Annotated in this window: 46 protein-coding genes, 1 other RNA gene and 4 pseudogenes (1 of these 51 only partly in view); 33 read left to right on the top strand and 18 right to left on the bottom strand. The window is 58.3% G+C overall.

Annotation, left to right across the window (positions count from 1 at the left end; genetic code table 11):
• The 5 genes in view from OYW20_RS09240 to OYW20_RS09220 are tightly spaced (at most 35 nt apart) and all read left to right on the top strand, a layout consistent with a single transcriptional unit that may run on beyond the window.
• Nucleotides 1-830, top strand: the 3' portion of a protein-coding gene (locus OYW20_RS09240; protein ID WP_268800387.1) for a carbohydrate ABC transporter permease. It extends 76 nt beyond the left edge of the window; only the last 830 of its 906 coding nucleotides appear in the window; its start codon lies beyond the left edge, outside the window; the stop codon is at nucleotides 828-830.
• A gap of 1 nt (nucleotide 831) precedes the next feature.
• Nucleotides 832-1,698 (top strand): carbohydrate ABC transporter permease, encoded by an 867-nt coding sequence (locus OYW20_RS09235; protein WP_268800386.1) that lies wholly within the window; start codon nucleotides 832-834, stop codon nucleotides 1,696-1,698.
• A gap of 35 nt (nucleotides 1,699-1,733) precedes the next feature.
• Nucleotides 1,734-2,714 (top strand): sugar-binding transcriptional regulator, encoded by a 981-nt coding sequence (locus tag OYW20_RS09230; protein WP_268800385.1) that lies wholly within the window; start codon nucleotides 1,734-1,736, stop codon nucleotides 2,712-2,714.
• 1 nt (nucleotide 2,715) lies between these two features.
• The gene (locus OYW20_RS09225) at nucleotides 2,716-3,282 is read left to right on the top strand and encodes a phosphoheptose isomerase family protein (RefSeq protein ID WP_268800384.1); all 567 of its coding nucleotides are present in this window, start codon (nucleotides 2,716-2,718) and stop codon (nucleotides 3,280-3,282) included.
• Between the two features lie 6 nt (nucleotides 3,283-3,288).
• Nucleotides 3,289-4,008, top strand: coding sequence for an SDR family oxidoreductase (locus OYW20_RS09220; RefSeq protein WP_268800383.1), 720 nt, complete (start codon nucleotides 3,289-3,291; stop codon nucleotides 4,006-4,008).
• Nucleotides 4,009-4,066: 58 nt separating this feature from the next.
• On the opposite strand, the gene OYW20_RS09215 is transcribed toward OYW20_RS09220, so the two are convergent.
• The 5 genes and pseudogenes from OYW20_RS09215 to OYW20_RS09195 all read right to left on the bottom strand — a co-directional run.
• Nucleotides 4,067-4,726, bottom strand: a complete 660-nt coding sequence (locus OYW20_RS09215; protein WP_268800382.1) for a DUF2931 family protein — start codon at nucleotides 4,724-4,726, stop codon at nucleotides 4,067-4,069.
• A complete protein-coding gene (locus OYW20_RS09210) occupies nucleotides 4,713-5,351 on the bottom strand; it encodes a DUF2931 family protein (protein ID WP_268800381.1) in 639 nt (212 codons plus the stop codon). The genes OYW20_RS09215 and OYW20_RS09210 overlap by 14 nt, the downstream gene beginning before the upstream one ends.
• 7 nt (nucleotides 5,352-5,358) lie before the next feature.
• The gene (locus OYW20_RS09205; RefSeq protein WP_268800380.1) at nucleotides 5,359-5,997 is read right to left on the bottom strand and encodes a DUF2931 family protein; all 639 of its coding nucleotides are present in this window, start codon (nucleotides 5,995-5,997) and stop codon (nucleotides 5,359-5,361) included.
• The gene (locus OYW20_RS09200; protein ID WP_268801088.1) at nucleotides 5,994-7,034 is read right to left on the bottom strand and encodes a phospholipase effector Tle1 domain-containing protein; all 1,041 of its coding nucleotides are present in this window, start codon (nucleotides 7,032-7,034) and stop codon (nucleotides 5,994-5,996) included. Before OYW20_RS09200 ends, OYW20_RS09205 begins: the two co-directional genes overlap by 4 nt.
• 663 nt (nucleotides 7,035-7,697) lie before the next feature.
• Nucleotides 7,698-10,028, bottom strand: a pseudogene (locus tag OYW20_RS09195) (type VI secretion system Vgr family protein); the annotation flags it as partial.
• A 646-nt stretch (nucleotides 10,029-10,674) separates the two neighbouring features.
• On the opposite strand from OYW20_RS09195, the gene OYW20_RS09190 reads away from it, so the two are divergent.
• On the top strand, nucleotides 10,675-11,190 hold the full coding sequence (locus OYW20_RS09190) for a GNAT family N-acetyltransferase (RefSeq protein ID WP_268800379.1): 516 nt from the start codon (nucleotides 10,675-10,677) through the stop codon (nucleotides 11,188-11,190).
• Between the two features lie 86 nt (nucleotides 11,191-11,276).
• Complete coding sequence (gene msrA, locus OYW20_RS09185) at nucleotides 11,277-11,786, top strand: peptide-methionine (S)-S-oxide reductase MsrA (protein ID WP_268800378.1); 510 nt, start codon at nucleotides 11,277-11,279, stop codon at nucleotides 11,784-11,786.
• An 81-nt stretch (nucleotides 11,787-11,867) separates the two neighbouring features.
• Here msrA and OYW20_RS09180 read toward each other — a convergent pair whose 3' ends face one another.
• Nucleotides 11,868-12,995: a GGDEF domain-containing protein gene (locus OYW20_RS09180; protein WP_268800377.1), complete on the bottom strand. Its 1,128-nt coding sequence runs from the start codon at nucleotides 12,993-12,995 to the stop codon at nucleotides 11,868-11,870.
• Nucleotides 12,996-13,125: 130 nt separating this feature from the next.
• Between OYW20_RS09180 and OYW20_RS09175 the strand changes: the two genes are divergently transcribed.
• A complete protein-coding gene (locus OYW20_RS09175; protein WP_268800376.1) occupies nucleotides 13,126-13,596 on the top strand; it encodes a DoxX family protein in 471 nt (156 codons plus the stop codon).
• 19 nt (nucleotides 13,597-13,615) lie between these two features.
• On the opposite strand, the gene OYW20_RS09170 is transcribed toward OYW20_RS09175, so the two are convergent.
• Entirely contained in the window at nucleotides 13,616-14,812 is a 1,197-nt protein-coding gene (locus OYW20_RS09170; RefSeq protein ID WP_268800375.1) for an MFS transporter, read from the bottom strand.
• A 111-nt stretch (nucleotides 14,813-14,923) separates the two neighbouring features.
• Here OYW20_RS09170 and OYW20_RS09165 point away from each other — a divergent pair, with 111 nt between their 5' ends.
• Nucleotides 14,924-15,847, top strand: coding sequence for a LysR family transcriptional regulator (locus OYW20_RS09165; protein WP_268800374.1), 924 nt, complete (start codon nucleotides 14,924-14,926; stop codon nucleotides 15,845-15,847).
• Nucleotides 15,848-16,047: 200 nt separating this feature from the next.
• Here OYW20_RS09165 and ffs read toward each other — a convergent pair.
• Nucleotides 16,048-16,144: signal recognition particle sRNA small type (ffs, locus tag OYW20_RS09160), an RNA gene on the bottom strand.
• A 263-nt stretch (nucleotides 16,145-16,407) separates the two neighbouring features.
• On the opposite strand from ffs, the gene OYW20_RS09155 reads away from it, so the two are divergent.
• The gene (locus OYW20_RS09155; protein WP_268800373.1) at nucleotides 16,408-16,893 is read left to right on the top strand and encodes a GNAT family N-acetyltransferase; all 486 of its coding nucleotides are present in this window, start codon (nucleotides 16,408-16,410) and stop codon (nucleotides 16,891-16,893) included.
• Between the two features lie 156 nt (nucleotides 16,894-17,049).
• On the opposite strand, the gene OYW20_RS09150 is transcribed toward OYW20_RS09155, so the two are convergent.
• The 5 genes from OYW20_RS09150 to OYW20_RS09130 form a co-directional block, all read right to left on the bottom strand.
• On the bottom strand, nucleotides 17,050-18,216 hold the full coding sequence (locus tag OYW20_RS09150) for a zinc-binding metallopeptidase family protein (protein WP_268800372.1): 1,167 nt from the start codon (nucleotides 18,214-18,216) through the stop codon (nucleotides 17,050-17,052).
• 216 nt (nucleotides 18,217-18,432) lie between these two features.
• Complete coding sequence (gene ligA / locus OYW20_RS09145) at nucleotides 18,433-20,802, bottom strand: NAD-dependent DNA ligase LigA (protein WP_268800371.1); 2,370 nt, start codon at nucleotides 20,800-20,802, stop codon at nucleotides 18,433-18,435.
• Nucleotides 20,803-20,975: 173 nt separating this feature from the next.
• Nucleotides 20,976-21,824, bottom strand: coding sequence for a cell division protein ZipA (zipA, locus tag OYW20_RS09140; RefSeq protein WP_268800370.1), 849 nt, complete (start codon nucleotides 21,822-21,824; stop codon nucleotides 20,976-20,978).
• 254 nt (nucleotides 21,825-22,078) lie between these two features.
• A complete protein-coding gene (gene smc, locus OYW20_RS09135; protein WP_268800369.1) occupies nucleotides 22,079-25,567 on the bottom strand; it encodes a chromosome segregation protein SMC in 3,489 nt (1,162 codons plus the stop codon).
• 3 nt (nucleotides 25,568-25,570) lie between these two features.
• Nucleotides 25,571-26,230 (bottom strand): GntR family transcriptional regulator, encoded by a 660-nt coding sequence (locus OYW20_RS09130; RefSeq protein WP_268800368.1) that lies wholly within the window; start codon nucleotides 26,228-26,230, stop codon nucleotides 25,571-25,573.
• A 318-nt stretch (nucleotides 26,231-26,548) separates the two neighbouring features.
• Between OYW20_RS09130 and xdhA the strand changes: the two genes are divergently transcribed.
• From xdhA to guaD, 4 genes are all read left to right on the top strand, one after another.
• Nucleotides 26,549-28,003 carry a xanthine dehydrogenase small subunit gene (xdhA, locus tag OYW20_RS09125; protein ID WP_268800367.1) on the top strand — a complete coding sequence of 485 codons (1,455 nt, stop codon included), beginning with the start codon at nucleotides 26,549-26,551 and terminating at the stop codon, nucleotides 28,001-28,003.
• On the top strand, nucleotides 27,996-30,404 hold the full coding sequence (xdhB, locus tag OYW20_RS09120) for a xanthine dehydrogenase molybdopterin binding subunit (RefSeq protein WP_268800366.1): 2,409 nt from the start codon (nucleotides 27,996-27,998) through the stop codon (nucleotides 30,402-30,404). Before xdhA ends, xdhB begins: the two co-directional genes overlap by 8 nt.
• Before the next feature lie 116 nt (nucleotides 30,405-30,520).
• Entirely contained in the window at nucleotides 30,521-31,360 is an 840-nt protein-coding gene (gene xdhC / locus OYW20_RS09115) for a xanthine dehydrogenase accessory protein XdhC (RefSeq protein ID WP_268800365.1), read from the top strand.
• 148 nt (nucleotides 31,361-31,508) lie between these two features.
• Nucleotides 31,509-32,822 (top strand): guanine deaminase, encoded by a 1,314-nt coding sequence (guaD, locus tag OYW20_RS09110; protein WP_268800364.1) that lies wholly within the window; start codon nucleotides 31,509-31,511, stop codon nucleotides 32,820-32,822.
• Nucleotides 32,823-33,029: 207 nt separating this feature from the next.
• On the opposite strand, the gene OYW20_RS09105 is transcribed toward guaD, so the two are convergent.
• Nucleotides 33,030-33,794, bottom strand: a complete 765-nt coding sequence (locus tag OYW20_RS09105) for a GntR family transcriptional regulator (protein WP_268800363.1) — start codon at nucleotides 33,792-33,794, stop codon at nucleotides 33,030-33,032.
• 301 nt (nucleotides 33,795-34,095) lie between these two features.
• On the opposite strand from OYW20_RS09105, the pseudogene OYW20_RS09100 reads away from it, so the two are divergent.
• A pseudogene (locus OYW20_RS09100) lies at nucleotides 34,096-34,290 on the top strand (NCS2 family permease); the annotation flags it as partial.
• Nucleotides 34,291-34,472: 182 nt separating this feature from the next.
• Here OYW20_RS09100 and OYW20_RS09095 read toward each other — a convergent pair.
• Nucleotides 34,473-34,898 carry a DUF3830 family protein gene (locus OYW20_RS09095; protein ID WP_268800362.1) on the bottom strand — a complete coding sequence of 142 codons (426 nt, stop codon included), beginning with the start codon at nucleotides 34,896-34,898 and terminating at the stop codon, nucleotides 34,473-34,475.
• A gap of 50 nt (nucleotides 34,899-34,948) precedes the next feature.
• Nucleotides 34,949-35,302 carry a hydroxyisourate hydrolase gene (uraH, locus tag OYW20_RS09090; protein ID WP_268800361.1) on the bottom strand — a complete coding sequence of 118 codons (354 nt, stop codon included), beginning with the start codon at nucleotides 35,300-35,302 and terminating at the stop codon, nucleotides 34,949-34,951.
• A 393-nt stretch (nucleotides 35,303-35,695) separates the two neighbouring features.
• On the opposite strand from uraH, the gene puuE reads away from it, so the two are divergent.
• From puuE to OYW20_RS09050, 8 genes and pseudogenes are all read left to right on the top strand, one after another.
• Entirely contained in the window at nucleotides 35,696-36,631 is a 936-nt protein-coding gene (gene puuE / locus OYW20_RS09085) for an allantoinase PuuE (RefSeq protein ID WP_268800360.1), read from the top strand.
• A complete protein-coding gene (gene uraD / locus OYW20_RS09080) occupies nucleotides 36,628-37,143 on the top strand; it encodes a 2-oxo-4-hydroxy-4-carboxy-5-ureidoimidazoline decarboxylase (RefSeq protein WP_268800359.1) in 516 nt (171 codons plus the stop codon). The genes puuE and uraD overlap by 4 nt, the downstream gene beginning before the upstream one ends.
• Before the next feature lie 40 nt (nucleotides 37,144-37,183).
• On the top strand, nucleotides 37,184-38,179 hold the full coding sequence (alc, locus tag OYW20_RS09075) for an allantoicase (protein WP_268800358.1): 996 nt from the start codon (nucleotides 37,184-37,186) through the stop codon (nucleotides 38,177-38,179).
• 166 nt (nucleotides 38,180-38,345) lie between these two features.
• Nucleotides 38,346-38,849 carry an ureidoglycolate lyase gene (locus tag OYW20_RS09070; RefSeq protein WP_268800357.1) on the top strand — a complete coding sequence of 168 codons (504 nt, stop codon included), beginning with the start codon at nucleotides 38,346-38,348 and terminating at the stop codon, nucleotides 38,847-38,849.
• A gap of 49 nt (nucleotides 38,850-38,898) precedes the next feature.
• Nucleotides 38,899-40,209 (top strand): urate hydroxylase PuuD, encoded by a 1,311-nt coding sequence (locus OYW20_RS09065; protein WP_268800356.1) that lies wholly within the window; start codon nucleotides 38,899-38,901, stop codon nucleotides 40,207-40,209.
• A gap of 138 nt (nucleotides 40,210-40,347) precedes the next feature.
• Nucleotides 40,348-40,497, top strand: a pseudogene (locus OYW20_RS09060) (purine permease); the annotation flags it as partial.
• Between the two features lie 379 nt (nucleotides 40,498-40,876).
• A complete protein-coding gene (locus OYW20_RS09055) occupies nucleotides 40,877-41,665 on the top strand; it encodes an outer membrane protein OmpK (RefSeq protein ID WP_268800355.1) in 789 nt (262 codons plus the stop codon).
• Nucleotides 41,666-41,916: 251 nt separating this feature from the next.
• A complete protein-coding gene (locus OYW20_RS09050) occupies nucleotides 41,917-42,672 on the top strand; it encodes a COG4705 family protein (RefSeq protein ID WP_268800354.1) in 756 nt (251 codons plus the stop codon).
• Nucleotides 42,673-43,082: 410 nt separating this feature from the next.
• Here OYW20_RS09050 and OYW20_RS09045 read toward each other — a convergent pair whose 3' ends face one another.
• On the bottom strand, nucleotides 43,083-43,310 hold the full coding sequence (locus OYW20_RS09045; protein ID WP_268800353.1) for a hypothetical protein: 228 nt from the start codon (nucleotides 43,308-43,310) through the stop codon (nucleotides 43,083-43,085).
• 321 nt (nucleotides 43,311-43,631) lie between these two features.
• Here OYW20_RS09045 and OYW20_RS09040 point away from each other — a divergent pair, with 321 nt between their 5' ends.
• Nucleotides 43,632-44,240, top strand: a complete 609-nt coding sequence (locus OYW20_RS09040) for a TetR/AcrR family transcriptional regulator (protein WP_268800352.1) — start codon at nucleotides 43,632-43,634, stop codon at nucleotides 44,238-44,240.
• A 36-nt stretch (nucleotides 44,241-44,276) separates the two neighbouring features.
• Here OYW20_RS09040 and OYW20_RS09035 read toward each other — a convergent pair whose 3' ends face one another.
• Nucleotides 44,277-44,669, bottom strand: coding sequence for a response regulator (locus tag OYW20_RS09035; protein ID WP_268800351.1), 393 nt, complete (start codon nucleotides 44,667-44,669; stop codon nucleotides 44,277-44,279).
• A gap of 620 nt (nucleotides 44,670-45,289) precedes the next feature.
• Between OYW20_RS09035 and OYW20_RS09030 the strand changes: the two genes are divergently transcribed.
• From OYW20_RS09030 to OYW20_RS08990, 9 genes and pseudogenes are all read left to right on the top strand, one after another.
• Nucleotides 45,290-46,921, top strand: coding sequence for a methyl-accepting chemotaxis protein (locus tag OYW20_RS09030; protein ID WP_268800350.1), 1,632 nt, complete (start codon nucleotides 45,290-45,292; stop codon nucleotides 46,919-46,921).
• Between the two features lie 117 nt (nucleotides 46,922-47,038).
• On the top strand, nucleotides 47,039-47,905 hold the full coding sequence (locus tag OYW20_RS09025) for an ion transporter (protein WP_268800349.1): 867 nt from the start codon (nucleotides 47,039-47,041) through the stop codon (nucleotides 47,903-47,905).
• Nucleotides 47,906-48,004: 99 nt separating this feature from the next.
• On the top strand, nucleotides 48,005-49,003 hold the full coding sequence (locus OYW20_RS09020; protein WP_268800348.1) for a sulfate ABC transporter substrate-binding protein: 999 nt from the start codon (nucleotides 48,005-48,007) through the stop codon (nucleotides 49,001-49,003).
• Between the two features lie 596 nt (nucleotides 49,004-49,599).
• Nucleotides 49,600-52,011: pseudogene (locus OYW20_RS09015) on the top strand (type VI secretion system Vgr family protein); the annotation flags it as partial.
• Nucleotides 52,012-52,017: 6 nt separating this feature from the next.
• Nucleotides 52,018-54,168 carry an HET-C-related protein gene (locus tag OYW20_RS09010; protein ID WP_408005504.1) on the top strand — a complete coding sequence of 717 codons (2,151 nt, stop codon included), beginning with the start codon at nucleotides 52,018-52,020 and terminating at the stop codon, nucleotides 54,166-54,168.
• Nucleotides 54,165-55,013 (top strand): DUF7738 domain-containing protein, encoded by an 849-nt coding sequence (locus tag OYW20_RS09005; RefSeq protein ID WP_268800347.1) that lies wholly within the window; start codon nucleotides 54,165-54,167, stop codon nucleotides 55,011-55,013. The genes OYW20_RS09010 and OYW20_RS09005 overlap by 4 nt, the downstream gene beginning before the upstream one ends.
• A 71-nt stretch (nucleotides 55,014-55,084) precedes the next feature.
• Nucleotides 55,085-55,900, top strand: coding sequence for a DUF7738 domain-containing protein (locus OYW20_RS09000; RefSeq protein ID WP_268800346.1), 816 nt, complete (start codon nucleotides 55,085-55,087; stop codon nucleotides 55,898-55,900).
• A 192-nt stretch (nucleotides 55,901-56,092) separates the two neighbouring features.
• On the top strand, nucleotides 56,093-56,719 hold the full coding sequence (locus OYW20_RS08995; RefSeq protein WP_268800345.1) for an HET-C-related protein: 627 nt from the start codon (nucleotides 56,093-56,095) through the stop codon (nucleotides 56,717-56,719).
• Nucleotides 56,659-57,195: a DUF7738 domain-containing protein gene (locus OYW20_RS08990; RefSeq protein WP_268800344.1), complete on the top strand. Its 537-nt coding sequence runs from the start codon at nucleotides 56,659-56,661 to the stop codon at nucleotides 57,193-57,195. Before OYW20_RS08995 ends, OYW20_RS08990 begins: the two co-directional genes overlap by 61 nt.
• Nucleotides 57,196-57,671: the final 476 nt, after the last annotated feature.

The raw sequence follows: 57,671 nt of genomic DNA, 5'->3' as shown, positions 1-57,671 counted from the left end.
CCACCGTGGCATTGGCGCTGATCGGTATATTTCCGACGGTGTTCGCGCTGATCAACTCGTTCCGTCAGTACAACCTGGCGCGGCCCCGTGATGCGACGCCGTTCGTTGGATTCGATAACTACATCAGCGTGTTCAACGACCCCTCCTTCTGGGCATCGTTGGGTCGCACGTTTGTGTTCCTCATTGGCGTGGTGCCGGTTCAACTGGCGCTCGGGCTGATCATCGCGTTGTTGCTGCACAAGCCCGGCCTGTCCGGGTTCAAGCTGCTGGCGCGCATGAGCCTGGTGATTCCGCTGGCCACAGCCCCTGCCGTGGCGGGCCTGATTGGCCGGTTGGTTTTCAACCGTGATTTCGGTGTCGCCAACGCACTGCTGGCCATGGTCAATGCCGGGCCTGTTGAATGGCTGGGTGAAACCACCAACGCCTTCATTGCAGTGGCCCTGATGGACGTCTGGCAATGGACGCCGTTCTGCGCGCTGGTGCTGCTCGCCGGCCTGACGATGGTGCCCACCGAAGTCGAAGAGGCAGCGCGCCTGGAAACACGCAGTCGCTGGCAAATCATTCGCCATGTACAACTGCCGTTTCTGTTGCCCAGCGTGACGGTGATCCTGATCTTGCGCACGGCAGACATCCTCAAAATGTTCGACACGGTATTCACCATGACGCGTGGTGGGCCGGGTGCGGCCACCGAGTTCGTCAGTGTCTATATCCAGCGCATCGGCTTTCGCGTGTTCGATCAGGGGGTAGCTTCGGCCCAGGCCATTTTGCTGCTGATCCTGACCATCGTGCTGGCGCGCCTGTACATCAAATTCGTCTACAAGGAAATCTGACATGGCCACCCCGAGCGTTAACGCTGCTGCCACGTCCGTCGCGATTCACCGGCCGCGCAGGCGCATCAATGGCTGGCACCTGGTGGGCTTGCTGGCTATCTTTCTGTTCGCGGTTTTTCCGTTTTACTGGATGGTCGCCACCAGCCTGAAAACCCAGGCTGAAGCATTGGCATCGCCGCCCATCTGGCTGTTCACCCCACACCTGGATAACTACGTGCAGGTGCTGTTCAACCGCGACGTATTGTCCAGCCTTGCCAACTCGCTGATCGTGGCCGCCTCCACCACTGCACTGGCAGTCGGGCTCGGCACCCCGGCGGCATACGCGTTGGCGCGCTTCGAATTCAAGGGCAAGGAAGACTTGTGGTTCTGGTTCATCACCAACCGCATGCTCAGCCCGATTGTGGTCGCGCTGCCGATTTTTCTGATGGCACGCACGATGGGGTTGATCGATACGCGACTGGTGCTGATCCTGGTGTACCTGACATTCAACCTGCCGATCGTGGTGTGGATTTGCACCGATCAGTTCCGCGGCGTGCCGAAGGATCTCGATGAAGCGGCGCGTCTGTCCGGTGCTTCGCGCTTCACCATCTTCTGGCGTATCGCGCTGCCGTTGGCGATGCCGGGGGTGGCGGTGTCGGCAATCTTCTCGTTCATCTTTTCCTGGAACGAGCTGCTGTACGCGCTCGTACTGACGCGCAACGTTGCGCGCACGGCTCCGGTGACGGCCACCAGTTTCATGAGCGGTTATGACTTGCCCTGGGGCGAGATCATGGCGACCGGGACACTGATCGTGTTCCCGGTGATTATTTTTGCGCTGATGGTGTCCAGGCATCTGGTACAAGGGCTGACGATGGGCGCTGTGAAGTAGCGTCACGCAACTCAATGATTGCTAAGGAAAATTCCGTGCAAGAAGCACATCCAGACGTGGAACCCGATGCCGAACGGCTCAACGCCGAGCACCAGTTGACCGTCCGCATCGCCTGGTACTACTACGTCAACAGCATGACCCAGCAACAGATCGCCGATCGTCTGGGCATCACCCGGCTGAAAGTTAACAAGGCGCTGGCGACCAGTCGGGAAACCGGGATTGTGCAGATCCGCATCAACTCCAGACTCACCTCCTGCATCGAGCTGGAGAACGGTCTGCAGGAGCTGTTTGGCCTGTCGCGCGTGACCGTCGTGCCGACCCCGGATGACCCGAAGATGATGTTCCGGGTGCTGGGGGTGGGTGTCGCACCGACAATCCATGAGCAGTTATTCGATGGCTGTACCCTCGCCGTCGGCTGGGGCCGGACCCTGCGTCAGGCGGTGCTGGAAACCCAGAGCCGGGCGTTGCAGAAAATGACTGTGGTGTCGTTGCTCGGCGGCATGCATTACGGCTCGGCGAACAACACTGTCGAGATTGCCTCCAGCTTTGCCAACCTGTTCGGCGGGGCCTATTACTACCTTGCGGCCCCGATCTATGCGCCGTCGGCTCAATACCGCGACATGATCCTGGCCGAAGCCTCGGCACAGGATGTGCTGGACAAAGCGAAGAAGGCTGACCTGGCACTGGTCACGGTGGGCGACCTGACCGAGCGCTCACTGATCTTCGAACTGGGCATGGTCAGCCCGGCCGACCGTCAGGGCCTCAAGGCAGCCGGGGCGGTGGGCGACTTGCTTGGGCGCTGGCTAGACAGAGATGGCGTCGAGGTCAATCATCCACTCAATCAGCGAGCGATTTCTCTGCCCCTGGAAGACCTCAAACGGATCAGGAAAGTCGTGCTGGTGTCAGGCGGCCCCTACAAGGCCGAGATCATTCGCGCCGTGCTGCTGCGCAACTTTGTCCATGAACTGGTGATCGACGAAACCACCGCCCAGCAACTGTTTGATCGGGGGATTTGAAATGCCTTTATCTGTCGCACAACTGGCCAGACAGGCCTGTGATGAGATCGCCGCTACCTTTCAAAACGTCGACGAGACGCAGGTCGACGCTGTGGTCGCGGCGCTGATCGGTGCACGACGCGTTGCGCTGTATGGCGTAGGCCGCGAAGGTTTGATGATGCGTGCGCTGACCATGCGCCTGTACCACGCAGGCCTGGACGCGCATTCGGTGGGCGACATGAGCACTCCTCCGCTGGGCGCCGGCGACCTGTTCGTGACCAGCGCGGGGCCGGGGGACTTCTCGACGGTGTCGGCGTTGATCTGCACGGCCAAGGCAGCGGGCGCACAGGTTGCGGTGGTCACCGCCCAGCCGGATGGCGCCGCAGCGATCTTCGCCGATCTGCTCCTGACACTGCCCGCGCAGACCATGCTCAACGACACGGGCCCGGGCGCCAGCGCCGTGCTGTCGATGGGCAGCGCTTTCGAGGGCGCGCAGTACGTGATGTTCGAACTCTTGCTGCTGCGCCTGCGCGAGCGTTTGGGCATCAGCGCCGAGGCCATGCGCGCCCGGCACACCAACCTGGAGTGAATCCCGATGGCGGTGCATGATTTCAGCGGCAAACGCGTGCTGGTCACCGGCGCGGGCAAGGGCATCGGGCGCGAAACTGCGCAGTTGTTGACGCGTTTTGGCGCCGAAGTCATCGCACTTGGCCGGACCGCTGCCGACCTTGCCTACAGCGCTCACCCGCTGGTGGTCGATCTGGCTGACGTCGAGGTCACTCGCGCTGCCGTTGAGTCGATACTGCCGATTGATCTGCTGGTCAATTGTGCGGGCATCGTCGAACTGGAATCAGTGCTCGAAACGCGCATGGACACCTTCGACCGAACGCTGGCGATCAACACCCGGGCGCCGTTGCTGGTGTCGCAAATAGTGGCGCGGGACTGGGTACGCCGGGGTGCATCCGGTGCCGTGGTGAACGTTTCCAGCCTGGCGGCGAAAGTCGCCACCCGTGATCACGTTACTTACTGCGCATCCAAGGCCGCACTGGATGCGATCACCCAGGTCATGGCGCTGGAACTCGGGCCGCACGGCATCCGTGTCAACAGCGTAAACCCCATCGTCACCCTGACAGCCATGGCAGACAAAGCCTGGAGCGACCCCGACAAATCCGGCCCGATGCTGGCGCGGGTGCCATTGGGACGCTTCGCCCAACCCGGCGAAGTGGCCGCGACGATTGCGTTTTTGCTGAGCGAGGATGCCGCCATGATTCATGGAACGGCATTGACGGTAGATGGCGGGTTTAGTGTGGGGTGAGTGGTTTTGTATTATTTGCGATAACACGCGTTGCTGGTTGCCCGGTCCTACGCTTGAATTACCAAGAGCCATAGGGGATGCCGTGCTCGTTAATCCATGCTTGGGCTTTAGGATTAGGGGCTCGGTAATAGATCCCTTTACCCGTCTGGTAAGGGCCAAGGGTCTCTATTTCTGCCTGGAAACGGCCGACCTCTTTATGCTCCAGGCAACCAGAGCCTACCCAAACCTTGACGATGCCACCCGGGGCGAGACCCAAAGTGATCGTGTCTCGGTATAACGTCACGATTTCCTGATCCCATTTACAAAATATTCGTTTGGGTTTGATCATCTCATCGCGCACCCACTGCGGTATCTTGATGCCGACTTTGTAAGTCTGTGGCTCTACCAGCGATTGCCAGCGCACGAAGATTCGCTCGGGGAGATCGACGTTGTTCACAGGCATCATCGCACCGCCCCCCTTATGCCAGCCCTCTGTTTTACCGGTGTAACTGGCAACGCCTCCGAAGACATTGAAGAATCCAACCCCCCGCTGATCCAATACATCCACGCTCTCTACCCAGACTTCCATGTGACGCGGCGCGGCCAGTCCGACGTACCAACTGTCGTACGGCAGCTTGGGAGGCGGTGAGGTTTGTGGCCCGCTCGTGCAGGCGCACAGGCTGAACAGCGTGCAGACAAGCAAGCTCAGGCGCTTCACGGGTGAATTACCAAGAGCCATAGGGAATGCCGTGCTTGTCTACGTAGGCTTTATTCTCGGGCTCGATGTGGATGTATTTGCCTTTGCTCTTGCCTTTGTAGGGGCCAAGGGTCTCTATTTCTGCTTGGAAACGGCCGACCTCTGTGAAGCCCAAGCATCCGGCGCCCACCCATACCTTGACGATTCCGCCAGGAGCCAATCCAAGGGTTATTCTGTTTGGATACAGCGTTACATCCCTCTGGTCTGCCTTGCAGAACAATCGTGTTGGCTTGATCATCTCATCGCGCACCCATTGCGGGATCTTGATGCCGACTTTGTAAGTCTGTGGCTCTACCAGCGATTGCCAGCGCACGAAGATTCGCTCAGGGAGATCGACGTTGTTCACAGGCATCATCGCACCGCCCCCCTTATGCCAGCCCTCTGTTTTACCGGTGTAACTGGCAACCCCTCCGAATACATTGAAGAACCCGAACCCCCGCTGATCCAATACATCCACGCTCTCCACCCAGACTTCCATGTGACGCGGCGCGGCCAGCCCGACGTACCAACTGTCGTACGGCAGCTTGGGAGGCGGTGAGGTTTGTGGCCCGCTTGTGCAGGCGCACAGGCTGAACAGCGTGCAGACAAGCAAGCTCCGGCGCTTCACGGGTGAATTACCAAGAGCCATAGGGAATGCCGTGCTTGTCTACGTAGGCTTTATTCTCGGGCTCGATGTGGATGTATTTGCCTTTGCTCTTGCCTTTGTAGGGGCCAAGGGTCTCTATTTCTGCCTGGAAACGGCCGACTTCGGTGAAGCCCAAGCATCCGGCGCCCACCCATACCTTGACGATTCCGCCAGGAGCCAATCCAAGGGTTATTCTGTTTGGATACAGCGTTACATCCCTCTGGTCTGCCTTGCAGAACAATCGTGTTGGCTTGATCATCTCATCGCGCACCCATTGCGGGATCTTGATGCCGACTTTGTAAGTCTGTGGCTCTACCAGCGATTGCCAGCGCACGAAGATTCGCTCAGGGAGATCGACGTTGTTCACAGGCATCATCTTCCCCCCTCCTTTATGCCAACCCTCAGGTTTCCGGGTATAGCCGGCCACTCCGCCAAACACGTGATAAAACCCAACCCCCCGCTGATCCAGTACATCCACGCTCTCCACCCAGACTTCCATGTGACGCGGCGCGGCCAGCCCGACGTACCAACTGTCGTACGGCAGCTTGGGAGGCGGTGAGGTTTGTGGCCCGCTGGCGCAGGCGCACAGGCTGAATAATAGAGTGATGAACAGGGTCCAGCGCCTCATCGCGGGTACCCCTTCTGCGGATAGTTGCGATGGACAATTCGCTCGTTTTCCTTCGCAGGTTTGTTGATGAGCAGCCCTGCGCTAGGTGTCCAGTTCGCGGACTGGTGGATATAGCGGCCACGCAGCAGACGCTCCTGATCGGCAGTAAGTTTTAACGTTGAGCCCGCCAAAGCATGTTCAAGTATGTGGGTGGCGATGGGCTGAAGCTCCTCGGGTAGAGCCAAGTCAGACCGTTCTTCCAGATTTTTGAATGGCACGCCATGACGAACACCCAATTCGCGCATCAACCGCAAGCTGATCAACGCCAATTCACCCCGCACAGGTCGGTCCAGCTCGACCGACACCATGAAGTTCTGATCGCTACTTTCCGATGGCCCCCTAGGAGGCGCCCCAGAAAAGATCGCTGTTGGTTTGATCCTGCCCTCGCCTGCCAGACCGCTGGCGCGCAGCAGGTCGGCCTGAGCGCAGGCTGCGGCCCATTCGGGTGATGACCCCACGCCGCGATCCGCCTTGACCTTAGCGTTCTTGAGCACTGTCAGGAATACACGTTCATGGCCGCGCGGCAGATAGCCTCCGCCGATGTCCGAGTGCACACCCGGCAGGCTGATTTCGATGTTGTTATGGCCCTGCAGGCTGTTGAGGGCAAAATTGTGGCGACATTCGTCGCGGGCCCTCAGGTGGACGATCTGTCTGGCGCAGCCGGGCGGCAGGTACAGATTGACGCCTGTGTTGTCGGCATTGGCAACGCTAAGGTCGAAGTGGCCTATCGCGGCAATGGCGGCCACGGTGTCAAACAGGCCGATCAGATTGATGCTGACATCAGCGTCAGGTTTGAAGCCGGGTATCAGGCCAAAGCGACCCGGTTGCAGCAGCTCGGCAAAGACTCCAAGGCCCGGCTTGAGTAGCTCATTGGCGCAATGTCGGGCGGCTGCGGCGCCTCTGCTGAAGCCGAAGATATCGAACTCGATGCGTCGGATGGTGGCATCGGGATTAGCAACGCTAAAGTCCCGAAGTTGCTCTTCCAGTAGCTTGGGCATCTGCTCCACACGCGCCACCACACCTGTTTCACCACGCCCCGTTGCCTGCCCGTAAAGCGAGTCCTTCCCACCGGTACGTGTGCCAATGCCCAGTATGTAAACCGGAACAAAAGCGGTATCGGCGCCCGATGGCAGACGGTCAGTCGAATGGTCCGGATAAAGCTCGTGTAAATGCACCACATTACTCGGCGCATTGCCGTAGCTGCTGTCGGGCGTAGTTCCGAAGCCGCTGCCTTCAAAGCTGGTAAAACCATACTTCTGGCAATGCTCGACGATGCTCGCCATCTCGTTCGGGTTGAACAAGGCCAGGTCGTCACGTCGGCATTGTTCGGTGGCCGCGGCGTTGCCCAGATTGTTGCCGGTGCCGTCGAAGAACAGCCCCAGACGCAGGGTGATGCCTTCAAGTTCTTCTTCCTCTTCCTCCTCATCCAGCTCAGCCGTCGGGTCATGGGGCCGCTTGGGTTTTGATCTACTGCCCCCCGCCGCCATTGGAAAGTCAATTTTCAAGTCCCCCGGCAGCAGGGTGTGAACGCTCATGGTCTTGCCGTCTTCATCCGTCACGCTCTCGAACACGTCTCCCTGCTGGGTCGTGACCTGATAACGCACGAACGGCATCGGCGCCTGCGCCTTGTCCTTGACCGTGTAACGGGCTGCATAGCCGGTAGGCAGCGGCGTGACCGGTGTGTCGAGGCTGGTTGCACCCAGCTTCTGCACCACCGCTGCCTTGTGGTAAATGTTGCCCGGCGCGCCGATTTCGATATCGCCGTCTTTGAGGCGGATGAACGCTCCGCCGCAACTGAACACCAACTCCTGCGGCGCACTGATTTCTACACGGCCCTCCACGCTCTGGATCTTGATGTCGTTTTTGGCCGTCGCCAGCAGGCTGTTGCCTGAGGCATGCAGCTCGATCCTGCCCTGGGTGGCATGCAGTTGCAGGTCGCCTTGTGCGGCCAACACGCTGACCGCGTTATCGGCGGTGGCGGTGATGTCGTGACCTGCACTGATATCAGCGTTATGCGCCGCCATGATGCCGACGCTCTCGGTGCCGGAGGCCACACACACCGCTTCCGGGCTGACAACGCCGATGCCCGCCGGCGCATGCAGCAACAGGCCTGATTCTGCGAGTCCGTTCAGCGCCTTGTTCAGGGCGGTTTGGCTATCGGTGTCGCTCGGTACCACCCCGGCACTCTTGGCTGCATTGGCGAGTGAGCGCGCCAGAAACAAGGCGCTTTCCAACTGGGTAATGGCGGCTTGCATGTCCAGTTGCGAACCCAGCGCCTTGCCCTGCTCATCGGCACTGATAAAAAGCCCTTTCCCACCCCGAATCGCTCCCCAGCCATCGGTGCGCAGCTCAAACCCGTCGCCGCGTTTCTGCTTCTGCGCATCCACCAGATGCCCCAGGTTCAGCTGGCTTTTGCCGCCGTACTCGGTGCTGAGTTTGATGTGCTCCTGCCCGCGCAAGTCCTCCATGCGCAGCTTGTTGTTGGCGGGTGTGCGCAGCACGTTGCGGGTCCAGTCACGCCTGGCTTTGGTGACGTGGTCTTTGTGTCGGCTGTCGTGCAGGGCGTGGGCGATGTAGGGCCGGTCAGGGTCGCCTTGCTCGAAAGCAATCGCTACTTCAGTGCCGGCAATCAGCGGCAGGTGCAGGCCGTGGGTGTCGCCGGCGTACGGTCGGGCGAGGCGCAGCCAGAGGCTTTCGGTGCCCGGTTTCCAGCTGTCGCGGTCGAACAAAAAGCTGACTTTGTAGCGCCCTTCCATGTCGATGAAGCTGTAGGGGTCATTGGCTTTGGAGCTGGTGATGCGTGCGGGAACGGTACCTGCGATCTGCGGTTTTTCCAGCAGTGGCGGTCGGAAGCAGACGTCGAGGCTGTAGGGCATTGCCTCGAAGCTGACTTCGAAACTGCTGTCGCGGGCTGCTCGTGTTTTGAGTTCGACCAAGACCGCGCCGGGCGCGAAGGCCTGTGGCGCGCCGCCGGAAATGTTCAGCACCTGCCCCGGCGCCAACGTCGCGCTGCTGCTGGCGCCAGTCAGTCGAGTCTGATGATTGAGGTACCGCTCGTGCCGCAAGCGCGCATAAAAAAAGCCGCTTTCGCTGAGCAGATCTTCGTCTCGATCAATGGCGTCGCCCAGTACGCGGTAGGGTTCGGCGTAGTGATAGGCCTCGCCGTAAAGGGCATCGGCGCCGCGGGTCTGGTCGACGTCGCCCTGAAGATAAGCCGGCGCATCTCGGTAATCGTAAGCGCGAAAATGAACGCTTTGCTCCACTACCTGATGCTCGGTTTGCAGCTGCCAGACCGCATCCTGCCCGGTGCTGCCGAGCCCGGATTGCGAGCGCAACGGCAAAGCCACATCGAACTGGTAATGACGCTGATCGTCGTGAAACTCAACAACTTCGATGCTCAGCCGGTCATCGCTGGTGATGCGAAACCAGATGCCGACCTGGGCCAGTAAACGGCTGATAAACGCCAGATCGCTCTCGCCGTACTGCATGACCTGTTCGCGCCGGGGGTATTCGCGGACCAGCTTGAACAGGAAGTCCTGACCCTCGAATTCGTGGCGATTGCGCAGGATGCTCTCGACGATCTGCGGGACGGATTGATCCTGATAGATCCGAAACTGCCGGCCTCGGTCCAGCAACGCCAGACGCGGCTGCAACACCACCTCATAACGCGCTTCATCGTGGGAGTCGGACAGGCGTTTGAAGCCGTTGATCACCCCGTGCAGCGTGCGTAACGGTTTGATAGCCGGCGCTTGAACCAGCTGAATCCGGGGCAGCTTTTGCGGCACGGCATGCAAGCTGAAATGCGCCCGGCGCCCGAGGATTTGCCTGGCAGCAATATCGTGATCGCCGCAGGTGAACTCGATGCGGTAGTTGAACGGTTCGCTGAGCCGTTCGAGGCCGTCGAACACCAGCACATCGAGCCCGGCATCGAGACCCTGAACGGTGAGTGTGTGCCGACTGTGATCGAAGAACGTGCGCAGCGAATCGAGCATACGGGGCCATCCTGGGCGGTGCGGAAAGTTACGGGAAAAGTGTTTAAAAAATAAACGCTTTAAACATTCTTGAAACACTTGAAAGCCAATAATCGCGCAGCATTCAGCCTAGAAATCGCTGAACACAAAGTGCCATCCAATAAACGTCTTTTTAATTAGCAGACTGATAAACAGTCAATAGCCAACAACCTGCAAAGGGCTGACGCAATGGCGTTTACCTACAGCCACTGGGCCTGTCGCTATTGAGTTGACAGGGTGCACCCTAGGTCAGAGAGGCGCAGATATCCAGCCCAAAACAACCATCAGGAAAGTTCTGATTAAGTTACCGGATAACTCCTACATCAAACTTTAAGCACCGGCATTTAACCTCGCCAAACTCGGATAAAAATCCAGCAGGCTTGAATTAAAATCGATATACAGTTCTAACAATTCTCGATTCAAAGAACGCTGCGCGGCGTTCGTTCACTGATATCTGCGATGATCTGGCAACAAGACGCGCTGGAGTCTCTGCCGCCGACAGCGACAAAGCCTCCAATCGACTCGCCCGTACCCACAACACCGCCCAACGCGCGCACATGACGGCGCTGGCGATTGAGGTAGAGTAAGCACCTGACACCTGTCGTGTTTCAGCGGGACTGAACCAGCCATGCAACGATCAACATCACGCTTGATTTTAAGGCCGCCACGGGCTGATGACCTGGCCTGTGTCTTTGCCATTCACAGCGATCCTGAAACCAACCAGTACAACCCGGCCGGACCGATGACGGACATCAGCCAGGCGGCCTCGATGCTCGATGACTGGCTCAGCCACTGGCGTGAAAAAGGTTTTGGACAATGGGCCATCGCCACCCGCGACTGTCCGCAGCAGGTCATCGGATTCGGCGGGCTATCGATGCGCATGTATCTGGACGTGGAACGCCTGAATTTAGGGTACCGGTTTGCCGTGAGCGGCTGGGGCCAGGGTTACGCCACAGAGCTGAGCCTCTCGGCGCTGGACTATGGCTTCGACGAGTTGAACGCAGCCGCTGTTTTTGCAGTCGTAAGACCAGCGCACATGGCCTCGATTCGCGTCCTGGAAAAGATCGGCATGCAGCGTATCGAATCGATTGACGACGTCCCGGGCCAGCCCCCGAGCCGTGTCTACAAAGCAACGCGGGCCTGAACGAGCCCTCACCCATGAATCACGAGCCACCTGGCGCCAATCACAGCATTGAGCTGCCAAGGCTCATTGATCGAAAGGATAAGAATATGACCACTCACACCCAAACCGCCCTGCTCGCAGGCGGCTGTTTCTGGGGCATGCAGGACTTGATCCGTCGCTACCCCGGCATAATCTCTACCCGCGTCGGCTACAGCGGCGGCGATGTGCCCAACGCCACTTACCGTAATCACGGCACACACGCCGAAGCCATCGAGATCGTGTTCGACCCGAGCGTTATCAGCTACCGGAAAATTCTGGAGTTCTTCTTTCAGATCCACGATCCCTCGACGGCCAACCGTCAGGGCAACGACCTCGGCGTGAGTTACCGGTCGGCTATTTTCTATCTCGATGACGAGCAAAAGCGTGTGGCACAAGACACGGTTGCCGACGTGGACGCCTCAGGCCTCTGGCCCGGCAAGGTTGTCACCGAAGTCGCAGCGGCGGGTGCGTTCTGGGAAGCGGAGCCTGAGCATCAGGATTACCTGGAGCGCATCCCGAACGGCTACACCTGCCACTTCATCCGGCCAAACTGGAAGTTGCCGGTTCGCGATCAATAAGAAGGCAGCCAGAACAGCTTTTATCCTGATCCAGCGCAGCTATCTCAAGCCTGCGCAGGATCAGACAGGATCAAGATCCCTTCAGCCAGCAACGGCCACCTGATTGCGCCCAAGGGCCTTGGCCCGGTAAAGCGCCTCATCGGCGCGGTTCATCAGGTGGTACAGGTCGTGGCTACCGGAGTCGGTCGAAGCCACACCGATGCTGGCGGTCATGCGCTGCACCGGCTCGCTTTTCAACGCAGCGATGGCGTGTACCACCTGCTGTGCAATGTCGCGCGCAACCTCCACGTGCGTATCCGGAAGCAGCACCGCAAACTCCTCACCGCCCAGTCTTCCGTGCACATCACAGGCACGAAACGTGGCTGAAATAACGATGCCGATCTGCCGCAAGACATGGTCTCCGACCTGATGCCCATGGGTGTCGTTGATCTGTTTGAAGTGGTCCATGTCCAGCATCAATGCGCACAATGGTCGCTGACCGTGCAGACAGTCGCCGAACAACTGCTGCGCACCCTCGAAAAATGCCCGGCGATTCTTCAGGCCAGTGAGTTCATCGGTTTGCGCGGCGTAGTTGGAGATACTGTGCGCGCGCTCCATCTCGCGGGTCAGTCGAAACGCTTGCTCCAGTGCGTCAGAAAGCTTGCGCGTGGCGCTGACCACGAACGATGTAAAGACCAGCACAGAAATCGCTATGCCCGTCTGCATGGACGATGGCTGAAACAGCAGCCACAGGGTGCACGGCAACAAGACCAGCGCCATCGACACCAGCGTCATGTACCGATAGGCCGAATAGCAGGACACGGCCGCCACGGACATTCCGACGGTAAACAGCATCACTAGCGATTGAGACAGAAGGTCGTCGACGGGCATCACCAACAAGGCCCCGCCACCCCATACGCCTGCCGAGAAGATCAGCGTCAGCCAGTATTTGAATTCCCAGCGTTGCGGCGTGCGTTCGTGCTCGGGAGCACGAAAATACATGACAAACATCAAGACGCGCAGCAGGGTCGAAAGGGTAAGCAGAGATAGCCAGCCAGCCACCTCTTCGTGCGAGAGCCGGTCCCAGCACAACCAGCACAGCATGAGCGCGCCCGTGTAGCTGCCGGCCACCGCGAACACCGATTGGCGAAACAACTGCTGCAGACGGTCGGTGTGCACTTGCTCTGCTATAAAACGTTCAGGGTTACGCTGATTTACAAGGCCATCCATTTGATCCGCCCGATCATGAGGCTACGACAGGCGGCTATTGTGGCACCCGGCTACCACTGCGAACAGCTCAATAATGCCTCTACCGCCCGCCAATACGCAGGCCAGAGCGGATTGAAACCACCGAACCGTCATGAACCGACCTCACAACAAGACCAGAAACGACACCACCCACATGCGGCCCGTCACCGGAAGCGAACGCACGCGACGCACACTGCAGGTGGTGCTGGCCTGTTTCTACTTCATCGCCGGGTGCTTTCACCTGTACGCCACCGAAGGGTTCGTCAGCATTGTTCCTGATTGGGTGCCTTATCCAGCGGCGGTGGTTATTGTCACCGGTTACTGCGAGCTGCTGGGGGCCCTCGCGCTGCTGACACCGCGCTTGCGCAAGGCGGCCGGGGTCATGCTCGCGCTTTACGCTGTGTGCGTGTTCCCGGCCAACATCAAGCACGCCCTGGAAGGCATCCCTGTGGGCGGCCTGACACTGGGCTGGGCCTATCACGGACCGCGCCTGGCGTTTCAGCCGGTGCTGGTCTGGGTCGCACTGTTCGCTGGCGGACTGATCGACTGGCCATTCAAGCGGGCACAACGCCCGCTTGAATGAATGCCGACTGGACCGTTGCTTATTGCGCCTTGCCGCGCATCATCAGCAACGCGACCACAATCGCGATCACTGCAATGCCGGTCGAGATGATCCCCAGGGACTCAAGCCCAAAGTGCTTGATGCCGAGGCCGCCGAAAATGGCGCCCAGGCCAATGCCCGCGTTTGCCGCAGAGATGTTCATCGACGCCGCTAGCGCCTGCGCCTTAGCGCCCGCTTGCATGACTCGTACCTGACAGATCGGAAACAGCGCCGTGTAGGCAATGCCCCAAGCGACAAGCGCGACAACCAACCAGATAGGGTGAGACGCCGCAGGGACCGCGAACAGCATCCCGGCGCCCAGCACCAGCAAAAACAACACCATGGCGCCCAACGGACTGCGGTCGACCATGCGTCCCCCCAGTTGGTTGCCGATCATGCCCACAGCGCCGAAGCCCATCAGCCACCAACCCACTTGCCCTGAAGGAATGCCGGCAAGGCGTTCGAGGGTATCTGCCAGATACGTGTAGGAGGTGAACATCGCGGTGAACGCCAATGTGGACAGCGCCACGTGCGCGAGAAAGCGTGGCTGCCGCAGAATCTGGGTTTGCTTGTTGTCCGCGTCGCGCTTGGGCGATGTTGGCAGCTTTGGCATGTACAACTGAATCAGCCCGGCGATAACCAGCGACAGGCCCGCCATAATCCAGAAACTTCCGCGCCAGCCCACGGTGTCGGATGCCAGCGTACCCAGCGGGATGCCGAACACCAGCGCAGCGGAAATACCCAGATAAACCTGAGAAACCGCCTTACCGGCATTGCCCGGCCCGGCCAGTTGGCCCGCCGTTTCGCTGGCCGTGCCCCAGAACACCGGCAACATCAACGCCGGGATAAAACGCGCCACCGCCAGCACCCAGATATTGGCCGACACCGCAGCCAACGCGTTGGACGCCACGAACACCAGCAATATGAAGGTGAACAGTTTTTTACGATCAATGTGTGCCAGGCGTGCCGTCAGGATCGGTCCGAAGATCATCACTGTAAACGCGAACAGCGTGACCACCTGCCCGGCGGTGGCAATGGAAATGTCGAGGTCACGGGCCAGCGCAGGCAGCAACCCGAGAATCAGAAACTCGGTGGTGACGATGACAAATGCCGCCACGGCCATGATCAGGATTTGCAGACCGGACCGGGAGCCTGTCTGGACGTGGGCGCCGTTAGCCGCCGCTGAAGGGTTTTGCATGGATGTGCACTCACTGGAAAATCAATGAGCAAGCTTATTAAAGAATAAAGGTCACATTGAGGCTATATTCTCCCGAATTGGAAGAATGATATTCATCAATGGGACGTACGCATGTTTTCGTCTGAACGCCTTAAAGGGATTGACGTGTTTGTCAGCGTCGCGGATCTGGGCAGCTTTACGGCTGCAGCGGAGCGCTTGAACCTCACCAGCTCAGCCGTCAGCAAAGGCATTGCACGGCTGGAGTCGCGGTTGCAGGTGCGTTTGTTTGAGCGCACCACGCGGCGACTAGCGCTGACGGATGCAGGCACAGCGTTCTACCGGACCTGCCGCGCCGTGCTGACGGACCTTGAAGAAGCCGAGCTGTCGTTGCACGCAGAAAGCGCAGAGCCGCGCGGCAAAGTGCGTATCGACCTGCCCGCCTCGTTCGGCCGACTTCATGCGCTGCCGGTGATTCTCAAGTTCGTCGAAGACCACCCCGCACTCCTGCCGCATATCTCCTTTTCGGACCGCTTCGTAGACCCCGTCGAAGAAGGCATCGACATCGTGGTGCGCATTGGCGGCCCGGACGTTTGGCCAAAGGCGTTGGGGCATCGTTACCTCGGCGCCGAACGGCTGATTTTCTGCGCATCACCTGCCTACCTGAGCAAGCACGGCGCACCGCAGACCGACCACGATCTTGAAATGCACAGTTGCGTGGTCTACGGAAGAAGCGACGGCCTGGTCAGCCCGTGGTACATCGCCGGCACGCAGGCCGGTGGCTTTGAACGCCGGGTAATGAGCGCCCGATTGGCCATTGGCGACGGGGAAAGTGAAGCCATCGCCGCAGCGGCAGGCCACGGCATCGCGCAACTGCCCACGTGGGCAGTCAAGCGCCAACTCGAAAACGGCTCACTGGTGGAGGTTTTGCCGCACCTGGCGACCGAAGGTTTACCGATGAACCTGGTCTGGCTCAAGAGTCGCCAGGCGCTGCCCAAGGTCAGCGCGCTACTGGCCGCACTGACCGATTGCCTGACGCCATCGGGGAGCACGCTTTAAGCCGATGCCTATAGTTACAGTCAAAGTCTCTGCGGGGAAATCTGATGCAAAGCATCAGAAAACCGAGGTTGAGCAGACTAAATTCATTGCGAAGGTCGATGGACCGACCAGGCACGATAAAACCCAACGCTGATCTGAATCCGGCGCTTGAGTGCTGTAAGTAACTGAGATGGGGTGAAGCAGAAGCGTTATGGAGGCAACCCCACCAGCCACACCCCGGCACACAATGTTCCCGCTGTGGCTGCTGCCTTCCGGCTCTGACCAGGTTCACGGGTAATCGTTGCGGGGGGACCGATGGGGTCACCATAACGACGCTCGCCAGGCGGCGAACGGCGCCATTGTAACGGTCTCGCAAGAAGTTGCAACCGTTGGTTTAGGATTAAAATTTGATAGCGCTCAAGCACTTGTGTGGCGGGGGTTTGCTGAGCTGTGTAGCCCCTGCCCCGCAGGAGTGGCATCGATACGCGGGCCAGATAATGACTCAGCACGCGCTCAAATCGTGCGTTCACCTCACGGCACGTCATAATGCTGCCCCGCGAAAAGGTTTAAGGCCGCAAGACATGAAGATGGACGTGGTGGGTTATGAGGCGCTCAGGAAGGTCCAGCGTGATGAGCTGGAGCTGCTTGAGTTGCCGCATGCGCAGAAGATGTATTCGGGCGATATTTTCGGCGCGTTGCATACGCTGCTGTCGGCACCTGAAGCGCATGTCCGGGGTTTCGCACTATTGGTAGACGACATGCCGCGTGGATTTTTCCTGCTCAAGCGCGGCCTTTTTCTGCCGCCGTGGGCAGACGCGGACGCCGTCACCCTGCATGCGTTGATGATTGACGTGGAATGGCAAGGAAAAGGACTAGGAAGGCGCTGCATGCTCGGTTTGCCTGACATCGTCAGGGCGCTCTGGCCAGAAACCCGGCAATTGATGCTGGCCGTTGACCCGGAAAACCGTGCAGCCATCAAGCTGTACCTCGGCCTGGGCTGGATAGACGACGGAATCGCCTGCCGCGGGCGCGTCGATTACGAGCGAAGGATGGTCCTCGCGCTGTGACGGGCCGATAAAAGCAGCCCGGTGTCGGATGATGTTGTTTGAATCGAGGCTTGCCTGCGAATGGTCTTCACATCCAACCAGAAAGATCGGCCTGCATGGGGATTCGCAAACAAGTCGACAGCCAACCAGTCGCTACGACAACCGGAGTGACTGCCTTCAAGCCACCTGCAACACCTCGTCCGCCTTGCCGCCAGCGCTCTGGATCACCAGGTGAATAAAGTGCAGCTTGGTGACCACCGCTGGCGGGACCACAAACGGGTAAAAATCCGGCTGCCCCATGGCTCGGGACAACTCGTTGAGCATGCCGGCCAGCTCAATCCACGCGTTGACGAACGCCAGGAAGGCCGGGCCGCCTGGATGTTGCGGGTCGTAAAGGGTCTCCGGCGGGAACGGCGTGTAGTCCAGATCCATATCCCGTGCGCTCATGCCCAGGCTCAATGCCGTATCCACCGCGTCCATCATGTGCAGGTAGTGGGCCCAGGTTTCAGCCCAGTCTTCCCACGGGTGCATGGTCGCGTAAGCGCTGACATAGCGCTGTGGCCAGTCCGCCGGGGCGCCGTTCTCGTAGTGATGATCGAGGGCATCAGCATAGCTGGCACGGTCGTCGCCGAACAGGTTACGGAAGCCGTCCTGCCAATAGGTGTCCGCAATCAGACGATCCCAGTAGTAATGCCCCACTTCATGACGGAAATGTCCGAGCAGCGTGCGATACGGTTCGTGCATCTGAACGCGGATTTTCTCGCGTATCGCGTCATCGGCTTCGTCGACATTGAGTGTGATGAGTCCGTTCGCATGGCCGGTGGTAGGCGCTTCGCCTTCCAGGTTAACGCCCAGAAACTCAAACGCCAGGCCGCGTTGCTCATCGACGGTCTTGGGGATGACCTGCAAACCGAGGGTGATCAGTTGCGCGACCAGTCGGCGCTTGGCAGTTTCAATCTTGAGCCAGCGCTCAGAGTTTTCCGGAACGGTGAGATCGGGAATCATCTTGTTGACGCTACAGGCGACGCAGAACTCTGTGGCGTTGTGCTCCGGAAACAGCCAGTTGCAAGCGGCCGGGGTATCCAGGTTGGCGCAACGCCGATACAAGCCCGCACCGGGCTCATCGCTCAAGCGCCATGTGCCGAGGTCAGCACCGGGTTCCAGCGCAGACACTTTACTTTGCTCAGGCAAATAACCGAGGGCCGCCGAACACGCCAGGCATTGGGTGTTCTGGAAGAAGATCGACTGTCCGCAGCGGCAGTGCCAGACTTTGCTATTACGTTTTTTTTCACCCACAAAAGGGGCTGCAATCCTTGTGCTGAGCTGCTCGAAAAATTGGAACATGACGATCTCCTGTGGGGTTGCAAGCACTAGATCATCGGGTTTTGTGGCGGTTCCGTGGATTTCACGAACGCAACGCGGTGACGACGAAACGCCCTGTTTCAGGGCACTTTGCGGCCAGTCGACTCAGCAGGACGCCTTGGTAAGCGTCCCCGCTGATGTCAGTATTTGCCTCGACACACAGGGCGCGGATTCTGTAAGTCCGTGCCCTTGGTCACATCAGTCAACGGCGACGCCGTGCTGTTGAAGGAACGCTACGAACGCCTCTTCATCCAGCACTTTCAGGCCCAGTTCGTTGGCCTTGGTCAGTTTGGAACCGGCACCCGGCCCTGCGACCACGGTATGGGTTTTTGCCGAGACCGAGCCCGACACCTTGGCGCCCAGCCCTTCCAGTTTCTCCTTGGCGATGTCACGGCTCATGAGTTCCAGCGAGCCGGTCAGCACCCAGGTCTGGCCCGCCAATGGCAGCCCTTCGACCACCTTCTTTTCGCTTTCCCAGTGCATGCCGAAGTCTTTGAGCTGTTGCTCGATGGCCCGCGCGCGGCTGGCGTTTTCCGGCACATCGAAAAAGTCCCGGACTGATTGCGCCTGCTTCTCGGGGAGCGCCTGACGCATGTCCAGCCAGTCGGCAGCGAGCACGCCGTCCAGCGTCTTGAACTTGTCCGCCAGCTTTTGCGCTGCACCCGGCCCTACGCTCGGGATATTCAGCTTGTCGAGCATGCCGCCGAGGGTCGCGCTGGCAGCAAACTCAGCGCCCAGATCACCCGTGTCCTGCAACTCAAGTGCGCATTGGTCTTTATCCAGCAGCGCGCCAATCACTTGCTGATTGTGGGAGTCCTCAAAAAAGCTGTGAATCTCGTGAGCGACTTCAAGACCGATGTCCGGCAGATACGTCAGCACTTGCGGCAGCGCGGCCTTGACCCTGTCCAGCGAGGCCAGAGATCGGGCCAGCACCTTGGCGGTTTCTTCTCCGACATCGGGGATGCCCAGCGCATAGATGAATCGCGCCAGCGTCGGCGTCTTGCTGTCAGCGATGGCCTTGAGCAGCTTCTTGCTGGAGATTTCAGCGAAGCCCTCAAGGTCGATCACCTGCTCGTACTCAAGCTTGTAAAGATCAGCCGGCGAGCCAATCAGCTTCTCGTCCACCAGTTGCTCGATGGTCTTGTCGCCCAGCCCTTCGATGTCCATCGCCCTGCGCGACACGTAATGGATAATCGCCTGCTTGAGCTGAGCGCCACAGGCCAACCGACCGATGCAGCGATAGACCGCGCCTTCGCTGACGGTCTCCTTGCCCTTGCTGCGCTTGATCAATTGCGTGCGTTCCACCTGCGAGCCGCACACCGGGCACATCTGAGGAATTTCCACAGCGCGGGCGTCGGCAGGCCGGCGCTCCAGCACCACTTGCACCACTTGCGGAATCACGTCACCGGCCCGGCGAATGATAACGATGTCGCCGATCATCAGGCCCAGACGCGCGACCTCGTCCATGTTGTGCAGCGTCGCGTTGGCAACCGTCACCCCGGCCACCTTGACCGGTTTGAGGCGCGCAACCGGCGTCACAGCGCCAGTACGACCCACTTGAAATTCTACGTCGAGCAATTCAGTCAGCTCTTCCATCGCCGGGAATTTATGCGCGATGGCCCAGCGCGGTTCACGTGCGCGGAAGCCCAGTTCACGCTGTGATGCGATGCTGTTGACCTTGAACACCACGCCGTCGATTTCATAGGGCAACGACAGACGACGCTCCCCGATGTCTTGGTAATACGCGAGGCAATCCGTGATGCCATCGGCCACTTTCAATTCGTGACTGATGGGCATGCCCCACTTCTTGAGCTGCTGAAGATTGCCGGTGTGGGTGTCCGAGATGTCTGCAGACACCTGGCCCAGCCCATAGCAGCAAAACTCCAGCGGCCGGTTGGCGGTGATCTTCGAGTCCAGCTGGCGCAGGCTGCCCGCTGCGGCGTTGCGCGGGTTGGCGAAGGTCTTGCCACCGATCTCCTGCTGGCTTGCGTTCAAGCGCTCGAAGCCCGCCTTGGACATGAATACTTCGCCGCGTACCTCCAGGGTCTCGGGCCAGCCTTCGCCATGAAGCTTGAGGGGGATGTTGCGCACCGTGCGCACGTTGACGCTGATGTCTTCGCCGGTCGATCCGTCGCCGCGTGTTGCGCCACGGACCAAGGCACCGTTCTGGTAAAGCAGGCTGACCGCGAGGCCATCGAGCTTGGGCTCGCAGCTGTACTCAACATGGGCGCCTGCTTCGAGCAAGTCCCCTGCCGGCAGGTCGAGGCCCTCTGTGACACGCCGGTCGAACTCGCGCATATCGGTTTCTTCGAACGCGTTACCCAGGCTGAGCATGGGCATTTCATGGCGCACCTGAGTGAACGCCGACAGCGCTGCGCTGCCCACCCTTTGCGTCGGGGAGTCAGGTGTGACCAGATGCGGGTTTTCGGCCTCCAGCGCCTTGAGTTCGTGAAACAGGCGGTCGTATTCAACGTCCGGAATACTCGCATCGTCGAGGACGTGATAGCGGTAATTGTGCTGATCCAGCTCTGCACGCAGTTCCAGGATTCGGGTTTGGGCAGCGTTCATACGGTGTTCTCTCGAAAAGCAAAAGAGCAGCCGAAGCTGCTCAATGTATTAATGCAATGTGAGGGCCTGCAGGCCCTCTGTTGGAGCCAACTTGTTGGCGATGGCGGTGTGAGGCTTGCCTGACATATCACCTCGCCAACAAGTTGGCTCCTAAAGATCCTTCAACGTGGGGATCAACGACGCTGAGTCAGCGCACGGCGTTCGAATTCGACGATGCGCTGGCGGTAATGTTCGATGGTCTGCGCGGTCATGACGCTGCGCTGATCATCTTTCAATTCACCATTGAGTTCATGAGCCAGCTTGCGCGCCGCCGCCACCATCACATCAAACGCCTGCTTGGGATGACGCGGGCCTGGCAAGCCCAGAAAGAAGCTCACGGCACGAGTGCTGAAATGGTCGATGTCGTCCAGATCAAACACGCCCGGCTTGACCGCATTGGCCATCGAAAACAGCACTTCGCCGTTGCCAGCCATGCTTTCGTGGCGATGGAAGATATCCATCTCACCAAACCGCAGCCCGCTTTCCAGAATGTTCTGCAGCAACGCCGGGCCTTTAAAGCCGCTTTCGTCGCGACAAATCACGCTGATTACCAGCACTTCTTCCACCGGCGGCAGATCTTTGTCCTCGGTGATGCGCTGCGCAGGCTTGTCGTCCGGGAAATCATCGTCACGACCTGAAAACAGGCTCGGGCCGTCCATGTCCAGGTTGAGGTCGCCCTGATGCGGCTCATCTTTGCGTTTCTTGCGTTTGGATTCACGTTCAGGGCGCTCGCGAGCGGCGCTCATTGTCGGCAAATCATGCTCATCGAGCTGAGGTTCTTTTTGAGCGTCCAGCACACGCGCCGGGCCCAGCACCTCTGCAGAGGAAGGCTCTTCATCGTCCGGCAGATTTGAAAAGCTGCGGTCGAGCCTGAATTTCAACTTACCTTTACCGCCGCGCATCCGGCGCCAGCCATCAAAAAGAATACCGGCAATGACAATGATGCCGATGACGATCAGCCACTCGCGCAGACCGATTTCCATGTAATCCCGTGCCTCTATTAAAAATTCTGAAAATTAAGGGCGTTAAACCCCTTTAAAACGTGGTGCCAACTCTCTGTTCTGAATGGCGTTTTCCCACGCGAAAAAAAGAAAAGTGGTCATTAAGCTAGCACGACCAACGGCAACTTTACACCGTCTGTTACATCTGGCATGCCGAGCGATCTGCACAGTTACGGCACGCTTGCCTGTACTGAGCTGCCAAAACGCCACTTCCCCCGCATTAAATCCTCGTCCGGCTACGCGTCCACCAGCGCCATCGCCTCCTCTACGTCAACGGCTACCAGCCTCGAACACCCAGGTTCATGCATGGTCACGCCCATCAATTGATCGGCCATTTCCATGGCGATCTTGTTATGGGTGATGTAGATGAACTGCACGGTCTGCGACATCTCTTTCACCAGTCGGGCATAACGTCCGACGTTCGCGTCGTCCAACGGCGCATCGACCTCGTCGAGCATGCAGAACGGCGCAGGGTTGAGTTTAAAAATCGCAAAAACCAATGCCAAAGCGGTCAGGGCTTTTTCCCCACCGGACAGCAAATGGATCGTGCTGTTCTTCTTGCCGGGAGGGCGCGCCATGATGGTCACCCCTGTATCGAGTAAATCTTCGCCTGTCAGTTCCAAATAAGCGCTGCCGCCACCGAAAACTTTTGGAAAAAGTGCCTGAATTCCGCTGTTTATCTGATCAAAGGTCTCTTTGAAGCGGTTACGGGTTTCCTTGTCGATCTTGCGAATCACGTTTTCCAGAGTGTCCAGCGCTTCTACCAGATCAGCGTTTTGCGCATCGAGGTAGTTTTTGCGCTCGGACTGCTGTTGATATTCGTCAATCGCTGCCAGGTTGATTGCGCCCAGGCGCTGAATCCGCGCAGCGATGCGCTCCAGCTCGTCTTCGGCATCCTTCTCGCTGACCTCCTCGGTCAGCGTTGCTACCACACCCTGTAAGTCATAGCCGTCTTCGAGTAATTGATCTTCGAGGGTTTTGCGCCGGACAGTCAGCGATTGCCATTCAAGACGTTGCTGCTCCAGTTGGCCACGCAGCAATTGCGACTGTTGCTCAGCCTGAGTGCGGCGTTTTTCGGCGTCGCGCAATTCCCGGTCGGCGTCTTCAAGGGCTATTTTGGCCGTGCGCATCTCGTCGTCGACGACCATGCGCTTTTCCAGCAACTCTTCGAGCTTCAGGCGCAGCTCTTCGAGAGGTGCGGCGCCCTCCTCCAGATTCAGATCGAGCTGCTCGCGTTTTTCGGTCAGGCGTTCGGACTGCATCTCCAGCCGTTCCAGCGCCTGACGGGTCGAGTCGTGCTGCGCCTTGAGCGAACCCAGGCGCACAGCCAACTGGTTGGCGTGATCTTTGTGCTGACGCGCCTCCTGACGCACACGGTCAAGCCGCTCGCGCAGGCTGTCGCGCTGGGCCAAGAGCAACTCGCGCTGCTCGGTGTCGAGGGCCATTGCATCCAGCGCATCCTGCAATTGCAGGCGGGATTCACCGACGCTTTCCTGCTCGACTGCGCGCTGCTCGGCAAGTTCGGTGAGCTCTTCGTCCAGGCGGGTGCGGCGCAGGGTGAGTTGTTCGACCTTGGCTTTGGCCGCCGACAGCTGCGCCTTGAGTTCGCTCTGCTGACGCGCTTCGTCCTGCAAGCGCCGGCGCAGTTGCTCGCGGCTGTCTTCCTGAGTACGTTGCTGCTCGCGCTGGGTCAGCAGTTGCTCTTCGAGCCCCGCCAGAGTCGCCTCGCGCTCCTCGCGCTCGAGCTCCAGACGCTGCAATTCCTGACCGCGAGCCAGCACGCCGCTTTCGGCTTCGCTCGCCCGTCGCACCCGCAAAAAGTCACGCCCCACCCAATAGCCGTCGCGGCTGATCAAGCTGTGCCCGACCGCCAGTTGGCTGCGCATCGACAACGCGTCATCCAGGGTCTCGACCGGTTTGACCTGGCCGAGCCAACTGGTCAGATCCACACGGCTGTCGACCTTGTCGAGCAAGCTGCCGGGGATGCGAGCGATGTCGGCAGCCGGCCGCACAAGACGCAAATCGCCCTGTTCGAAACCGGCCAGATCCAGCCCCGAGAAGTCATCGACCAACACCGCGTGCAAATCGGCGCCGAGCACGGTTTCGACGGCCAGCTCCCAACCGGCCTCAACCTGCAACCCTTCGGCCAGACGCGGGCGCTCAGTGAGCTGCTGGTCGCGCAGCCACTCGGCGGTGCCGGTGCCAGGGTCGAGCGCGGCTTGCTGCAACGCCTCCAGCGACGCCAACCGGCCGTTGAGCCGCTGCAAGTCACCTTGGGCCTGTTGCTGGGACTGCGTGGCCTGCTGCAACTCAAGACGCAGCTGTTCGAGACGCTCGATCAGTTGTTCTTCTTCAGCCGTCAGCGCTTCAAATGTCATCTCGCGAGCGGCAAGGTCTTCGCTCAATTCAAGGATGGCAGCGTCTTCCGGGTCAGCGGCCAGCAACTGGCGCTCTTCGCCCAAGCGGCGCTGACGCTCGGCCAGGCGCTCCATGCTGGTTTCCAGTTGCTGAATGCGTGACTGCTGCACTTCGGCCTGACGCCGAGGCTCGGCGGAGTGCAGGTTGAAGCTGTCCCACTGCTCTTGCCAGCCGTGCATCAGGGTTTCTGCATCCTCAAGCGAGGCGGCGGATTCTTCGGCGGCGGCCAGGGTCATTTCCTGTTCCGGCTCGAGCATTTCCAGCTCTTCGCCCAGCGTGGCGAGCAAGGTGCGGTCGTGCCCAAGATGGGATTCGGTTTCCAGTCGGGCGCGTTCGGCTTCGCGCAGGTCGTCCTGCAACTGACGCAGGCGCTGCTGGCCGTGCTGAATGCTTTGTTCGACGCGGGCGATGTCGCCGCCTACGGAATAGAAGCGGCCTTGAACCAGATTGAATCGCTCGGACAGGTCGTGATGGCCGTCACGCAAACGCTCGATAGAGGCATCGGCACTGCGTTGATCGGCAACCAGCGCTTCAAACCCGACTTCCTGATTGCCGATCACCGCTTCACGCTGGCTGACCTGAACGTTCAAGGCTTGCCAGCGCAGGGCCGACAACTGAGCCTTGAGCTGACGCTCCTCGGCTTTGTATTCCTGATACTTCTCGGCGGCCTGAGCCTGACGCTGCAAACGCTCCAGTTGACGGCCCAATTCATCGCGCAGGTCAGTCAGCCGTGCGAGGTTGTCGTGGGTGCGGCGGATGCGATTCTCGGTGTCGCGACGGCGCTCCTTGTACTTGGAGATACCGGCGGCTTCTTCGATGAAATTGCGCAGGTCTTCAGGCTTGGCTTCGATCAGCTTGGAGATCATGCCCTGCTCGATGATCGAGTAGCTGCGCGGGCCTAAACCTGTGCCGAGGAAGATGTCAGTGATGTCACGACGTCGGCATTTGGTGCCGTTCAGGTAATAGCTGTTCTGGCTGTCGCGGGTGACTTTGCGGCGAATGGAGATTTCCGCGTAGGCGGCATATTCGCCGACCAGCGTGCCGTCGGAGTTGTCGAACACCAGTTCGATGCTGGCCTGGCTCACGGGTTTACGGCTGGTGGAGCCGTTGAAGATGACGTCGGTCATCGATTCGCCGCGCAGGTTCTTGGCCGAGCTTTCGCCCATGACCCAGCGCACCGCGTCGATGATGTTGGATTTTCCGCATCCATTGGGGCCGACCACGGCCGCCATGTTGCTGGGGAAATTCACGGTCGTCGGATCGACGAAGGACTTGAACCCCGCCAGCTTGATGCATTTGAGCCGCATCGGTCAGCCAGCCGCCAAGGCTGCAAGCACCGACTGGCAACTGCGCTGCGTGTATTGCCTGAGCACCGTACGAATCTGCACCAGGTCACGTGCGATCACCGCTTCGAGCAGCTGGCCGAACAGGGTCAGGTACTCGCTCATTTCTGCCTTGCGCTGTTCAAGCGCGAGAAAGTAGAAGCGGCTCATGGACGGCTGCAGGTTCTCGATGGTTTCTTCCAGATAAGGATTGTTGGCAAACGGATAGGCCGCGCGCATGACGTTGAAGCTGTCCTCGACGAAGGACTTCACGTCCCGGCGCTCGCAACTGGCGATCAGCCGCTGCTGAATTTGCATGAACGGCGCCAGTTCGACTTCTTCCTTCCAGCGTTCACCCACGGCAATCGCCAGCAGGATGTAAAGCTCGCTCATGAGCGCGCACAGGCTTTCGACGTTATGCGGGGTCAGCACCGACACTTGGGCGCCCCGACGCGGCAGGATCACGATCAGGTGGCGACGCTCGAGGATGAGCAGGGCTTCGCGCACAGAGCCGCGGCTGACGTTGAGGGCGGCCGTGACTTTCTGTTCCTGAATCCGCTCGGCAGGCTTGAGGTCGCCGCGAATGATGCGCTCGGCAAGGTGATGAGCGATTTGCTCCGCGAGGCTGTCCGGTGCCTTGAACGTCATGTCTTTCCTTTAAATCCGTAGCTGCACACAAGCGGCGAAGTGTATCGCACTGCATCCCACTGGCGCAGGGCCACTTGCACGGAAACTGGCACGAAATAAGCAAAAGTTTGAGCACCGGACCACAGATTGATTGCAAGCGGCCTGCGCCGCTAATCGTCAAGGGAATAAAAATCATGCTTTCTTGACCAGCAGGTCAGAGAATTATTGACCCGATAGTCAGAGCTGATAAATTCATCGACACGCTCTATTACATCTTCACGACAGTTTTCAAGACACCTGTTGCTTACACCTCTATTACAAGAACGACGAGGCACGCCCGTGATCCAGTTTTTACTGAACCAAACGCTGAAGACCGAGCACGCTCTGGACCCCAACATGACCGTGCTCAATTATCTGCGCGAGCACGTGCACAAACCGGGCACCAAAGAAGGCTGTGCCAGCGGTGACTGCGGCGCATGCACCGTGGTGGTCGGCGAACTGGCGATGGACAGCGAAGGCCATGACACGCTGAACTATCGCAGCCTCAATTCTTGCCTGACCTTTTTGGCCTCGCTGCACGGTAAACAGCTGATTAGCGTTGAAGACCTCAAGCACCAGGGCCAACTGCACAGCGTGCAGCAGGCGATGGTCGATTGCCACGGTTCGCAGTGCGGGTTTTGCACGCCGGGGTTTGTCATGTCGCTGTTCGCGCTGCAAAAAAACAGCACCCAACCCGATACCGCTCAGGCCCATGAAGCGCTGGCGGGCAACCTCTGTCGCTGCACCGGGTATCGACCGATTCTGGCTGCGGCAGAACAAGCATGCGGCCAGCGCACGCCCGATCAATTCGACGCCAACACAGCGCAGACCATCGCCCGCCTGAAAGCCATCGCCCCCACCCAGACCGCCGAGCTCAACAATGGCGACAAGCGCTGCCTGGTGCCGTTGACCGTCGCCGATCTGGCCGATTTGTACGACGCCTATCCGCACGCAAGGTTGTTGGCCGGCGGTACCGACCTGGCGCTGGAAGTCACGCAATTTCATCGCCCGTTGCCAGTGATGATTTACGTCGGCAACGTCGCCGCGATGAAGAAAATCGAAAATTTTGAAGACCGCATCGAGATCGGCGCGGCTACAGCACTGACCGATTGCTACGGCGCGCTGAGTGAGCAGTACCCGGATTTCGGTGAATTACTGCACCGTTTTGCGTCATTGCAGATTCGTAATCAGGGAACATTGGGCGGCAACATCGGCAATGCGTCGCCCATCGGCGACTCACCTCCGCTGCTGATAGCGCTGGGGGCAAAAATTGTCCTGCGCAAAGGCGACCAGACGCGCACCCTGGCGCTGGAAGATTACTTCATCGATTACCGCGTCACGGCCCGCCAGGAAAGTGAATTCATCGAAAAAATCATCGTACCCAAGGCCAATGCCAAGCACGCGTTTCGCGCCTACAAGGTGTCGAAACGGCTGGACGATGATATTTCGGCGGTCTGCGCGGCATTCCGCATTCAGGTCGAAAACGGCGCCATCGTTGATGCACGTGCAGCATTCGGCGGCATGGCAGCGATCCCCAAACGCGCTGCTGCGTGCGAGCAAGCGCTGATCGGCGCACCCTGGACTTCGGCCACCGTGGAGCACGCCTGCGCTGCATTGGCCGAAGATTTCACACCGCTGTCAGACTTCCGGGCGAGCAAGGAATATCGCCTGCTCAGCGCACAGAACCTGTTGCGCAAATACTTTATAGAGCTGCAGACACCCCACATCGAGACGCGGGTAACGGCCTATGTCTAACCATGCCCCCCAAAAGACGCAGGAAGAAATGGTCGCCCTGTTTCAACAGGACCTAACCACCGGCGTCGGCCGCAGCGTCAAGCACGACAGCGCGGACAAACACGTCTCGGGCGAGGCGGTGTATATCGACGACCGCCTTGAGTTTCCCAATCAGTTGCACGTCTATGCGCGCCTCTCGGATCGCGCCCATGCGCGCATCATCAGCGTCGACACCGCGCCGTGTTATGCCTTCGACGGCGTGCGCATCGCGATCACTCACGAAGACATCCCTGGCCTCAAAGACATTGGCCCGCTGCTGCCGGGCGACCCGCTGCTCGCCATCGACACCGTTGAGTTCGTCGGCCAGCCGGTGATTGCCGTCGCCGCGCGAGACCTGGAAACCGCACGCAAGGCGGCGATGGCCGCGATCATCGAATACGAGGATCTGGAGCCGGTGCTCGACGTGGTGGAGGCGTTGCGCAACAAGCACTTTGTGCTCGACAGCCACACCCATCAACGTGGCGACTCAGTGGCGGCACTCAACAGCGCGCCACGGCGCATTCAAGGCACGCTGCACATCGGCGGCCAGGAACACTTCTATCTGGAGACGCAGATATCCTCGGTCATGCCCACTGAAGACGGCGGCATGATCGTCTATTGCTCGACGCAAAACCCGACCGAAGTGCAGAAACTGGTCGCCGAAGTGCTCAACGTGTCGATGAACAAAATCGTCGTCGACATGCGCCGCATGGGCGGCGGTTTCGGCGGCAAGGAAACTCAAGCCGCCAGCCCTGCCTGTCTGTGCGCGGTGATCGCACGCCTGACCGGCCAGCCAACCAAGATGCGCTTGCCGCGCGTCGAAGACATGCTGATGACCGGCAAGCGCCACCCCTTTTACGTCGAGTACGACGTGGGTTTCGATGACACCGGCCGCCTCCATGGCATCAATCTGGAACTGGCGGGCAACTGCGGTTATTCGCCGGATTTGTCAGCGTCCATCGTCGACCGGGCGATGTTTCATGCCGACAACTCGTATTACCTGGGCGACGCCACGATCAACGGCCATCGCTGCAAGACCAACACCGCGTCCAACACCGCTTATCGCGGCTTCGGCGGCCCTCAAGGCATGGTCGCCATCGAGGAAGTGATGGACGCCATCGCCCGCCATCTGGGCAAGGACCCGCTGGAGGTGCGCAAGGTCAATTACTACGGCAAGACCGAGCGCAACGTCACCCACTATTACCAGACCGTCGAGCACAACATGCTCGAAGAAATGACCGCCGAACTGGAAGAAAGCTGCCAGTACGCCGAGCGACGCAAAGCGATCATTGCCTACAACGCGCACAGCCCGATTCTTAAAAAAGGGCTAGCGTTGACGCCCGTCAAATTCGGCATTTCCTTCACCGCCAGCTTCCTCAATCAGGCCGGCGCGCTGATCCACATCTACACCGACGGCAGCATCCACTTGAACCACGGCGGCACCGAAATGGGCCAAGGCTTGAACATCAAGGTGGCGCAGGTCGTGGCCGAAGTGTTCCAGGTGGATATCGACCGCGTGCAGATCACCGCGACCAACACCGATAAGGTGCCCAATACTTCCCCGACCGCAGCGTCCAGCGGCACTGATTTGAACGGTAAGGCGGCGCAGAACGCGGCGGAAATCATCAAGGCGCGGCTGGTTGAGTTTGCGGCGCGGCACTACAAAGTCGAGGAAGCAGCAGTCGAGTTTCGCAATGGCCATGTGCGTGTCGGCGAACAGGTGATCAGTTTCGAGACTCTGACGCAGCAGGCGTGGATGGGCCAGGTCTCGCTGTCGAGCACGGGCTATTACAAGACCCCGAAAATCTACTACGACCGCAGTCAGGCACGCGGACGGCCGTTTTACTACTTTGCGTTTGGCGCGGCCTGCACGGAAGTGATCATCGACACCCTGACGGGCGAGTACAAAATGTTGCGCACCGACATCCTGCACGACGTCGGCGCGTCGCTGAACCCGGCCATCGACATCGGCCAGGTCGAGGGCGGCTACATTCAGGGCATGGGCTGGCTGACCACCGAAGAGCTGGTGTGGAACGACAAGGGCAAACTGGTCACCAACGGGCCGGCGGGCTACAAGATCCCGGCCGTGGCGGACATGCCGCTGGACTTGCGCGTGAAGCTGGTGGAAAACCGCAAAAACCCGGAAGACACGGTGTTCCACTCAAAGGCGGTGGGCGAACCGCCGTTCATGCTCGGGATCGCCGCGTGGTGCGCGATCAAGGATGCGGTAGCGAGTATGGGTGATTACCGGCACCAGCCAAAAATCGACGCGCCTGCGACGCCGGAGCGGGTGTTGTGGGGCTGTGAGCAGATGCGGCGGTTGCAGTCGGCGACTGCAGACGCGATTGGCGTTGCTCACCAGTTAACGGTTTCGCCGGTTTGATTTATGTCGCTGGAAAGGAAGCCTTCGCGGGCAAGGTGGAGCGCCACCTTGCCCGCGATGAGGTCAGCGCAGACAACACAGACTTTGATCGTCGCAACAACGATCAGGAGACACACATGAACAACTGGATCAGTGCCCTCGCCGAACTGCAAACCCAAGGCGAAGCCTGTGTGCTGGTGACGATCATCGAGGAGCGTGGTTCGACGCCGCGCAATGCCGGCTCGAAAATGGTCGTCAGCGCCGAACGGCTTTTCGACACCATCGGCGGCGGGCACCTGGAATACAAAGCCATGGAGATCGCCCGCGAGATGCTCGCCACAGGCAGCCAGCAGACGCGCCTTGAGCGCTTCAGCCTTGGCGCCAGTCTCGGCCAGTGCTGCGGCGGCGTGAACGTACTGCTGTTCGAGCCCATGGGACAGCCGCAAGCGCAGATTGCGGTGTTCGGCGCGGGGCACGTCGGCCGTGCGCTGGTGCCATTGCTGGCCAGCCTGCCCTGCCGGGTGCGCTGGATAGATTCGCGCCAGCAAGAGTTTCCCGAGCACGTGCCCCAAGGCGTGACGGCCATCGTCAATGACGAGGTGACCGAGGAAGTCGACCGTCTGCCTGCTGGCAGTTATTGCATCGTCATGACCCACGACCATCAGCTGGATCTGGAGCTGACTGCTGCCATCCTCAAGCGTGGCGACTTCACTTACTTCGGCCTGATCGGTTCGAAGACCAAACGCGCCAAGTTCGAACATCGGCTGCGCAATCGTGGTTTCGACCCGGCATTGGTTAAGCGGATGCGCTGTCCGATGGGACTGTCCGAAGTAAAAGGCAAACTGCCCATCGAGATCGCCGTGTCCATCGCCGCTGAAGTGATCGCCACCTACAATGCCTCTTTTGACGAACAGACCGCAGGCGCCGAGCCGATTGCCAGGCTGATGCCAGTGTCGCGGCGTAGTCAGGCGCAGTAACTGGATGCCTGTTGCAGGCTCTGTAGGAGCGAATTTATTCGCGAGGCATTTGGGCTGATGACGATCCGCCGCCTGCACCGGCGCTTCGCGAATAAATTCGCTCCTACAGGTCATTTACCGTTTGTGAATTACTTTTGACGAGAGCCACATGACTACCGATTCTGCCAGCAAGAAAGCCTACCGCGCCTCAATCGTCCACAGCCTCGGCGACCCAGCCGAAGTGGCGGTGGAGGATTCTTACGCGTACTTCGAAGACGGCCTGATGATCGTCGAAAACGGCAAGATTTCCACCGTGGGGCATGCGGCCGATTTGCTGGGTACGCTTGGCAATGACGTGCAAGTGCTCACCTACAAGGACGCCCTGATCAGCGCCGGTTTCATTGACACGCATATCCATTTGCCGCAGACCGGCATGGTCGGTTCCTACGGCGAGCAACTTCTGGACTGGCTCAACACCTATGTCTTCCCCTGCGAGAAGCAGTTCGAAGATCCTGCGCATTCGGCCGAAGTGGCTGACCTGTTTCTGGAAGAACTGTTGCGCAACGGCACCACCACAGCGCTGGTGTTCGGCAGCCGGCACAAAGAATCGGTAGAGGCTTTTTTCAGCGCCGCCGAGAAGCTCAATCTGCGGATGATTGCCGGCAAGGTGATGATGGACCGCAACGCGCCGGATTACCTGGTGGACACCGCCGAGTCCAGCTACGTCGACAGCAAGGCGCTGATCGAACGCTGGCACGGCAAGGGTCGCCTGCATTACGCCGTCACTCCGCGCTTCGCGCCGACCAGCACGCCCGAGCAACTGACCCTTGCCGCAAAGCTGCTGAGCGAATACCCGGACTTGTACATGCAGACCCACATCAGCGAAAACCTGAAAGAGGTCGAGTGGGTCAAGGCGCTGTTCCCTGAGCGCAAGAACTACCTGGACGTGTACGACCATTTCAATCTGCTGGGCGAGCGCTCGGTGTTCGCTCACGGCGTGCATTTGTGCGACGAAGAGTGCGCGCGACTGGCTGAAACCGGGTCAGCGATTGCCTTTTGTCCTACGTCGAATTTGTTTCTGGGCAGTGGGCTTTTCAATCTGCCCATGGCAGAGCGGCACAAGGTCAATGTGGGATTGGGCACGGACGTGGGGGCAGGCACGAGTTTCTCTATCCTGCAAACGCTCAATGAGGCCTACAAAGTGATGCAGTTGCAGGGCGCGAAACTCAGCCCGTTCAAGTCGTTGTACCTGGCGACATTGGGTGGCGCCCGGGCGTTGCGGCTCGACGACAGGATCGGCAGTTTGCAGGCCGGTAACGAGGCGGATTTCGTGGTGCTGGACTACAACGCCACACCGCTGCTGTCGTACCGCATGAAGCAGGCGACCAGCATTGAAGAGCGGCTGTTCGTGCTGATGACGCTGGGGGATGACCGCACCGTCAGTGAGACTTACTCGGCGGGGGCGCTGGTGCACAAGCGTTGAGTGGAGTGCGGCCGCTTCTGCCGAAGGCGTAGGAGCCTGGCCGGGCGGCGTTCCGTTTGCCGGCGATCGGCCGGGAACCGGTCGTAGAACCTGAGCAAGCGGTGTTCTGATCGAACCGAGGTCGAGAGCTTTTGGGGCCGCTTCGCTGCCCATCGCCTGCAAGCAGGGCTCCTACGCCCTTCGGGCAGAAGCCAGACTCGCGCTCATTCAAACCGTCTGGTTACGTCCCGGCTTTTTCTTCGGCAGCATCAGGTGCGAGAACACCGCGTGCAGGTCGTCCGAAGCACTGTCTTCGTCGAGATTGAGCTTGCTGTCGATGTGATCCATGTGGTGCATCATCAGGTTCACGGCCAGCGGCGCATCACGCGCCTCGATGGCGTCGATCAACTGGGTGTGTTCGTCATAGGAGCAGTGCGAGCGATTGCCGCTTTCGTACTGCGCGATGATCAATGAGGTCTGGGAAACCAGGCTGCGCTGGAAGCTGATCAGTGGCGCATTCTTCGCCGCTTCAGCCAACTTCAAGTGGAACTCCCCGGACAGACGAATCCCGGCCCCACGGTCCCCTCTGGAAAAACTGTCGCGTTCATCACTGACCATCTTGCGCAGCTCGGCCAGTTGCTCGGCGGTGGCGTGCTCGACAGCAAGCTCGGTGATGGCCTTCTCGACTAACCGGCGGGCGAAGAACACCTGACGCGCTTCATCCACACTCGGGCTGGCGACCACGGCGCCGCGATTTGGCCTGAGCAGCACCACTCCTTCGTGTGCCAATCGCGAGAGTGCGCGGCGGATGATGGTCCGACTCACCCCGAAAATTTCGCCCAGCGCCTCTTCGCTCAACTTGGTGCCGGGCGCCAGACGCTGTTCGAGAATGGCCTCGAAAATATGCGCGTAGACGATGTCGTCCTGGGTTCCGCTGCGACCCGCCTTGACGGTGCGCGGCTGTTTCTTGAGAGGTTGCAACTGTTCGTTCATGGGCACTCGTGAGAACTGAATCCGGCGCAGGGCCGTGACTGTGATCGCTGTGGTCGAAGCAATACCAGATATAGCTGCAAAGTCACAGTAAAAGTAGTCGCGCATTGTACACAGTGCGCAAAGTCCTAACACGCATACCCCGGCCCCGTTTTTATGCACACAATCTGCATGATTCTCACAACAATGTTAAAAACATTATTTTCATTTTTTGTATACAAAAGCATAATTCGTGCCGCGTCCGTTTCTGACCTTTCAGTCAACAAATCGCACTGAAAAGAAGTCTCGACTCATGGAGCAGTTGGACGACGCCACGGACAGCATCCCGGCCATCGTCACAGCGATCATGATGCCGCTGACGTTTTCAGTCGCCGACGGCATTGCGCTGGGATTCATCACTTACGTGATGCTCAGGGCCGGTACCGGCAAACACAGGGAGATTTCGGTCAGCCTGTGGGCGCTGTGCGTGATCTTCATTGCCAGGTTTGTGTTTCTGTAAATCAATAGCCGGCGGCTGCGCCATTGCCACGCGGGTCAAAAGCACCTTCAAAACTGCCATTGACCAACCGCACCGCCGCCCCGGCATGCCAACCCTTTCCAGGCGGCCAGATCCGACCCGGCCGCCCTCTTTATAAGCGCACGCATCGCAGATAGATCAAGCCGCGTTGCCGAGGGTGAACTTCACGCCAGCTCGAACACAATCTCCTGAGCCCCTTCCCATAACGTCTTCACACCCAGCGCGCGCAAGTTTTCCTTGCCTTGCACCACGGTCAGAAAGTGATTGCCCGCCAGTTGCCCCATTTTGCTGGCAAAACAGCAAGATCCGTAGGCCACGAGAATCTCTGTTTCACTATAGGGACCGGGGTAGAAAAGAATGTCGCCCACGGAAGGATGACTGGTGTGATTCTCGAAGCCGATGGGCTGCTCGTCTTTTAGAAGTTGATACTCACCCAAAGGCATCCAGCAGCCCTCGCCACTCCAACGCACGTGAATAAGCTTCTGACGATAGGGCAGCAGGGTGAGAAACGCCGCGACAGTTTGCGGCGCATCGGGATTGGTTTCAGCAAGAAACTGATACCCGCCAGCGGTGATCTTAAGAGTGGTCATGCAACATTGTCTCCTCAGTGGGCATGGCGATGATCCGAGGCGCTGCGCCCCTAGCTCCCGCGATAGGTCGAATAACTATAAGGCGAAATCAGCAGGGGCACGTGATAGTGATCTTGCGCGGCGTCGATGCCAAACCGCAGTACCACCACGTCGAGAAACGCTGGTTCAGGCAGTTGAACACCCTTGGCGCGGTAATAATCGCCGGCATGGAACTGCAATTGATAAACGCCCGAGCGGTAGTCGTCGCCTTGCAACAAGGGTGCGTCGCATCGGCCGTCGGCATTGGTGACTGCCTGGGCGACTTTCTCCAGCCGCTCGCCGTCGACCCGATACAGTGCGATATGGATGGAGCTGCCAGGGCAGCCGTGCGCGGCGTCCAGTACGTGTGTGGTCAGTCGTCCCATGCTTGTCAGGGCCTCGCTTGAGATGTTGAAGTCAGTTGCGCGCACCCTTTAAGCGCGCGGTCGAGGCCGGCACGGTGCGAACGAGGACCGATTAAGACATTTTACAAAAAAGTTGTACACAATAAATATCGCTTTATAGCGCGCTCACGGCAGCGCGCTTCCGTCATGGCCATTTTTGGGAGTGCCGAGGAAAGTAAAAGCGTTTTTCGGCAGTTCCTGACCAGTCAGGCAGGTTTCTTGCAGGCAAAAAGCCCTAGAGAAATGCAAAACACAGGCTTACAAAACGATAATCAAGTTGTATACAATCCGCTCATCGCGGTGATTGAAGTCGAGCGGATCGCTGAAGGCACTACCGCCACCGCAACAGACAACACGCACAGAAGGAATCCTGCAGTGAGCGCCGACTATCCCCGTGACCTGATCGGTTATGGCAGCAACCCGCCCCATCCACAATGGCCAGGCAATGCCCGGATCGCGCTGTCGTTCGTGCTCAATTACGAAGAAGGCGGCGAACGCAACATTCTGCACGGTGATAAGGAATCCGAGTCGTTTCTCTCGGAAATGGTCGCCGCTCAACCGCTTCAAGGCGCGCGCAACATGAGCATGGAATCGCTCTATGAATACGGTAGCCGAGCCGGCGTTTGGCGCATTCTCAAACTGTTCGGGCAATTCGATATCCCGCTGACCATCTTCGCTGTCGCCATGGCCGCCGAGCGTCACCCCGAGGCGATCCGCGCCATGGTTGCCGCCGGCCACGAGATCTGCAGCCACGGCTATCGCTGGATCGACTACCAGTACATGGACGAGGCGCAGGAGCGCGAGCACATGCTCGAAGCGATCCGCATCCTGACCGAACTCACTGGCGAGCGCCCGCTGGGTTGGTACACCGGCCGCACCGGCCCCAATACGCGGCGGCTGGTGATGGAAGAAGGCGGCTTTCTCTATGACTGCGATACGTATGACGATGACCTGCCCTACTGGGAACCGAACAATCCCACCGGCAAGCCGCATCTGGTGATTCCGTACACGCTGGACACTAACGACATGCGCTTCACCCAGGTCCAGGGTTTCAACAAGGGTGACGATTTTTTCGAATACCTCAAAGACGCTTTTGATGTGCTCTACGCCGAAGGTGCCGAAGCGCCGAAAATGCTTTCCATCGGTCTGCATTGCCGCCTGATTGGCCGCCCTGCCCGACTGGCTGCGCTGCAACGTTTTCTTGAGTACGTCAAAGGCCATGAGCAGGTGTGGATCACCCGCCGCGTCGACATCGCCCGTCACTGGCACACCGTTCACCCGTTCAAACCTCAAACAGGCGCTGCCCAATGAGCCGCTTCAAGACCGTCACTCCCGCCGCATTGAACCGCGATGCGTTTATCCAGACCTTTGCCGACATCTACGAGCATTCGCCCTGGGTCGCCGAGAAGGCGTATGACCTCGGACATGGCAGCGATATCGATAACATCCACGTGCTGCACGCGCTGATGAGCGACATTCTGTCGAGCGCTGATCACGCCTCGCAACTGGCTTTGATCAACGCGCACCCGGACCTTGCAGGCAAAGCCGCCGTGCGAGGCCAACTGACCCAGGCCAGCACTGATGAACAGGTCGGCGCGGGTATTCATCACTGCACGACTGAAGAGTTCGCGCGCTTCACCGAACTCAACGAAGCCTATAAAGCGAAGTTCGCGTTCCCCTTCATCATGGCGGTGAAAGGCAGCAATCGGCACGAGATCCTGGCAGCGTTCGAGACGCGCATTCACAACTCGACCGACGTCGAATTCGACTGCGCGCTGGCCGAGATCAACAAGATTGCCCTGTTTCGCCTGCAAGCCCTCTGACCCCTCTCCCACGCCAATCACTAAAAGGCAGACAAAAAGAATGAAAGCTTACGCCGCACCCTTCGAAAAGTTCGTCAACCTGGCCGATGCGCGTCTGGGCACCACGATCATTTCGGTGACTGACGACTGGTTTGCCGATGCTAACCGCCTGTTCCAGCCAACCCCGGCAGTGTTCAAAGAGGGCGTGTTCGATGACAACGGCAAGTGGATGGACGGCTGGGAATCGCGACGCAAACGCTTCGAGGGTTATGACACCGCCGTGATCCGGCTGGGCGTGGCCGGTTCGATCAAGGGCGTGGACATCGACACCTCGTTCTTCACTGGCAACTACCCGCCTTCGGCCTCGCTGGAAGCGTGCTTTCTGGCATCGGGTGAGCCGGATGAACACACCGAATGGACCGAAGTGCTGCCGGCCGTCGAGCTCAAAGGTGACAGCCACCACTACCACGAGATCAGTGACAAACAGGCTTACAGCCACTTGCGCTTCAACATTTACCCGGACGGCGGCGTGGCGCGTTTGCGCGTGTACGGCGTCCCGCATCGCGAGTGGTCCACCGTTGGCGACAACGAACAAATCGACCTGGCAGCAGCCTTGAACGGTGGGCGTGCGCTGGCGTGTTCCGATGAACACTTCGGCCGCATGAGCAACATTCTGAATCCGGGCCGCGGCGTGAACATGGGTGACGGCTGGGAAACCGCCCGTCGCCGTACGCCCGGCAACGACTGGGTGATCATCGCCCTGGGGCATGTCGGTGAAGTCGAAGAAGTGGTGGTCGACACCCTGCACTTCAAAGGCAACTACCCGGACAGCTGCTCGATTCAGGGCGCGTTCGTCAAAGGCGGGACTGATAGCCAGATCGAAACCCAGAGCCTGTTCTGGCGTGAATTATTGCCCAGCCAGAAGCTTGAGATGCACGCCGAACACACCTTCGCCGAACAGCTCAAGGCGCTTGGGCCGATTACCCACATCCGCCTGAACGTGTTCCCGGACGGTGGCGTGAGTCGCCTGCGGGTGTTGGGCAAGGTCGCCAGGTAATGCTTGACCTGTAGGAGCGCGCTTGCCCGCGATTGCAATATGTCTGTGACACGTGCATTGGCTGACACACCGCATCGCGGGCAAGCGCGCTCCTACAGGGATGAGCAAGTCAGTAGATCGTGCAAACCCCATATTCAATTTTGATTTTCAGAAAGAAGACCTCAGCATGCGCACATTGATTATCGAGCCACTGACCAAAGAAGCGTTCGCCCCATTCGGTGATGTCATCGAAACCGATGGCAGCGATCACTTCATGATCAACAACGGCTCGACCATGCGCTTCCATCGTCTGGCCGAAGTCCAAACGGCGACGCCGGAGGACAAGGCGATCATCAATATTTTCCGCGCCGATGCGCTGGAGATGCCGTTGACCATTCGCATGCTGGAACGCCATCCGCTGGGCAGCCAGGCTTTCATTCCGCTGCTCGGCAACCCTTTTCTGGTCGTGGTCGCGCCACTTGGCGATGCACCTGAACCAGAGTTGACCCGCGCCTTCATCACCAATGGCAGGCAGGGTGTTAATTACCATCGCGGCGTCTGGCACCACCCGGTGCTGACGATCGAAAAGCGGGATGACTTCCTGGTGGTTGATCGCAGTGGAACCGGCAATAACTGCGATGAGCATTTCTTCGAAGAGCATCAGTTGATGATGCTCAATCCCCATTTATAAGAGAAAAAGCCTGAGCGTCCGCAAGTGACGACTGGCTGAGGTAAACACTGTGGAAGCACATCTGATGGAGTGGCTGAACCTGGCCGTGCGCTGGGTTCACATGATCGTCGGGATCGCCTGGATTGGCGCATCCTTCTATTTCGTGTGGCTGGAGAACAACCTCAACCGGATCAATCCCCGCGATGGCCTGTCAGGCGATTTGTGGGCGATTCACGGCGGCGGCATTTACCACCTTGAAAAATACAAACTTGCCCCACCGACCATGCCGGAGAACCTGCACTGGTTTAAATGGGAAGCCTACTGGACCTGGATGTCAGGCGTGGCGCTGCTCTGCGTGGTCTTCTATTCCAACCCCGTTCTTTACCTGCTGGCACCCGGCAGCACACTGACCGGCCCGGAAGGTGTCGCCATCGGCATCGGTTCGCTGATCGCCAGCTGGTTCATCTACGACCTCCTGTGCGACTCCCCGCTGGGCAAGCGCCCCGCCCTGCTGGGCCTGGTGCTGTTCGTGCTGGTGATCGCGGCGTGCTTCGGCTTCAGCCAGATATTCAGCGGCCGTGGCGCGTACCTGCACACGGGCGCGATCATCGGCACCATCATGGTCGGCAACGTGTTCCGCATCATCATGCCGGCCCAACGCGCACTGGTGGCAGCGATTGCCGAAAACCGCACGCCCGATCCTTCGCTGCCCGCCAAAGGTTTGCTGCGTTCGCGGCACAACAATTACTTCACGCTGCCGGTGCTGTTCATCATGATCAGCAACCACTTTCCGAGCACATACGGCAGCCGTTACAACTGGCTGATCCTGGCCGGGATTGCAGTGGTGGCGGTACTCGTGCGTCATTACTTCAATACGCGCCATAACAGCCACAAATACGCCTGGGCCTTGCCGGTGGGCGCATTGGGCATGATTTGCCTGGCCTATGTCACCGGGCCTGCGCAAATGCCGCGCGGCCCGGAAAACGCAGGTCCAGCGAAGATCGAATATCAACCGCTGCCGGGCACTGCGATTGGCGGCCATCGCGCCGACGAGCCCAAACCTGTCGTGGCACCTGCGCCGGCCGCACCGGTTCAGGCGCAAGTCGCCAACGCCGGGGGCGCCCATTTCGAGAAGGTTCACAGTGTGATTCAGGAACGCTGTGGGGTGTGCCATTCGGCTAAACCGACCAGCCCGTTGTTCAGCACCGCGCCCGCTGGGGTGATGTTCGACACGCCGGAACAGATCCAGCAGCAGGCGCCGCGTATCCAGGCTCAGGCCGTGGTGTCGCAGATCATGCCCTTGGGCAACATCACCCAGATGACCCAGCAAGAGCGCGACCTGATCGGGCAATGGATCAACGAGGGGGCGCAGACGAACTGACAGCAGTCATAAGCTGCAAGCTGCAAGCTGCAAGCTGCAAGCAAGATGATGTCCGCCTGGTTTTTTCTTGCGGCTTGCGGCTTGAAGCTTGCAACTCGTCCGCACTAACAACTCACAATAAGAACAATGAGGTGTTGGATGTCCGAGCCCACTCACGCGCGCATCCCTGCTGCGCCACCAAGACAGCCCCTGCCGCTTCTCCAATTGATTCTTGTAGGCCTGCAACACGTTCTGTTGATGTACGGCGGCGCGGTGGCGGTGCCGTTGATCATCGGCCAGGCGGCCGGGCACACCCACTCGCCGTAACAGGCCCCTGCCCCGTTTTTGTCACGCGTGCTCTGTGCCAGAGCACTTGAGCCTTGTGCCGCGCGCCGTTATCCTCCGCCACCGCTCGAAACCGGGGCAGTTTTCCTGCCCGCCCCCTGTTGACTGACCCGACAACTAACTGTTTCAGCCACAGCACGTTGCAGCAAGTAGAAAAAACCACCAGATCGCCTGTTATCAGAACCGATGACGGGACTTTTTCGTCTTTTTTCAGGGTATTGGCTCAGCTCTTGCTATGCATACAAAGCTGACCAAACAGACAGAATTAATCGCAGCAAACAAGGCGCCACAACAGAGCGCCCGTGACAGAAAACACAAGCAATTCAAACTAAGGGAGCACCGCATGAACCGTTCTTTTTCCGGCCTGATGGTCGCCGGCAGTCTTCTGGCCGCCGGGCCCGCCATGGCAGGCGACCTGCTGCAATGGCAAAGCAACAGCCTGACCTATCTCTACGGCACTAACTTCGAAGTCAATCCACAAACGCAGCAGACGTTTACCTTCGAACATGCCGATGGCTGGAAGTACGGGGACAATTTTCTGTTCGTCGATAATATTTTCTACAACGGAAAAAAAGATGCGGGCTTAGGCAATAACACGCTGTATGGCGAGTTCTCACCGCGCTTGTCGATGGGCAAGATCTTCGACAAGAAGTTCGAGCTGGGGCCGATCAAAGACGTATTGCTTGCCGCCACCTACGAGTTCGGTGAGGGCGACGTCGAGTCCTACCTGGTTGGTCCGGGCTTTGATTTGAACGTGCCGGGCTTCGATTACTTCCAGCTCAACTTCTACAGACGCTACAACGAGGGACACCGCGCAGGTTATGGCGCCTGGCAGATTACGCCGGTTTGGTCCTATACCCTTCCCGTGGGCAAGTCGGACATCCTGATCGACGGGTTCATTGACTGGGTCGTGGACAACAAGTCGTCGACCACCCACGGCGACTATCACTCCAATCTGCACTTCAACCCGCAGATCAAATATGACCTGGGCAAAGCCATCAACTTGCCTGAGCGTCAGTTGTATGTAGGTGTTGAGTATGACTACTGGAGCAACAAGTACGGGATCAACGACACCCGTAACTTCGACACGGATCAGAACACCGCCAGTTTGCTGGTGAAAGTATTCTTTTGATCAACCGGTGGCGCAGCGCGTGGTTTGCGTTGCGTCACGCGCGCACCAAGGTCTTGGCCAGGTGTATCAATAAATAGCGCTTCACATCGCACTGGCGGCCAGACTGGGCGCCGAAAAACCTTACCCCGTTCATAAGGTTTTCATTTCCGTTCAACTTATTTTTTACCTTCACTGCCGGATCATGGGCCATCGTCGGCACTATGCAGGACGGTTATTAAACATCCCCGTCCTTTCTTTTCCGGAAACACCCCATGAATAAACTTCCTCAGATCACCCTCGCCTTCTGGGTGATGAAAATCTGCGCCACAACGCTGGGTGAAACCGCCGGCGACTTGCTGTCCATGACGCTGGATGTCGGTTACGCCATCAGCTCAATGATTTTGATCAGTGCCTTTGTCGTCACGCTGCTGCTGCAACTGGGCGCCAAACGCTATCACCCGATGCTCTACTGGATCGTGATCCTGTCGACCAGCACGGCCGGGACGACGATGTCGGACTTCATGGACCGCACGCTGGGGCTGGGTTATGCCACCGGCTCGGCGATTCTGATCGCGATTCTGCTGGCGATCTTCGCGGCGTGGTATTTCAGTGAAAAAACCTTGTCCGTGAGCAGCGTCACTACACGCCGGGCCGAGCTGTTCTATTGGTTTGCGATCCTGTTTTCGAACACGCTGGGCACCGCCCTCGGGGATTTCCTGGCGGATGAGTCGGGGCTCGGTTTCATGGGCGGCGCATTGCTGATCGGCGGCGCCATCGCGGTGGTCGTGGTGCTGCATTACACAACACGGTTGTCGTCGGTGATGCTGTTCTGGATAGCGTTTGTGCTCACCCGGCCATTTGGTGCAACGCTGGGCGACATGCTGACCAAACCTCGTGAGAAAGGAGGCCTGGACTTCGGCACGGTGGGGTCGTCTCTGGTGTTGCTGACGGTATTGGTGGTGCTCGTCGGCATCGCGACAGCCTACAACCGCAGGCCAACCAGAGCCTACGTACAGCGCACGGACTGATCACGTATTGGCCCATCCGCACCGGCCTGCGCACTCACGTCAAGTTTCCTCGCCCCACTACTACCGCGTAGGGCTGCTGACCCTGTAAGCACTCATTCATTTGCGAGGCGTCAGGGCGGGTTCACACCGTCAGATCAATTGCCGGCGTCTGCTTTTGTAGGAGTGTGATGAGCCTTAGCGAGGCCGTGATGCGGTGTGTCAAGCAAACCGCATCGCGGCCTCGCCCCGGCTCGTCAGCGCCTACAGGGGATTGAGTGATGCTTGGGCTATCGCGGACGGCCGAAAAATCCGTACGCGCGAATTCATTCGCGAGGCGTCGGGACTGATTCAATGCACGACGCTGCTTCGCCAACAAGCTGGCTCCTCAAAGCCGTGCTCGCTGTCGGCAAGGCACGTATCGGAACGTGAAATCAACTGCCCTCCCACGGCAATGGCTTGCCAGCGCGAACTTTTGCGTTGAGTGAACGCAGGAGGTCGAGTGGGTCGCGGTCCTTCATGGCGTGACTCTGCTCATCGACCCACGTCATGACCTGCTGACGGGCCAGCGTCGGTCGACGGTGCAGGATCTCTACCAACTGCCGCTCGCAATGCTGTGCATAGGCAACCACGCTGGAAAACAAAGGGCTGTTACTCGTCATCGACGTCCAATCCTCGCAATCAAAGGTCCTGTTGGGGCTTCGACACTACGCCAGATTTTTACGATTAACGATACTGCCAACAGCAAGCCGAGCTCTCTGCCTGCCGTCACCGAAGGCCGCTGCTCGCACTCGTGCATCACACAAATCCGTGGGAGGGAGCTTGCTCGCAATGGGGCCTGTCCACCCATGAAAACCATCCATGAGCCGCGCAAATCCAGCCCGGCACTGGGCGGCGGATGGGGCCACGCGCCAATCTTGAGCCTGCCGCGAGGCCGGTGCTACCATGCGCGACCGCCGTACAGGCAAGGAACATTCCGGTCCATGAGCAGCATTCGCGAGCGCAACAAAGAATTGATCCTGCGTGCGGCCAGTGAAGAATTCGCCGACAAAGGCTTCGCCGCCAGCAAGACCAGCGACATCGCCGCCAAGGCCGGTGTGCCCAAGCCCAACGTCTACTACTACTTCAAATCCAAGGAAAACCTCTACCGAGAGGTGCTCGAAAGCATCATCGAGCCCATTCTGCAGGCGTCGACGCCGTTCAATCGCGAAGGGGTTCCGGCTGAGGTGCTCAGCGGCTATATCCGTTCAAAGATCCGCATCTCGCGCGATCTACCTTTCGCCTCGAAAGTGTTCGCCAGCGAAATCATGCACGGCGCACCGCATCTGACAGCAGAGCAGGTCGAACAACTGAATGGCCAGGCACGACACAACATCGAGTGCATCCAGGGCTGGATCGACAGCGGCCTGATCGCACCGATCGATCCTCACCACTTGATGTTCAGCATCTGGGCAGCAACTCAGACCTACGCTGACTTCGACTGGCAGATCTCAACCGTGACCGGCAAGCCCAGGCTTGAAGACAGTGATTACGAAGCAGCGGAACAGACGATCATTCGTCTGGTGCTCAAGGGATGCGAACCCGATCAATAGGGCCGGTCGTCTGACGGGTTGTCAGCCCCCGTTCGATTAGCCGATTTTCTGCATGTTCAGGGCTTTGTCGACGCCGTCGAGCAGTTGTCCAAAACTCCATGGCTTGCGGATGAACGTCACGTCGTGAACGACCCCGGAGCTTTCCGGAGTTTCGTGGCCGGACATGATCAATATCGGGATCTGCGGCCACTTGTCACCCGAGAGGTTCGCAAGGTCTGCGCCGTTGATCGAGCCCGGCATCAGAATATCGGTCAGCAGCAGCGAAACATCGCCCGCATGCTCATTCAGATACTGCTCAGCAGCGTCGGCACTTTCCAGCGCGTACGTAGAGAAGCCCTCGTCGCCCAGGATCTCACACACGAAATCGCGAATGATCGACTCATCCTCGACCACCAGAATGATTCCTTTATTCTGTTCTAATGCTGCCATTGACGTTGCATCCACAATAATTTCTTCCCATTGCCTGCCCGGCCGGCCCTGTCCTGGACGCGGGTTGTGTCCGTACTGTGAGCGGCAGATTGTCAGGAAATTCCATTTCCTGATGACAATCGGTCGGATCGTTTGCAATGGAGCGACGCAGACCCGGAATCTTCGGGCAAAGCAGGTCAGAACGGCAACTTTTGAAAGGCAACAAAAAACCCGCCGAAGCGGGTTTTTCCAAGACCATTCCAACATCCTGTCAGCAGCCCTCCGGGCCATGGTCGATCGTCCTTGATCCTGCAGCGATTCCTTCGCTGCAGTTGATGGGTTCAATCTACCGCGTTGAAAGCGTGCGACATAGAGCGAACATCTGGTCTTCGTGTAAGCCTTTCGCTATACCGATGAAGTTTCCAACCGCCGCCTATGTAGGGCAGTTCTGCCATTGCATGGGATGCGTGCAAATAAACCTCAATAAACACATCGTCGGCCTCACGTTTACGGGCCCAAAGCCGAGAGCCTGTGAAGGACTGAACGATCAGCGTCGCCCACGGTACCCCAGTTGTGTCTGCAGACTGCGCAGCACCCTGTGTCACAGGCGCAACAACAATAAAACTAATGGAATGATGATTATGAATATGCGCAACTTTTCGATCAGTCACCGTCTATGGCTGATCCTCATCGTCGCTGTGTTGATGCTCTTTATCCTGGCCGTGGCCATGCTCAAACAGGTGCACGACGACCTTTACGCCGCCAAGGCGCAGAAAACCATGCATGTGGTACAGGCCGCCAGCGGCCTGCTGGACTACTACCATGGTCTGGAGACCGCTGGCACGCTGACCACCGAGCAAGCGCAGAAGCAGGCGCAGGACGCCATTCGTGGGCTTCGGTACAACCAGACCGACTACTTCTGGATCAACGACCTGCGCCCGGTGATGATCATGCATCCGGCCAACCCCAAGCTGGTCGGCCAGGACCTGTCCGGCATCAAGGACCCGGACGGCTTTCAGGTGTTCAATGAAATGGTCACGCTGGCCAAGGCCAAAGGCGCCGGTATGGTCAATTACCGCTGGCCGAAACCAGGTGCCAGCGATCCCGTGCCTAAAACCTCCTACATCAGCTTGTTCGTCCCATGGGGCTGGATCATCGGCTCGGGTGTTTACGTCGATGACGTGCAGGCTGAATTCCAGCAGCAAGTCTGGAAAGCATCTTCCATCAGCGTCGGCATCATCGTGGTCATGGCGCTGCTGTTGATCCTGATTGCCCGCAGCATTCTGCGCCCACTCACCACAACCGTCGACGCCATGGCCAGCATTGCCAGCGGCGAAAGCGACCTGACACGCAGCCTGCAAACCGATGGCAACGACGAGGTCACGCAACTGGCCCGGCACTTCAACGCCTTCACCAGCAAACTGCGCAACGTCGTCACCGAGTTACAGCTGTCGGCGGTAGGGCTTGGACAGGCGTCCGCCGAACTGGGCAACAACGCCGATCAGGCTCAGGCCCGCAGCCAGCAGCAGTCGCAACAGATGGAACTGGTGGCGACGGCGGTCAACGAAGTCACTTACGGCGTGCAGGATGTTGCGAAAAACGCAGAGCACGCGGCCAGCGAAATGCGTGATGCGGAGTGTCAGGCGCAGCAGGGCCAGGCCAACATCGACAGCAGCCTGAAGCAGATTGATCACCTGTCCGGCACCATCAGCCAGGCGGTGGAAGTGATCCGCACGCTTTCCAGCGAAAGCACGCAGATCGGAGGCGTGCTTGAGGTGATCAGTTCGATTGCCGAACAGACCAACCTGTTAGCGCTCAACGCGGCGATTGAGGCAGCGCGCGCCGGTGATCAGGGACGCGGGTTTGCTGTGGTGGCGGACGAAGTTCGTTTGCTGGCGCAACGCACGCAAAAATCCACCGCCGAAATTCAGGCCATGATCGAGCGCTTGCAGCTACATTCGAACGCAGCAGTGAAGGTCATCAGCGAGAGCAGTCTTGCCTCGCGGGCGACCATTGAACAGGCGCATCTGGCAGGCAAGAGCCTGACGTCCATCAGTCAGGCGTTGCGTAATCTCAACGGCCTGAATGCCTCGATTGCCAGCGCCACCTTGCAGCAATCGCACGTGGTCGAAGACATCAATCAGAACGTCACGCAGGCCGCGCAACTGTCGCAAAGCACGGCAATGGCCGCCGAACAATCGACGGCGGCAAGCGTGCACCTGAAAGGCTTGAGCGAACAGCTCAACAGCCTGCTGCGCCAGTTCCGGGTTTAACCGACCCGGCTTCATCGATCCGCTCAAAAGAGGTTGCGCCGGTGGGCACTCGTTCACCGGTTGCACTCCGGCGTCGAAAGCTCCTAGGCTCTGCCGATCCCACAATCGGAAATCCCCATGGACAGCAACACGGGCTGGCGCGAACAGCTACGCATCATCGTCTTTCAAAGTGACACCACGGCAGGCCGGCGTTTCGACAAAATCCTGCTGGTGACTATTTTTTTTAGCCTGTTCATCGTGGTCCTCGACAGCATCGAGTCGGTTCATAAAGACTTCGGCTGGCTCTTCACCTACCTCGAATGGGGCTTTACCGCGATCTTCGCGGTGGAATATGCGCTGCGCCTGTACGCGTCGCCCAAACCGCTGAAATATGCCTTCAGTTTTTACGGACTGATCGATTTGCTGGCGATCCTGCCCGGGGTGCTGGCGATCTACTACGCAGACGCCCAATACCTGCTCATCGTGCGGGTGGTGCGGATGCTGCGAATCTTCCGCGTCCTGAAACTGAGCCCTTACCTCAAACAGGCCAATTACCTGCTGTCGGCGCTGCGCGGCAGTCGGCAAAAGATCACGGTATTCCTGCTGACCGTGTCGACCCTCGTCACCGTGTTCGGCACGTTGATGTACGTGATCGAAGGCCCGGAGCATGGTTTTACAAGCATTCCCAAGGGCATCTACTGGGCCATCGTCACCCTCACGACCGTGGGCTTTGGCGATATCGTACCGAAGACACCCCTGGGTCAGATTCTCTCGTCGCTGGTGATGATTCTGGGTTACTCCATCATCGCGGTGCCGACCGGGATTTTCACTGCCGAACTCGCCAACGCCATGCGCGGCCAACAGTTGCAGCACGACTGCCCGGTGTGCGCCAAAGACACCCATGAACAGGCGGCGGCGTTCTGCTCGCGCTGCGGTAACGCACTGTTCGCGAAGGCTGGCAGCGGCGAAGACCAGCAGCGTGGTAAAGCGGACATAAGCACATGATTTTTTAGTCTTTAAACGCCTGACGGAGTTTGGTTATAGTCGCGGGCAATTCGCCATCCTTATGGATGACAACACGCTGATCACCTAAAGGAATTTGCAGTGAAAAAACTCTTCGCCGCCTCTCTGGTCGCCGCAGGACTGGCTTTGGGCAGCGCCGCTCAGGCAGCGCCAACCTTGCTCAACGTGTCCTATGACGTGATGCGCGACTTCTATAAAGATTACAACGCGGCATTCCAGAAACACTGGGAAGCCGAGCACCAGGAAAAAGTCGCGCTGCAGATGTCATTCGGCGGTTCGAGCAAGCAGGCGCGATCGGTCATCGACGGCCTGCCGGCGGACGTGATCACCATGAACATGGCCACCGACATCAACGCCCTGGCAGACAACGGCCAACTGGTACCAAACGACTGGGTGACTCGCCTGCCGGATCACAGCGCACCGTTCACATCGGCGACTGTATTCATCGTGCGCAAAGGCAACCCCAAGGCGCTGAAAGACTGGAATGACCTGATCAAGGACGGTGTGGAAGTGATCGTGCCCAACCCGAAAACCTCGGGCAACGGCCGCTACACGTACCTCTCCGCCTGGGGCTACACACTGAAGAACGGCGGCGACGAAGCAGCCGCCAGGAAGTTTGTCGGTGAGCTGTTCAAGCACGTGCCAGTGCTCGATACCGGTGGCCGTGGCGCAACTACCACGTTCATGACGAACCAGATTGGTGACGTGCTGATCACCTTTGAAAATGAAGCCGAAATGATCGCCCGCGAGTTTGGCCGTGACCAGTTCGAAGTGGTCTACCCAAGCGTCTCCGCAGAAGCCGAGCCGCCGGTAAGCGTCGTCGATAGAGTGGTCGACAAGAAAGGCACCCGCGCCCTGGCCGAGGCGTATCTGAAATACCTCTGGTCCCCGGAAGGCCAGGAAATCGCCGCCGCCAACTACCTGCGTCCCCGTGATCCGGCGGTACTGGCGAAGTACACCGATCGCTTCCCGAAAGTCGACTTCCTGCCCGTGGAAAAGACCTTCGGCGACTGGCGCACCGTGCAGAAAACCCACTTCAATGACGGTGGGGTCTTCGATCAGATTTATCCGGGCAAGTAATCGGTTGGGCTCAACCAAAAACGGCGACCTGAAGAGGTCGCCGTTTTTGTTTGTGTGGCCTGAATTTCCCGTTCATGAAACCGTGGGAGGCCTTTCCTGAATCTGTAGGAGCGCGCCCGCGATTAGGGTGTGTCAGCGACAAAAGCATCGGCTGACACAACGCGTTCGCGGGCAAGCGCGCTCCTACAGGACGCCGTTAATTCCCGAACTGTTTGCTCAGCCCCGTTGGCCACAATCAAGGTAGGAGCGCACGAGCAACGCGAGGCCGCGATGGGCTGCACAGCGGCCCTGAAAGGCTTCTGGGCAGGCCTACTACTTCGTTGTTAGTTGCCAATGTTGGTGTTTAATTTGTCGCTAATCAGCGTCATGTTTAGTGCATGGCCATTACCGTAAGAAAAGTACCATTCTCCTTTCAGACGTCACACACACTGCGTGTGCCCTCCTTCGTATTTGCCTTCTCGGTTTGCTGATTTATCTTCCCGACCTTGCCTTCCAGCGACCTCACGGGTCATTGCCCATGGGCGGTTCGGGCGCGGCTTCATCTGCTCGACACGGACGTCTAGCCCGATGCTTCAATCCGAAAGGACGCACGCTTTATGAACTCGCTTTTCCACACCCGGCTGACCCAGGCCGGGCGGCTGTTGCAGCTCGACACCCCCTTGGGCGCAGATGCGGTGCTTGCCCTGCGCGCGCATTCGGTCGAGCGGCTGGGCCGCATCCCGCGTGTAGTCGTGGATGTCGTCGTTCAGGATCCTGAGCACGACCCCGAAGCGCTTATCGGTGATGCGGTGTGCCTGCGGGTTTTGCAGGATGACGGCAGCTTTGCCCTGCGTCATGGTTGGGTCGAGCAGGTGCGTTATCTGGGCAGCGATGCCGGGCTGGACGACTGGCAACTGGTGTTCGCGCCCTGGTTTCACTGGCTGGAACACCGCACAGATTGCCGTATCTGGCAGGACGCCGATCTGCCGACGATCTTTCACGACGTCTTCGCCGGCTATGAATGGGCACAGGGGCATTACCGGTTCGAGTTTCGACGCGAGTATCGCGCCCTGTCCTACGTCACCCAGTTCAACGAAACGGACGCGTGTTTCATTCAGCGCTGGTGCGAGCAAGAGGGGATTTTCTGGTACGTCGAACATCAGCTTGACCAGCACTGCATCGTGTTTACCGACAGCGTCGACACGCTGGAGCAACTGAGCCCGCCGCGCCTGCGCTTTCATACCCAGTCGGCAACCGAAACCCAGGACAGCATCACTCACTGGAACACCGGCGTGCAGGTCCACAGTGGGCGTTTGCATTGGCGCAGCAATGACTATCGCGCCCATGCGCAGCGCAACGAAAGCTTCATGCGCGCGCTCGCAGATCCAGCCGCGCCGCGGCAACTGGAGCAGTACCGTTATCAGGGCCAATATGCCTGGGAAAACGTTGACCGTGGCGACTGGCTGGCGCGTGTGCGCATCGAACAACTGGAGTCCCAGGCGCGGCGCATCCAGGGGCAAGGCGGCGTCAGGCAACTGTGTGCCGGTCGCTGGTTCGAGTTGACGCAGCATCCACGTCACGACCAATGCCTGGAGCGTGATCGGCAGTTTCTGCTGATTGCGGTGGAGTTCTTCGCCGAGAGCAACCTGCCCATTCCCCAAGGCCGACGCGATGCCCCCGACAGCCTCGCGGCGCTCATGACATCCGCTCGTGCCGGGCTGAATAGCAGCGCTGTCGATCAGAAAAGTCAGCAAACTGCTCACGGTTTTTACCTGAACCGTTTCGAGGCCCAGCCGTACGGCGTGCCTTACCGCAGCGCGCCGGAACACCACAAGCCGCACATGCCCGGCCCGCAGACGGCGGTGGTGGTCACGCCGCCCGATCACGAAGTGTTCACCGATGCGTTGAACCGCGTGTGCGTGCGTTTTCATTGGGATCGCCGCACCCCAGAGGGGCAACTGGGTTCGTGCTGGATACGCATGCTGCAAAACAGCAGCGGGCCCGATTGGGGCAGCGTGCAGGTGCCTCGGGGCGGCGAGGAAGTGGTGGTGACATTTCTCGACAACGACATCGATCGGCCGCTGATTCTTGGGCAGGTCTACGGCGGCGACAAACCCGCCTGGCACAGCAGCGGCCAGATGAGCGGCTACAAAAGCAAAGAGCTCAAAGGTCGGGGTTTCAATCAGTGGGTCATGGATGACACGCCGCAACAGGTGCGCACGCAGTTGCACAGCAGCCACGCCCACACGCAACTGAACATGGGTTATCTGATCGATCAGCAGGGCAACCAGCGCGGCGGGCTTCGCGGCAGCGGTTTCGAACTGCGCAGCGACGCGTTCGGGGCGATTCGTGCGCAGCAGGGTTTGCACGTCAGCACCTGGAAACGCAGCAAAGCCCAAGGCGGGCAGATGGACGCCGAAGAAGCGCGGCAGCAACTCGAAGACAGCGAGCGGCGGCTGCAAACGCTGTCGGGCGATGCTGCGGGGCACAACGCCGACGCTTTAACCAGCGCCCTCGACAGCCTGCAGACACTCCAGCGCGACACCGACAGCCCGTTGCGCCACGGCGAAGGCAGCAGCGCAGGCCATGGTCAGTCAGCCGGGTTTGAACAGCCGCTGATGATGTTCTCGGCGCCCAATGACATCGCCAGCACCACCGCGCGAAACACTCACCTGTACAGCGCGCTGCAAACCACGCTTGCCAGCGGCGAAAACCTCACCCTCGCCAGTGGCAAATCCCTGCTCGCCAGCGTTGCCGAAGGCATCAGCCTGTTCGCCAAAAACGCGGGCGCCAAGCTGTTCGCCGCCAAGGGCAAAGTGGCGATTCAGGCGCAGAGCGATGACATCGAGCTGACGGCGCAAAACGACGTCCTCATTACCTCCACCGGCCAGCGCATTCAGCTCTCCGCCCAGGACGGCATCCTGCTCACCAGCGGCGGGGCGTACATCGAAATCAAGGACGGCAACATCAGCATCCACGCGCCCGGCGAGGTGGATGTAAAAGGCGTGATCCGCAAATTTAGCGGACCCGGCGGCATGAAACACATGGACGCCACGCCACAATTTGCGCTGTTGCCGCAGACCGTGCCGGTCATCCTTCAAGCGTCCAGCATGGAATCCACCTTCGCCCTGGAGCAGATCACCGAACTGGCAACTCGCAGTACCGCAGCGGAATTCGTCCTGATGCTGGCGCCGATCTTCGGGTTCGACATCCCGGCGCACACCTACATCAAACTGTACGACGGGCTGCGGGCAGGCAGCATTGCCAACCCGGAGCATCGGGTGATGTCCGCTGGCGCGTACCCGGCTGACTACGACAACCAGGAGCGTGTGATTCGCGTGCATGAAGCCGCTCTCATCAACGCCTCCAGCCATCGCGATGGCGCTACGCAATTTCTGGCCGTGTTGCTGCATGAGTTCGGGCATCATCTCGACAACCTCTTGCGTACCGAACTGGCCGATAAAAACCCCGACGGCACCTCGACCCTGGCCGCAGATGCACCTGAGGAAGAAGGCGCGAAATTCGCCTATCAAATCGCATTACTGGATTTCGAAAACAGCGCCTACACCCGCTTCGCCACGTTCACCACGGCCAGGCACCCGGAAACGGCGCTGTACGTGGCCTACCCCGAAGCCCAGGCGGCGATCAAGGAAACGCAGGGTCTTGATGCACAGCGAATGGAAACCGGGAGTGGGCAGCGCGAGGGATTTGGTGCGGGGCGGGGTGAACATCATGATCGGAGCCCGCATGGGTCGTTTGGGCATGAGTCGATTGAGGATGCGCTTGAGAAGGCGGGGTTTGGCGCGCAGGAGGATCGGGAAGCGATTTATTTCGGTAATTGGCTACGTGACTACTCGCAATTGCTCGATCCAAAAATCATTCGTGCCGAGGACATGCCGAAGAACTTGCCAGCGATACTCTCCCGTTCCGCACTGACGCAGATGGTCGACATATTGGCAGCAAGAAAATTTCCCGATCTACGTGCTAGCAATCCTGATGAGTACCAGGTCACTCCTTACAATCTCGGGGTCTACCGCCCCAGTGAGCACATAGACAACCCGAAAAACTTCAACCCGCAGCCCGCCGATCCGAAAACCAGAGACCCGGATTTTGAACCATGGGCCTTGCCCGATGATCCGCTGCTGCAAATCGATTTCGTCAGTTCCATGGCGCGCTACCTGCACCGCTCCAGGGACAGCATGGTGATGGATATCAAGCGGGCAGTGATGTGCAAAAAGACACCGTCGGGCATGCGCCTGTTCGGAGCCGCACTGCATGTGCTGGAAGACTTCTTTGCGCACTCGAATTACGTCGAACTGAGCCTTATCAAGTTGGGCTACACCAGCGTGTTGCCCTGGACTTCACCTGCTGCATGCAAGTGGAAGCTCCCTCTGGTGACAGGCATGTTCAGTTCCACTGACGTGATCGCAAGCCTCGCTGAGCCCTTGGCTATGGCGCTGTTCCCTGTCGATCCCTGGACATTCGTTGCCAGTGAGCCGGGCGTACGATCAGACAGTGAACGGATGCTGCTGATATTACTGGGGGAGCATCACGACGACCGTTTGCTCCCGGCCCTCGAAAACTACCTCGCGCTGCGTGATAAATGGGCGAGTACGCCAGGTCATCAACACATAGAACGCATGGGATGGATGGCAGCGGCGCCGATGCGGCTGATTTCCAACAGTTACAACACCGTGTTCCAGTCGTTGTTGCAATTGCTGGGCAACAGCGTGGACGACGCGCAAACATTGTTGGAAGAAGACCCGAACCGTAGCGGCTCAACTGATCCGACGCACTCGCAATTGGCTAAGGATCACGACACGCATCCATTTCATACGTTGGCAGTAGAGCTGGCTAAAGAGGCCGTTCGCCAAGTGGGCCAAGCCATGAGTAACTATTGGGACGGCAAGACTAAAGACGATCCAGTGCTTGTTGCACAGAGGTTCTTCACCCACCCCCAAGACAGCACTTGGCAGGACAAACTGGTGCTGAATTGGGCACGTGGACATCGTAAGGAAGTCGAACGAGGCGCGTCTCTGACCGAGTTGCATCATATTCAAGAACAGCATGGAAAAGCTGCGCTGGCACGGGTCAGGAAAATGGGGGAACAAGGAGAAGCCGCATGGGTGTATATAGAACAGCATTACGAAACGTTGACTGGCGAAAAAAGTCAGGGGCGGTCATGAGGCAACCTATTGTTTTTTCATGCCTCGTTTTCATATTCGCAATCGTTTCACAAACCGCCGGCGCGGATGGTTTGCTGGGTGACATCACTTGGGAAAACACCAAGGCGGAGCTCAGTCGCTTAAATGATTGGTCATTGGGGATTCGCCGCATTCCGAAGGGAGCAAAGCCAGAGATTATCGTTAACGATGGAGAAATTACGTTCAATGGTGAGGTGTTAAGGTTCGGGGATGATATTAACGTCTGGAAAAAAATAATTGGTGGTATTCCTAGGGAGATGCCGAGTCAGAGGCTTTATATTTGGGATGAGATGGGGATCAAGGTGGGAATTGGATGGGGCGGGAGCACAAAAGTTGTATTTATTAACGTAATTTTTCACTGCAAGGAGCGAGGCAGTTCACCTGTCTGTCCAGAAAGTGGCGGCCCTGGAAATGAAAATGAACCTAAAAATTTCTTTGCCGGCTATCTTGAGTATGAAGGAGGCCCAATTGACAGCATATCTACAGTGCTGGAGGCTAACCGGCTGATCAAGGGGGCCGCAAACTTCGGCAGAGGCTGCGGGCTTGGTCTTTGCTCAGTGTCGCATGGGCTTCATCGAGATATTCTAAGCGGAGCTGATACTGTTGGAAGGAACTTGGAAAGTACCATTTATAAAATTTCTTTTGATGATTTTGGTGTTAACGCCGAGAAGAAGCCTAAAGATAAAATACGGCCATGCGTAGAGCAAGATGCCGCCTTTGGTTTTGATGGGCTCACAAAACAAACTGCCGAACAAGCAGTTGGCGTTGTTAGCAACTGGATTTCAAATTTTTTATGTTTGCCCGATACTCGTCAGGCCCAACCATGAGGTGCGCTCATAGATGGGCTTTCACGGTTTTCATGTTCATAATGATCTCAATCCCTGCCGCGGCCGACAGTTTGTTCGACGGCATCACGTGGGAAAAGACCAAGCAGGAACTTAAGCGTTTCGAGGATTGGTCGCAGGGTATACGTCGCATTCCAAAGGGTGCGAAGCCAGAGATCATTGTTAACGATGGAAAGATCACGTTTAATGGGAAGATTCTGAAGATAGGCGATGATATTGAATCATGGAAAAAAGTCATTGGAGGAAATCCAAGGGCTATGCTGGATCGACGTATATATGTATGGGATGACCTAGGCTTCAAAGTGGGAATAGGTTGGACCAATACTAAAGTAACTTTTATTAATATTATCTTCCGATGCAAAGAGCGCGGCGCCGTAAAGGTCTGTCCTGAAAATGGAGGGCCTGGAAATACATACGAACCCCAAAACTTCTTCACTGGTTATGTTGAGTACGAGGGCGGCCCGATTGATAGTCGATCAACTGTCCTTGAAGCCAATCGTTTGATAAGGGGGCGGGTACAATATGGCGGGGGGTGCGGAACTGGGTTGTGTTCAAGTGTTTGGGGTAAATATGGTTATATCGTAAGTGATCCGGATATAGACGGTAGAGGCTATGAAAGCGTTTTTTACGGTGTTTCTTTCGGAGGGAACAGTCATGCTGCCTTCTATCCGCCCAAAGCTGATGCAGAATATAGAGCCCCGCATGAAAATATCTATAACCTGAACGAGATCACATGGGGTAGTACAAAGCAAACGTTTGAGAAGTTGCGTAATTGGGTGTCGGGACTTCCGGTTGCATTAGAGAGTAGTGAGTCAGAAATTAACGTAAATTATATGCACAGCGACCATGAAGTTCAGGTGCAACCGTGACATATGCTGCCAAGTGGAAACTCTCTCTGGTAACAGGCATGTTCAGTTCCACTGACGTGATCGCAAGCCTCGCTGAGCCCTTGGCTATGGTGCTGTTCCCTGTCGATCCCTGGACATTCGTTGCCAGTGAGCCGGGCATACGATCAGACAGTGAAAAGATGCTGCTGATATTACTGGGGGAGCATCACGACGATGCGTCTGCTGCCCGCCCTCGAGAACTACCTCGCGCTGCGTGATAAATGGGCAAGTACGCCAGGTCATCAACACATAGAACGCATGGGATGGATGGCAGCGGCGCCGATGCGGCTGATCTCCAACAGCTACAACACCGTGTTCCAGTCGTTGTTGCAATTGCTGGGCAACAGCGTAGATGACGCGCAAACATTGCTGGAAGAAGACCCGAACCGTAGCGGCTCAACTGATCCGACGCACTCGCAATTAGCCAAGGATCACGACACACACCCATTTCATACTCTAGCAGTGAAACTGGCTAAAGAAGCTGTTCGCGTGGTGGGGCAAGCTATGAACAACAAATGGCGCGGCGCTGAAACCGCAGATCCAGCTCTAGCAATAGAGCGCTTTTTCACCCATCCCCAAGACAGCACTTGGCAGGACCCACTGGTTATGGAATGGGCGCGCGAACACCGCGAAGAAGTCAAGCGCGGTGCGTCTCTGACCGAGTTGCATCATATTCACGAACAGCATGGAAAAGCTGCGCTGGCGCGGGTCAAGAAAATGGGTGAACAGGGAGAGGAAGCATGGAATTACATACAGCAAAATTACGAAGTATTGACTGGCGAAAAAAGTCAGGCGCGGTGATGAGGAGTTCCATTGTTTTTTCATGCCTTGTTTTCATATTCGCAATGGTTTCGAAAACTGCCGAGGCGGATGGTTTGCTGGGTGACATCACTTGGGAAAACACCAAGGCGGAGCTCAGTCGCATAAATGACTGGTCATTGGGGATTCGCCGCATTCCGAAGGGAGCAAAGCCTGAGATCATCGTGAGTGACGGAGAAATTAAATACAATGGGGAAGTTTTAAAGATTGGCCATTCCTTGCAAGACTGGAAGCGAGTATTGGGTTCAAACACGAGACCCGCATTTCATGGTAGGGTTTTGATATGGGATGATATAGGGATCAAAGTCGCACTTTATCCTAGCGATGAAACAAAGGTACGCACCTTGATTGTTGATTTTAGCTGCAAAGAACGAATGCATGGTTCTGACTGTGCCAGAAATGGGGGGCGTGGACATGATTATGATCCTAAAAATATTTTACAGGGTATCTGGAAGTAGACGGTGGTGCCATCGATAACGAGTCTACTGTAGATGATGTTAATAACTTAATAACTGGTAGAGGTCGATATGGTCGAGGTTGTGGGACCGAATTGTGCTTAGGATATGCTGTTGATGACGGTCGTTTTTTGAGTTTCGTTGATGTAGATAGTCGAAGATTTAAAAGTGTAATTTATAATGTGTCATTTACTGGAGGTAATCGAGGTCTTTATGAGCCTCCGGTTGAAGTTTCAGAAAATACATCTTCCCCGGCTCATCTCGAAGATCATCCTAGCGCGCCTCAGGTGCAGCCGTGATACGCGCTGGCTTGGTTTTAATATTTGCAGCGATTGCTCTCTGCGCCAAAGCGTCCAGTTCGATTGATAATTACTGGGAAAATACCAAGGCGGAGCTCAGTCGCTTAAATGATTAGTCAGTGGTGATTCGCCGCATTCCGAAGGGAGCAAAGCCAGAGATTATCGTTAACGATGGAGAAA

It is taken from the genome of Pseudomonas sp. BSw22131, from assembly GCF_026810445.1.
GTDB classification, from domain to species: domain Bacteria; phylum Pseudomonadota; class Gammaproteobacteria; order Pseudomonadales; family Pseudomonadaceae; genus Aquipseudomonas; species Aquipseudomonas huanghezhanensis.
Note: the sequence above shows the minus strand (reverse complement) of the source record. Positions and strands in the feature narration are given on the sequence as shown.

Coding starts and splice junctions, on each gene's coding strand:
- OYW20_RS09070 (WP_268800357.1), top strand. CDS start 38,346: ATGCGCACATTGATTATCGAGCCACTGACCAAAGAAGCGTTCGCCCCA.
- smc (WP_268800369.1), bottom strand. CDS start 25,567: ATGCGGCTCAAATGCATCAAGCTGGCGGGGTTCAAGTCCTTCGTCGAT.
- OYW20_RS09235 (WP_268800386.1), top strand. CDS start 832: ATGGCCACCCCGAGCGTTAACGCTGCTGCCACGTCCGTCGCGATTCAC.
- OYW20_RS09040 (WP_268800352.1), top strand. CDS start 43,632: ATGAGCAGCATTCGCGAGCGCAACAAAGAATTGATCCTGCGTGCGGCC.
- OYW20_RS09225 (WP_268800384.1), top strand. CDS start 2,716: ATGCCTTTATCTGTCGCACAACTGGCCAGACAGGCCTGTGATGAGATC.
- OYW20_RS09055 (WP_268800355.1), top strand. CDS start 40,877: ATGAACCGTTCTTTTTCCGGCCTGATGGTCGCCGGCAGTCTTCTGGCC.
- OYW20_RS09105 (WP_268800363.1), bottom strand. CDS start 33,794: ATGAACGAACAGTTGCAACCTCTCAAGAAACAGCCGCGCACCGTCAAG.
- OYW20_RS09175 (WP_268800376.1), top strand. CDS start 13,126: ATGAACCGACCTCACAACAAGACCAGAAACGACACCACCCACATGCGG.
- OYW20_RS09050 (WP_268800354.1), top strand. CDS start 41,917: ATGAATAAACTTCCTCAGATCACCCTCGCCTTCTGGGTGATGAAAATC.
- xdhB (WP_268800366.1), top strand. CDS start 27,996: ATGTCTAACCATGCCCCCCAAAAGACGCAGGAAGAAATGGTCGCCCTG.
- OYW20_RS09205 (WP_268800380.1), bottom strand. CDS start 5,997: ATGAGGCGCTGGACCCTGTTCATCACTCTATTATTCAGCCTGTGCGCC.
- OYW20_RS09035 (WP_268800351.1), bottom strand. CDS start 44,669: ATGGCAGCATTAGAACAGAATAAAGGAATCATTCTGGTGGTCGAGGAT.
- OYW20_RS08995 (WP_268800345.1), top strand. CDS start 56,093: ATGCGTCTGCTGCCCGCCCTCGAGAACTACCTCGCGCTGCGTGATAAA.
- alc (WP_268800358.1), top strand. CDS start 37,184: ATGAAAGCTTACGCCGCACCCTTCGAAAAGTTCGTCAACCTGGCCGAT.
- OYW20_RS09155 (WP_268800373.1), top strand. CDS start 16,408: ATGAAGATGGACGTGGTGGGTTATGAGGCGCTCAGGAAGGTCCAGCGT.
- zipA (WP_268800370.1), bottom strand. CDS start 21,824: ATGGAAATCGGTCTGCGCGAGTGGCTGATCGTCATCGGCATCATTGTC.
- xdhC (WP_268800365.1), top strand. CDS start 30,521: ATGAACAACTGGATCAGTGCCCTCGCCGAACTGCAAACCCAAGGCGAA.
- OYW20_RS09180 (WP_268800377.1), bottom strand. CDS start 12,995: ATGGATGGCCTTGTAAATCAGCGTAACCCTGAACGTTTTATAGCAGAG.
- OYW20_RS09025 (WP_268800349.1), top strand. CDS start 47,039: ATGGACAGCAACACGGGCTGGCGCGAACAGCTACGCATCATCGTCTTT.
- uraH (WP_268800361.1), bottom strand. CDS start 35,302: ATGGGACGACTGACCACACACGTACTGGACGCCGCGCACGGCTGCCCT.
- OYW20_RS09010 (WP_408005504.1), top strand. CDS start 52,018: ATGAAACACATGGACGCCACGCCACAATTTGCGCTGTTGCCGCAGACC.
- OYW20_RS09220 (WP_268800383.1), top strand. CDS start 3,289: ATGGCGGTGCATGATTTCAGCGGCAAACGCGTGCTGGTCACCGGCGCG.
- OYW20_RS09170 (WP_268800375.1), bottom strand. CDS start 14,812: ATGCAAAACCCTTCAGCGGCGGCTAACGGCGCCCACGTCCAGACAGGC.
- OYW20_RS08990 (WP_268800344.1), top strand. CDS start 56,659: ATGGAATTACATACAGCAAAATTACGAAGTATTGACTGGCGAAAAAAG.
- OYW20_RS09005 (WP_268800347.1), top strand. CDS start 54,165: ATGAGGCAACCTATTGTTTTTTCATGCCTCGTTTTCATATTCGCAATC.
- ligA (WP_268800371.1), bottom strand. CDS start 20,802: ATGAACGCTGCCCAAACCCGAATCCTGGAACTGCGTGCAGAGCTGGAT.
- OYW20_RS09130 (WP_268800368.1), bottom strand. CDS start 26,230: ATGACGTTCAAGGCACCGGACAGCCTCGCGGAGCAAATCGCTCATCAC.
- OYW20_RS09190 (WP_268800379.1), top strand. CDS start 10,675: ATGCAACGATCAACATCACGCTTGATTTTAAGGCCGCCACGGGCTGAT.
- OYW20_RS09165 (WP_268800374.1), top strand. CDS start 14,924: ATGTTTTCGTCTGAACGCCTTAAAGGGATTGACGTGTTTGTCAGCGTC.
- guaD (WP_268800364.1), top strand. CDS start 31,509: ATGACTACCGATTCTGCCAGCAAGAAAGCCTACCGCGCCTCAATCGTC.
- OYW20_RS09150 (WP_268800372.1), bottom strand. CDS start 18,216: ATGTTCCAATTTTTCGAGCAGCTCAGCACAAGGATTGCAGCCCCTTTT.
- OYW20_RS09030 (WP_268800350.1), top strand. CDS start 45,290: ATGAATATGCGCAACTTTTCGATCAGTCACCGTCTATGGCTGATCCTC.
- msrA (WP_268800378.1), top strand. CDS start 11,277: ATGACCACTCACACCCAAACCGCCCTGCTCGCAGGCGGCTGTTTCTGG.
- OYW20_RS09045 (WP_268800353.1), bottom strand. CDS start 43,310: ATGACGAGTAACAGCCCTTTGTTTTCCAGCGTGGTTGCCTATGCACAG.
- OYW20_RS09095 (WP_268800362.1), bottom strand. CDS start 34,898: ATGACCACTCTTAAGATCACCGCTGGCGGGTATCAGTTTCTTGCTGAA.
- OYW20_RS09215 (WP_268800382.1), bottom strand. CDS start 4,726: ATGGCTCTTGGTAATTCACCCGTGAAGCGCCTGAGCTTGCTTGTCTGC.
- uraD (WP_268800359.1), top strand. CDS start 36,628: ATGAGCCGCTTCAAGACCGTCACTCCCGCCGCATTGAACCGCGATGCG.
- OYW20_RS09200 (WP_268801088.1), bottom strand. CDS start 7,034: ATGCCCAAGCTACTGGAAGAGCAACTTCGGGACTTTAGCGTTGCTAAT.